This is a genomic window from Solimicrobium silvestre (genome assembly GCF_002976435.1).
GTDB classification, from domain to species: Bacteria; Pseudomonadota; Gammaproteobacteria; order Burkholderiales; family Burkholderiaceae_D; genus Solimicrobium; species Solimicrobium silvestre.
In genome coordinates this window covers 1-57,671 of sequence record NZ_PUGF01000026.1, presented here as the reverse complement: position 1 = coordinate 57,671, position 57,671 = coordinate 1, and the positions used below count along the sequence as shown (strand labels likewise).

Here is a 57,671-nt window from a genome sequence, read left to right as displayed (position 1 = left end):
GTACCCATGAAACGATCAACAAAAATTGCGCCGGTTTCTTTATCAACTTCATATTTGATCGGGTCAGCATTCATCGGGATTTCAATGATGACGTTAAAATCGTGTGGCAAATCACGACCGGCCGAAACTTTATTCAAACTCATTTTGCTTCTTTCTATATAAATATCTACTACTTACTCAAGGTGAAAATATGACCGGAGCAGGTATTCTGCTTTTAATTTATAGGGTGAATATCAGGTAAATTTACGCTCTGCAATCAAAGCACAAGCGCGATAATATTCAGCCGCTTTCTCTTGCAAACCAAGTTGCTCATTTAATTGAGCCAGCTTCAAATTAGTTTCACGCAGACAGGTAATGTCCGACGCGTACATTAAGGCTTGCTCTAAATTACGCTCAGCTTTACCCCATAATTTTTGATTCAAACACAACACACCCATAGTTAACGCTAACTCAGGATCGGTTGGGTGAATGACCAACCAGGATTCGCAATGCTCAATTTGCGTTAGCAGCGCAGCCGAACCTTCTTTTGCGGCAGCTTCGCGATAGGCAACGATCAAGCGTTCATCCCAATCAACCAGCAATGCTTTTTCAAGTAAATTACGCGCCTCATCGAACAAACCCTGCGCCACCATCGTGCGCGCAGCCAATGCTGCAACAAAAGGCTTAACTCTATCTTCAGCTGGGATGCTGTACCACAAACGACGAATTGATTCGGCATCTTGACCATGATCAGATAACAAATCCTGATAAGCGAGTTCACGCAAGCGCGTCGATAAGGCCGGATGCAGAGAACGATGTTTATCTAGCGCTTTAACCAAACGTAACACTTCGGTCCATTGCTTGGCTTGCTGGTTTGCTTTTAAAGCCCAACGCAATACATGAATATGGCGCGTACCGTTGGCGTTTAACTCTTTAACCGCTTCCAATGCCTGTTCAGACTGATGCGCATCGACCAATAATTCGGTGGTGCTCACCAAACGTGCCACTTTATATTGCTGATTATCTTCAATGCCGGCCAACCATGCGTCACGTCGCTCGGACTGACTCATATTGTGTGCAGCACGCGCACCGATCAAGGAAGCCAGTGCTGTATTTTCGGGTAATTCAGCCGCGCGCATGGCGGCTTTTTCTGCATGTCCAAAACGACCTTCAAAAAATGCTTTTAAGGCATCGCGCAACGCTTTATTACCTTCGCGTTCGCTTTTAGAGCGCCTATATGTAGCAACCCGTTCTGGCATTTGTTTGGTGGCATTGATGGTATAGAACAGCAAACCCAGCAAAGCAAATATCACCAATAAAACCAGAATAAACAAATTGAGCGACATATCAATACGGTATGGCGGATAAAACAGCACCACATTCCCGGGATTAAAACGCGCCGACAACGCCACCAGTACTGCGGTAGCAAATAAAATTACTAGCCGAATAAAGAAACCCATTATTGCTTCACCGTAAAATTGCGCACTGCGTTTAAGCTCTCAGCCAAACTCGGCATTTCAATCGATACATTGCTGCTTTGAATTTGACGCAGCAACGCTTGTACGGTCTGAGTTTGTTTGGCACGGGTATCAAAATAGCGTGCGATTTCGTCTTGCGCCGCAATCATGTCGCTTCTAAACGGTGTCTCACTGCGCGACAACAAAGCTAACCGCGCATTCAACAAACGTAATTTAACGTTTTCTTTGGCAAAGTAACCTTGACTTGGTGCTAGCAGCAACGCGTCCGGGTTTTCTACATTACGAATTCGAACTAATTGACGCAGTTGATCCCACATTTCGGTAGACCAACTTTGCCAACGATCATCCAGCCACAACATCCAACCGGCAGCATTACCCACTTCGGCCTGATGACTTTCTTTGGCGGCTTTAGAGTTTGCGGCGTTACCGGCATTTTTAGCCGGCTCGCGTCCTTTAACTGGGCTAGTAACAATCACCGGATTTTCATCCACCCACAAAGGCATGTTTTCAATTTGAGCGATAGCACTATCCAAGCGCAAGGCAATGCCTGGCAAATCAAGATTAGGCAATGCTTTTAAGCGGTCGATGTCATGCGAAATCGAGCGGCGGATTGTGATGAATTGCGGTTTATCCGAACGTGCCAGACGCGCATCGGCATTTTGCAATGCGATCAGTGCGCCTTGCACGTTGCCAGCCAATTGCAGTTGCTGACTCGCGGTAGATAAAACCTGCTCAATTTCAGATAGCGCCCAATCATCACGATTTTTAGATAAATCTTGATAAAGCTGTTGCAACGCTAAGGCATGGCTTTCTGATTCGGCTTGCTTGCTTTCTAACACGCCGATTTTCACTTGCAATTCTTTGCCAGTTTCCTGCATCGATTTTGCGATGATTTTGGTTTCGGCATTGCCCACATCGGCCGTTTGTAAGCGACGCGCTAATTCTTCGCGCAATTGGCTGATCTGGTTTGTCGAACTCCACCATTGCGCAACTAGCAGCACGGTGAGTCCGGCTAGCGCAGCATAAGTTAAATGAGATGGCTTTAGCACTTGCGCGCGGGGTGATTTTTCCACAGTTTGATCCGAATTGACAGCAGCAGGAACTAACTCAGTTGAGGTCGAGTTAGTACTTTGCTGCGCTGGATTAGGGGGAGTTGGGTTCAAGGATTCGTTCATAGGTGAGATTGTAACGCGAGCAGCAGGTTTTCGTCGCCTGAACCAATCAGACGTACGCATTTAAATCCCATATTTTCCGCAGTTTCTGCAATACGATGATGAGATACTAATAAATTAATTTGTTGCGTCTTAACAACGGCAGCTTCGCCAGCCACTTTTCTTGCCAACTCGACCAGCGTTCTGAGTGCCTCCGAACTACTGACCACCCAACGATCAGAACAGCTTAGCAGCTCCAACAGCAGTTGACTATTATGAGCAGTTATTTGCGGAGCAAAACGCCGATAAGCGGCCACTTTTACGACCTGAATACCGTGAGCGATGAGCGCTTCAGAAAGTAGCTCGCGCCCGGTTTCAGCACGTAAAATTAATACTTCGCGGCCTTTTAATGCAGGTAAATTTAGCTCTTGCAATAGTGTTTCGGAGTCAGAACGAAACGGATCAGTCGGGCAATAAATAGTCGTATTGTCGCTATTAATTCCATACTCAGCCAACGCCGCGCGACTACCCTCGCCCACCACCGCAATCGCCACTTCAGACGGCCACTTCAATCCTCTCTGAAACACGTTGTGCACCGCATTAGGGCTAACAAACGCCACCATCGCATAGCGCGACAAATTGGCTAAGGTCGCTTGCAACAGCGCGTGCAATTCGCCGTCTTCCGGCAACGGTGCAATTTCTAGCAAGGGAAATAACGCCACCGAATAACCCAATGCAGTCAAGCGCGCGGCCAGCGGCTGCGCTTGAGCTATAGGTCGGGTTAAGATAATTTTGTTTGAACTTGCCATTCGGTATTGTGCTTACTTTTGCTAATTTACAACTTCTAACTTCTAATTCTTATCTTCAACGCTCAAGCACTGCGCCAAAATAGTCGCCGCATCTTGTGCCTGTAACTGATCAATAATTTGCGCGCTTAATTGCGCACCGTCCAAACTATTACCACACACTTCGGCGCGTGCAATTTTACTGCCATCCGGTGTTGCAACGAAAGCGCGCAAATGCATCACATCATCAGTAATGGTCGCGTAGGCCGCTAACGGAATTTGGCAACTACCGCCAAAAGCCTTGGAAACAGCGCGTTCCGCATGCACTGCCAAAGCACTGACATGATGATTTAACGGTGCCAGCCAAGCGGCTAATTCTGGGCGATTATCGGCAATCTCTATCGCCATTGCGCCTTGTCCGGCAGAAGGCAAGCTTTGTTCCGGTTCCAAATAAGCGCGTATCCGTTCCGGCAAACCTAGACGCTTCAAGCCGGCTGCTGCCAAAATAATTGCCGCGTAATCGCCTTGATCCAGCTTGCGCAAACGGGTATCCAAGTTGCCGCGCAACGGCTTAATCAGTAAATGCGGGTACGCCGCCATTAACGCCGCCTGACGCCGCAGACTACTGGTTCCGATCACGGCTCCGGCAGGCAAATCGGTCAGCGTTGCATACAAATTGGACACCAAGGCATCACGCGGATCTGCGCGTTCTAACACCGCCGCCAATTGCAAGCCAACTGGCACATCCATCGGCATATCTTTCAAAGAATGCACGGCTAAATCAGCGCGCCCATCCAACATGGCGGTTTCCAATTCTTTAACGAACAAACCCTTGCCACCGACTTTAGATAAAGCCCGGTCTAGAATTTGATCGCCCCGCGTCGTCATTCCAAGCAACTCGATCACACATTCCGGGTACAAAGCCTGCAAACGCGCCTGCACATGTTCGGCCTGCCACATCGCCAAACGACTTTCGCGCGTGGCGATAATTAATTTTTTAGGGGCTGATTTAGGGAGCATTGGTGTCAACACAGATTCTTTCCAGGTAACGCAAACAAGTCCAATCCGGCTTTTGTTGCATATTTTAGTGCCGAATTTTATCACGGCCAGACCCAGTTGCGATTGCGCAATAGGGTGCATCTACGTAGAATTCGCCCATTATCTTTGCGTCGAATTGGAACACTGCCATGGATTTGCATAATCTGCCATTCGGTATCGAACTCGCTTTTGTAATTGGCCTGAGCTTATGCCTGGTGCTGTATTACTGGTTATTTGATCATGGTTATCTCGGCGCACAAGCCTTGCGCACCTTTAATCAAGAGTCGCGCAAACGCTGGGTGAATGCGGTTTTAAAACAATCCGGCACGGAAATATTGGCCGTCCAAGTGCTACGCAACTCCATCATGAGCGCCACCGTCATGGCAACTACCTGCGTGTTATTAGTGATTGCCGTCATGAGCTTAATCAGCGACACCGATAAATTTGCCTCGCATTGGTTAGATGCAGTGACGGTGCAAGGAATGTGGCGAATCAAAGTCGCCAGTTTATTATTATTTATATTTTTATCTTTCTGGCACTTTGCCCAAGCGATACGGATTTATGGACATGTCGGTTATTTACTGGGCATGCCCAAGCAAGCTGGCGATGATTCGTCGCTCCATGCGCAGCAAGCTATTTCACTGCTGAACACAGCAGGTCACATGTTTTCATATGGAAATCGCTATTTCTTCTTTTCTTTAGCTTTAGCGCTTTGGTGGTTTGGCGTGCTCTATTTATTAATAGGTACGATTAGCATTACGTTAATGAGTTGGTTGTTAGATCGGCGCGCTTTGATGGTGAGCGGCGGCATTAAGGTTTAAATTCATTTTTACCAACAAATAGATGGAGTATATAAAAACACCCTATTTTTGCGACTTCCCCCCGTTTTTTTGCCCTTCAATTTACACAATCAGCATAGCGTCAGCCTTGACACCCAACTTACTGCGCGGCATGATGTGCGCTCTTTATCATCACTCTTAGCACTGCAACTACGTTGCAAACTCTAATGACAACCTAAGAGCGGCTTTGCCGCCGTAGCTGGCGGTCCGCAAGCAACCTGTGCGGCTCCAGACTAGGGCAACTGGAAAATTATGCACACTACAGATAACAAACAACATTTAATCCTCACCGGCGACCGTCCAACCGGCCCTTTGCACCTCGGCCACTACGTCGGCAGTTTGTGCAACCGAGTTAAATTTCAACATCAATATCAGCAATTCATCATGCTGGCCGACGCACAGGCGTTGACCGATAACATGGACGATCCGGGCAAAGTGCATCGCAATGTACTGGAAGTCGCGCTGGATTATTTAGCGGTAGGCATCGACCCGACCTTATCAACGATTTTTATCCAGTCGCAAATTCCCGAACTCACCGAGCTCACTTTTTACTACTTGAATTTAGTCACGGTAGCGCGCCTGGAACGCAATCCAACCATTAAAGAAGAAATCCGACTGCGCAATTTCGAACGCGACATTCCGGCCGGTTTTTTAACTTACCCAGTTAGCCAGGCCGCGGACATTAGCGCTTTTAAAGCCACGTTGGTGCCGGTCGGTGAAGACCAGATTCCGATGATTGAACAAACTAACGAAATCGTGCGTCGCTTTAACCGCCTGGTAAATCAGGAAATTTTGGTGGAATGCCAGGCCCTGGTTCCAGAAATTGGTCGTTTGCCGGGTATTGATGGCAAAGCAAAAATGAGTAAATCACTCGGCAACGTCATCAACTTAGGTGCCACTGCCGCTGAGATTCGCGCTGCTGTCAAAAAAACCTACACCGATCCACTGCATTTGCGCATCGAAGACCCCGGCCATTTAGAAGGCAATGTCGCCTTTACTTATTTAGATGCATTCGATAACGACAAAACTTCTTTAGCCGAAATGAAAGCCCACTATGTACGCGGCGGCTTGGGCGATGGTACGGTCAAAAAACGTTTGGAAGAATGTCTGCAAGAATTGATCGGTCCGATTAGAGAGCGCCGTGCTGCGCTAGCTGAAGATCGCGGCTACGTCCTGCAAATACTCAAACAAGGCACTGAAAAAGCGCGTGAAGTCGCAGCCAAAACCACGGATGAAGTTAAGGCGGCGTTGGGATTGAAGCACTTTTAAAATATCATAATGTTGCGCTGAGGACACTGATGTGGCAGCATGCATCAATGTCCTTTTACATCACCATTTAATTTCATGACCAACAACCCTCAAACCTTAATCTTCCTCGCCTTTATTCCGCTGATCTTGTGGCGGATGTATTCAAGAATTCGCCGCATGGTTGGCCGACAAGTATCCAAACCATGGCGACAATGGTTAACCGTTTGCTCATTCCCATTGCTGGTACTCTTAATCGGGGCTGTTTCGTTTTCGCAGCCTTACGCCCTGCTTGCCTTATTCGGCGGCTTGGCGCTCGGGATAGCTTTTGGCGTTATTGGGCATCGCCTGACCAAATTTGAGCAAAGCACTGAAGGGATGTTCTATACACCCAATGCACACTTGGGGATTGCTCTCTCATTACTGCTGATCGGTCGTCTTATGTATCGCTTCATCGAAACCGGCTTACCCGGCAGCGCTACAGCAGTGCCGCAAAACACTCTACCAACACCACTGACCTTGGCACTGTTCGGCATGCTGGCTGGCTACTACGTCACTTATGCCATTGGATTGATACTCTGGCGTCGTAATGCGGAACGCAATAAACTTCCAGAGAATAATTTAGAGACTTTTTAATAATTTCCCCGCTTACTTTCCGATTTACTCCACAAGCAAGAGTAAATCGGCTCCGGCATATTTTCATCATCTCGCTTCTGCCACTTCTTCCGTATCAGACTCCCAGCCACCGCCTAGCGCCTTATACACACTGATCGTTGAATTTAGACGATCTAGTTGAGCGCTGATCAGATTCAGCTCGGCCTGAAAACTATTGCGTTGGGCATCAAGCACATCCAGATAGTTGGAATAACCGTTGTCGTAGCGCAGACTGGACAGATGCAGTGTCTTGTTCAATGCGGCCAGCTGTGTGGTTTGTGCCGCCTGAATCTGGCGTGCGGTGCTGTTGGCATTGAACGCGTCCAACGCATCTTTAAATGCGTTTTGCACTGATTTTTGATACTGTGCCAGCGCCTGTTTCTGATTGGCGGAAGCGGCATCCACCGCGTAACCGGTCGCACCGAAATTAAAAATAGGTGCCGCCAGATTGCTTGCAAAATTCCAAGTACGAGTCGGGCCAGTGAATAAGCTATCTAACGACGGACTTTGTGAACCGAATGCGCCGCTTAAGTTAATACTGGGGAAGTAAGCCGCTTTGGCGGCGCCAATGCGAGCATTCGCGGCGATTAGCAGTTGCTCGCTGGCCGCGATGTCCGGACGGCGTTCCAGCAAGATGGACGGCAATACGGCAGGAATATCAAGTGGCAAAGTCAGGTTATTGATATCCTGACCGCGCAGGAGTTTCCCCTCAACCAGTTGTTTAGGTGAATGCCCCAACAGCACACCTAACGCGCTTTCGGTTTGTTCCAGCGAACGGGCAATTTGCGGTATTACGGCACGAGCCGACGCCGCTTCTGCTTCAGCTTGCCGCTGATCCAGTTCCGAGATAATGCCGCCCTTAAAACGCTTGGTTTGCAGCGCCAACGACTCTTCACGGCTTTGCAGCGTGCGTCTCGCAATATCCAGTTGTGCATCAAAGGCACGCAGCTGGAAATAAGTTTGCGCCAGTTGCGCAGTCAGCGATAACGCAACAGCGTCGCGATTGAAGCGGTTAGCCATAAAATCAGCATTGGCTGCCTCATTGCTACGACGCAGTTTTCCCCACAAATCCAGTTCCCAACTAACGCTCAGGTTGCCATAACGAGTATCGCTAACCAGTGGCGTGTCTGATGCGTTTATTTGTTGTGAGGTGCGTCCCTTTTGAGCTCCCACACCGGCATCCAGTGCCGGCCGTAGATTGCTACGGGCAATACCAGCTTGGGCGGCTGCTGCTTCAACGCGTGCAGCGGCGGCAATCAAATCCTGATTATGTTGTAGCCCTGTGTCGATCAGTTGATTAAGTACCGGATCGTTAAACTGCCGCCACCAGTTGCTGGCAACGGCGGTCTGTTTGGATTGGGCTTGAGTATCCGGCACTTCAACCTTGGGTTGATGGTAGTCAGGGCCAACCGCGCAGGCAGATAACGCAGCGGCGAATACGGAAAGAATTGAAAGAGTCCAGGTACGTTTAAACATGATCTTGTGCTCCGGTTTCGAGTGTTTGGACCTTAGCTTTACCCCGACCGGATGCTTGCATGATTAAGCGGAAAAACAAGGGGATAAAAAAGATGGCAATGAAGGTAGCGGCTAACATGCCGCCAATGACTGGCGTACCAAGCGAATGTCGGCTAGCGGCACCGGCGCCACTGGATGTAACCAGCGGAACGCACCCTAAAATAAACGCCAGCGAGGTCATGATGATGGGACGAAAACGTAATCTGGCAGCCTCCAGTGAAGCATCCAGCAACGTCATGCCTTCTTCGTGCTTCATGATGGCAAACTCTACAATAAGGATCGCGTTTTTGGCCGCCAAACCGATCAGGGTGACCATACCAATCTGGAAGTAAACATCGTTACTCATTTTGAAGACATACGCGGCGAGCAATGCGCCGAATAAAGCAAACGGTACGGCGGTAATCACCGCCAGCGGCAAGCTCCATCGCTCATATTGTGCGGCCAGAATCAGGAACACCATCAAAATACCAAAACCGAAGGCTACGACTGCCGTGCCGCCAGCTTGTTTTTCCTGATAAGCGCTACCGCTCCAGGCCAGAGAATAATCGCTCCCTAAAGCCTGCTGAACCACTTCTTCCAACGCTGCAATGGCTTGCCCAGAACTAACGCCCGGTGCGGGTTGTGCCATGATTTTGGCTGCATTAAAGATGTTGAAACGGTCCACCAGTTCTGGCCCAAAGCTCGATTGCACAGTCACCAGACTGGCAAGAGGAATCATTATCCCTTGTTCTGAGCGAACATAGATATTGGCAATATCCTCAGGCCGCGCTCTAAAGTCGGCTTCGGATTGCACCTGAACTTTGTAGGTACGCCCAAACTTGTTGAAATCGTTGACGTAGAGCTGACCAAACGTAGCTTGCATCGTCGCAAACACTTCATTGATATTCACACCCAATGCTTTGGCTTTTTCTCGATCCAGATCCAGATATTTTTGCGGAACGTTGGCGCGGAAAGTGCTAGTAACGTTACTGAACTCCGGACGTTTTTTTGCCGCATCCAGCAACTTTTGTGTGGCCTCGCTCAACTTTTGAGAGCCTTGATCATTGCGATCTTGCAAAAAGCTCTCCAGCCCACCGGTTGCCGACATCCCCATAATCGGGGCTGAGTTAAACACGTTAACGATGCCGGATTGAATCGTGCGGCCCAGCGCAATATAGTGACTAGCAAGCGAAAATGAGTCCTGCCCTTCACCCTGTCGCTGGCTCCAATCTTTTAGTGAAATAAAGCTGGTCGCGCGGTTGCTCAGTTTAGAGCCGGACAAAATATCAAAGCCGGTGAAAGTCGTAACGCTGTCAATATTCGGATCGGCCAGCAGCTGTTGATCGTATTCGTTTGCGGCGCTGATGGTGCGCGTCAGAGAAGATGCGTCTGGCAATGAGATGCTTGCGGTCAGCTTACCCATGTCTTCTGCAGGAACCAGTGAACCCGGCACCTTACTATAAAGCAGCCCAGTCACTAACAAAAGAGCTGCAACCATACCTAAGGCCAGGCCGCTACGACGCTGAAGAAAACGTGCGCCGCCCACGTAATTATTGGTCAGCTTGTCGAAGAAGGTGTTAAACCAGATAAAGAAACGAGCCGGCTTTTGGTGGCCGGGCTTAAGCATCAGCGCACACATTGCCGGAGTTAATGTCAGTGCCACAATGCCGGAAATAATGACAGAAATCGCAATGGTGACGGCAAACTGTTTGTACATGACACCCGTCATACCGCCCATGAAGGCGACAGGCAAAAAGACCGCGCACAATACCAACACAATGGCAATCACCGGGCCGGATACTTCTTGCATTGCCTGAATAGAGGCTTCTTTAGCCGAGCATTTTTTCTCACTCATAATCCGCTCGACATTTTCCAGCACGACAATGGCATCATCCACCACAATCCCGATAGCCAGCACCATCCCAAACAGCGTCAACAGATTGATTGAAAAACCCAACATCAACATGCCGGCAAACGTACCGATTAACGATACCGGTACCGCAATACACGGAATGAGCGTAGCGCGGAAATTTTGCAAAAACAGATACACCACCACAAAGACCAGCACGATGGCTTCAAGCAAGGTATGCACTACGGCTTCTACCGACACTTTGACAAAATCAGTGGTATCAAACGGAATCGCATAATCCAGACCGGATGGAAAACGTTTTTTCAGCTCGGCCATTTTATTAGCAACGGCTGAAGAGACTTCTAACGCATTGGCATTCGGCTGCAAGTAGGTGACGATACCAACAGCCGGCTTGCCATTACGCATGGCAACCACATCGTAGTCGTTACCGCCCATCTCGACCCGTGCCACATCCTGAACCCGAATTTTAGAACCGTCCGGCATGGAACGAACGATGATATTTTCGAACTCTTCAACAGTGGATAGCCGCCCTTTGGCACTGACGGTGTAGGTAAAATTGATTGCTGCGTCTGAAGGTTGTGCCCCGATTTTACCGGCAGCAAACTGGGCATTCTGTTCACGTACCGCCGTAACGATATCGGAAGGTGTCAGCGACAGTTGCGCCATCCGGTCTGGCCTTAACCACAAGCGCATGGCGTATTCGGTGCCGCCCATGATATTGACATCTCCCATACCAGGAATACGCTTGAGCTCATCGAGCACATTCAGCAGAGCATAATTGGATAGATAGTTGCGATCGTATTGGTCACTGGGTGAATTAAGGGAAATCACGCTGAGTACCGAAGTGGATTTTTTGCGCACAGTAATACCTTGACGCTGCACTTCTTCCGGCATGGTTTTCATGGCCGCCTGGACGCGGTTATTAACGTCAATAGTCGCTTGATCAGGGTCGGTGCCAACGGCAAAATAAACGCTCAGGTTGAGCTGGCCGGTAGAAGACGAACTGGATTGCATGTACAGCATATTTTCCACGCCATTTACTTGCTGCTCTAGCGGTGAAGCCACACTCTGTGCAATAGTTTCAGGCGTCGCACCCGGATAAATAGCGCTCACCGAGACTACCGCCGGTACTATTTGCGGGTACTGCTCAATAGGTAAAACGCGCATTGCCGCCAGACCTGCCAGCGTAATGATGATGGCAATAACGCTGGCAAAAATGGGGCGATGAATAAAAAATCTTGAAAACATTTCGTCCCCTATTTAGTGTTTAACTGCGTGGTTGACTGAGCGGGTATCTGAGCAGTAGTCTGATCCGCTACGGGCGTGACCGCATCACCGGCGCGAGCCTTCATTCCACCATTAATGATCACGCGATCACCCGCTTTTAAACCAGACTCAATCACCACCTCGCCACCAATCTGCTGGCCTAGTTGCACCGAATTGGACACGACCTTGTTGCTACCATCGACAGTCAATATCAGGTTGTCGGCCTGCGATGGCATGATGGCTTGTTCAGGGACAGTAATCGTAGTGTTGCGGATACCGATATCCACCAATACCCGCACAAATTGCCCCGGCAATAAATCACCATTGGGATTGGCAAACATGGCCCGCGTGCGAATGGTGCCGGTTTTGGGATCAACCCGGTTATCGTGGAAATCAATCTTGCCGGCCTGCGAATAATAATGCCCGTCCGACAAGCGAATTTTTACGGTTTTTTGTCCTTCCGGTGGAGCGACAATCGTGCCCTCCCGTAGATTTCGCTTGTTATCGAGTTTGCTTTGTTCTGAGATAGAGAAGTTGACGTAGAGCGGATCAAACTGAGAAATCGTGGTTAGCGGCTCGGCTGCATCAACACGGATCAAGCTACCTTCCGATTGCACCTGTTTGCTGGTCATGCCTGATATCGGCGCCGTAACGTGGGTGTAATCCAGATTAAGTTGCGCTTCTTTGACCTTAGCATCGGCTGATTGTTTAGCGGCCAGTGCTACGTTATAGGCCGAACTGGCGTTATCGAAATCCATCTTGGAGATGGCATTTTCTCTATACAGCGGCGCTATCCGGTCGCGGTCAGCCGTAGCTTTATCCAGCGCTGCTTGTTGCTGTGCCTGAGCACCTTTAGCCTGCTCCAGCATCACTTGATAGGGCGCCGGATCAATCTGAAATAATACTTGGCCCTGCTTGACCGGCTGCCCTTCCACATAAGTGCGCTTAAGTAAAATACCGCCGACTCTGGCGCGCACCTCAATATCTCGATAACCCGCCGTCTCGCCCACTAACTCCATCGTAATTGGAACTTCTTTTGGCACCACTGTTTGTATCGTGACCTCTGGTATGGATGGCATGGCTCGTGGCTGCTCATTGGAACAACCCGCCAATAACAATGAGGATGCGGTGAAGAGGACGACCAGCAGTTGCTGGCGAAATGTGAAATGCATATCAAATAACTCCTTAAAACAATAATGCGGTGTGCGGGATATACCCGCCAATCATGAAGCCGGCGCACCAGCAAATTGATAGCGTTAGTCTGCGATAGGCAAAACCGGATCCGAATTCTGTATGGGGTGCATCCCTTAGCTAAAATCTCCGGCAAGCAGAAATAAGGGAATATAGGTCAAAAATTTTGAATAATTACCCTGCAAAAACAAAAGCTTATTAAGATTATTTACAGGAAATAAAACGATTTTTATCGGTATTGCTGACTATAATTTAATTAAATCTCTAATGAAATTGGAAATATTCGAATGAATAAGTCAAAAAAATTGAACATAAAAGTATCGCTGGAGGCGCTAACCGTACTGGATGCAATAGATCATCATGGTAGTTTTTCAGCGGCAGCAGAAATTTTGCATCGGGTGCCATCGACTCTGACCTATACCGTACAAAAATTAGAACAGCAGCTCGGCATTGTTATTTTTGACCGCACCGGTCATCGCTCTCAACTCACCGCCAGCGGTAAATTATTGCTGCGGGAAGGCCGCTATTTACTCGATGCTGCGCATCGGCTGGAGCAACGCGTCTGCCAACAAGCCGATGGCTGGGAGAACGAATTACGCATTACCCTGGGTGGCATTACACCTATCGAGCCATTAATTCCCCTGATAGCCGAATTTGATCAATTGAAATCAGGCACAACATTGATTTTTAAGCGCGAAATTTTTAAAGGAATTTGGGATGCGTTAGTGAATGACCGGGCAGATCTGGTAGTTGGCGCTTATGTGCGCCATGCTCCTGAAGAATGTTTTTTACGTGAGATCGGTAGCGTTGAAATGGTGCTGGTGGCGGCTCCCCATCATCCTTTGGCGCAAGAAAAAACACCGCTATCCAATGAACAGATCCGACAACATCGGGCAATTGCTGTGGCAGATACTTCGCGTAGTTCCACCGCGTATAGCGCAGCGGGTGTATTAACGGGGCAGGACGTCTTGTTTGTACACAGTAATTCAGCCAAGATGAAATTGATTCAGGCAAATCTTGGCATCGGATTTTTACCGCGCTCTTATGTGCAGGAGCATCTGGATGACGGGCAGTTAATCGAACTGGCAACACAACAGGCTCCGTTAAGATCGCCCAGTTGTTTTGCCTGGCGCAACCCAAAACCGGGCAAGGCATTGCAATGGTTTATTAACCGGTTAGAACAGGCAGTGGCCGAGAATCATTTGAAAAGATAGGCCCAATATTAACCCGCGGACGAAAACAGACGAAGCCAGAGAATGACGTACAAAAAGATTCCCAACTTTACCAGCACCAACCACGTCATTTTCATCACATTGCTTTTCCAACTTCGGTATGGCAACATACCTGTCTTTCTTTTAAGCAATGGATAGCACCAGATTTTTGAATCTGGAACAGCTTCATATGCTGCCGTAGTTAAACGCAGCGGCTTTGCGGCTTGATCAATAGCCCCACCGAAACGTATACAGACAAACCAAGTAAGCGAGCAAAACTAGCGTGAATAATCTGAGATCAACGAAAATAGCGGTAGTCATTCCCAGTTATCGTGTCATCCGGCACATTCTTGGCGTGATCGCGACCATCGGCCCGGAAGTCAGCCGTATTTTTGTTGTGGACGACAAATATCCAGATAACTCAGAAAATTTCGTGCGCACCAATTGCCGGACACTCGCGTAACTGTGCTCGAACATGAGGGAAACCAGGGCGTTGGTGGAGCAGTAATGACCAGCTATGCTGCTGCGCTTGCGGATGGAGCCACCATCATTGTCAAAATTGACGGTCAATGAAATCCTTAATTACACTCCAACTATCAATGAAAAAACTTCTTTCAGCCATCAATAAACTTGACTCCAGAATGGTGTTTTTTTCAACCCTAGTTCTGATTTTTTTCTACCTGCTATTTCGTAATACTGGCCTCTACACAATGGTCCAATCCGATGAATGGGCCTACAGCAGCTTCTCACGCTTAATTCCGTTTAATGAAGCACAGCTTCCTTCCTATTTGTATTTTTCGATATTTCACTTAACCAATTATTGTGGTGATGGGTTTCTAGCCTGCGCACGCGCGCTAAATGTGTTGCTCTTTCTAGCAGCAGCGCCCTTTATTTATCTAGTTGCGCGCAATTACATGTCCGGCAAACTATCCGGCTTCATTGCCATTATGTCTGTCTGCGGACCGTTGAACACTTACACGGCATATTTCATGCCCGAGGCAACGTATTTTTTGGCGTTCTGGGTAATTACTTGGGCCGCCTTCCAATTCCGTGCTGCACCAACTAGCAAACGCTGCGCCGTCCTGGGTATAACAATTGCCCTTGCTTCGATGATCAAAATACACGCGCTATTCTTGTTGCCAGCATTACTCCTGTTCATTCTTTATACTGCCTACGCTACATATTCTGGGAATGGTAATAGCACATGGTTGCGCACCGGCTTGCGCTTGATTTCAATTGCACTGGCTTCGGCAGCTCTAGTGCGATTTGGCATCGGCGCTCTTTATGCAGGGAAAAATGGGCTCGATTTATTAGGCACTTTATACCGCAATCAAGCAGCAGGAACTGCCCACCCAACTATGCAACATCTGCTTGAGCTCACACTAGTCAGCGCAAGTGGACATGCAATGGGGCTGATCGTTTTATTTGGCGTGCCGTTGGCAGCAACATTGGTTTATCCGATGAATCGCACCGAATCGAAATCTACAACAACCGCATTGTTACTGTATTTGCTATTAATGCTCGGTTCGTTGTTAGCTATTACCGTCATGTTCACCGCAACGGTAGTCGGTTTGTATGACTCGATTACGCGCCTACACATGCGCTACTACGATTTTATTATTCCACTGTTTCTCATTTTTGCTGGATCACAGCTTTCCAGAAATAGCTCCGAACCACCCATTATTAAGAAACTCATAATCGGCACGATGATAGCTATCGCCATCATTTACTCACGCTATTTTCTATTGGAACAATTTTCTCCATCGATTATCGACTGCCCCGATTTAAATGGACTCAGCATTAAACACATATTTAATCAATTTACAGTTCTGGCCGTATTTTGCATTGCTGCCTGGATCACCAACAATAAGCTTGGCATCAAATTATTTCTGTATGTATTCATGCCGATATATACAATTCTGACCAGTATTGCGATTGCTCATACTTTTAGATCTTCGATGGCGCCCGACATCTACGAGCGCGCAGGCATTTACGTGCATGACCACCTGAGTAAAGATGAAATCGCTAAAGTAATTGTCATTGGTGCTGATGATGCCGGACTATTCAAATCAAAATTTCACATGGATAATCCCAAGGTTGATTTGCAATCTACTCCGAAAGGACAACCAATTGATATTTCTCGGTTTGCCCATGACAAACATTGGCTGCTGATTATCGGTGATTACCCTTCGATACCCAATGTATTAAGCCGCCAAGACTCCGGTGATTATTCACTACTGCTTATCGCAAATGAAGACGGTACTATTCCACCCATTGATTTTTCAAAACCATTGGCCGGCGGTGACCTTGTGCATATAAAAGGGCTATCCAATCCTGAATCTTGGGGAGGAAGTTGGTCAATAGATGACAACGTAGAGTTGAAGTTTGATACTGCACTGCCTAAAAAACTGACATTACACTTAACGGCTGACGCCTACGGACCGAATATTGGACAAAATTTCGTCATCATGATTGGCGCAAGCAGACAAACCTTCAACTTAACAAACGAAGCCAGAGAACTGATATTTAATATGGAAACAGATGGTGCGCAACACGTAATTACAATCGAAATTCCACAACCAACCTCGCCAAAACAACTAGGCATAAGTGAAGATGCCCGCCGACTCGGAATAGCCATGATACGTATGAAAATTGAGTGATATTGATCAACACAGTCAATTGGCAAGACTTTATTTAAAGGTGCAGCCGGCTCTCTCTGATGATAAATTCGTGGAGTTAGCCTTAACACTTTCTCAGCTAACCACTCACCCAACAAATCTTCACATTTAAAAGCACTTGAGGCCGCCTTATCACTTGGTAATAAGACGGCCTCAATCTCTCCGTATTCACTTCAAACTAGAGCACAACATTCTGCTCCAAAAACGTCAGTTATTTTAGAACTAGCTCGCGAATAATTTCACTGCCCTGAATTTCCCGCAACGCCTCACGATCTTCCGCGGCTTTATTGCGCGTGGCTCTGTTGCCCATGGTTTTACCAGCCAACGCATCTTCATCGTCATCTTTATCCAGCGCAGCCATATTGGGGTAGGTGCTGGATAAAATCAGATCTGGCTCTCTGGGTGTGCGGGGATTTGCCGAGTACACGTGGTAGCTCAACAATATTCCAGCCTTGATTTCAGCTTCGCGGAAGGCTTTACCGGTAGTAGCGAGCCATTTCATGTATTCGTCAAATTTGCCAGGCTTTACTTTGACATAAGTGAGTACGGTTACTTGCCCCTCTTTATAAGACTTAGCTTCTTGGGCAGTTGCGGTCATCACAAAACCTGTTAAGACTAATCCAATCAATACTAAAAATTTTTTCATCTTTTCCTCCAAAAAATTAAATCGGGGAATTCCGATCGATGAAGACTGCGCTGCTTTTTTTTACTTGTCAATTACTTTGAGTTGGAATTTTATTCGCCATTTTTTTATAGAAATATTTACGAAAAATGATCAGAAATTAGCATCGTTTTAACAAGAATAAGATCTCTCCAGGGAAATTCCGCATCCCCAATTAAAAGCTACATTTTGCGCATCAATACGCACAAAATAGTATTGCTATATCAATAGCCGCATGGCAACATGAATCCGAATTCAATCATATTTAGGAATGTAGATGGCGCTACACGTGGCGTGGCATTTACTGAAACGGGATTTAAATGAAGGGCTGCAAATGCAACAACTTAAATCGGACACCTGCGGAACGGTAACATACCCATCAATAAAGCATTTCTTAAAACTAGTTGAGGAAAATTTTTCTCCCCTCTGTAAAAGTAACCGAAGGAAGATTCAATAATGTCGCCGATTTTTTCAAAGCTCAATTTAACCAATCAGAAAACGATTTGCGTTCTTAATCCACCGGAATCGTTCCAAGAGGAATTATCTCAACTGTCTGGCATTCAGATCATTGACAATTTAAAATCCGATAGCAATCTGAGCTTTGCCCTTATTTTCGTTAGTCAAAAAAATCAAATCGATCAGATTGTGCCCATCCTAGCTAACAAGGCTCAAGGAGATGCCATTGTGTGGTTTGCCTATCCCAAAGGTACGTCAAAGAAATACCAATGCGACTTTAATCGTGATACCGGTTGGGACACGTTGAAAGAACTGGGTTTCGACACGGTACGGCAAGTGGCAATTGATGCCGACTGGTCAGCGCTTAGATTTCGTCGGGTTGAATTTATTGGGTCGCGTTGAAAGGTGCGTGCTGCAAGTGCGGTCATTTAATACTGCTTTTTATAAAACAAGAAAATGTCATCCAAATTAGCAAAATTCATCTTAAGTATCGCAATCGTTTTTTGTTTTTTCAGGTTGAACATCTTCATCAACTAAACCCATTCTTAGCGAAAATGGAAAAAATATAACTAACAGCGTTGCCAGCTTGGAGCGAATAAAACTCGGCGGAGATGACGACAGTCGATTTTAACCGTTTGATAGAAAGGGATTTTGTTGTTGAGTGGGATCATCGCGGTGCAGGAAAGTCTGCCCAAGTAATGTAGCCTGGGTTCAACGACGAATCCCCAATTTGTTGAAGATACACATACGTTGACTGAACTCTTACTGAATGGATCTGGTTTGAGAATTCCGCTCATTTCCCGCAATGGGAGGAAATGCAAAAATTCCACGAATTGCTAACCAAAAAAGTACTGCCCAACACAGAACCTCATAACTAACTTTTTTATATGTTGCGCAAGGCCGTTACGCGCAATAAGCGCTCGTAGATGCAGGTATTGCATCGCTGCCTGGAAGTTCAACAGGTTCGCGGTGTGGGTTGATTTTGCGTAAATTGCGTTATTCAATGTGGAGTAAATCAATAGTGAACAAATTATTAAAATTTTCTGTGCCATTTATTGCTGCTATCTGCATGGCGGTTACCTCATACTCTGCCGCGGCCAGTCCGGACCAGAGTGAACTGAAACGCTGGAAAACACAGGCGCAGCATGTACAGATTATCCGCGACAACTGGGGTATCCCACATGTATATGGCAACACCGATGCCGACGCGGTGTTTGGCGTTCTGTATGCGCAGGCCGAAGATAATTTCAACCGCATCGAACTCAATTACATCAACGCCCTAGGACGACTGGCCGAAGTGGAAGGCGAGTCGGCGCTGTATCGCGACTTGCGTATGAAACTGTTCATCAATCCAGCCGACATGCAGGCCAAATATACGGACAGCCCGGCGTGGCTAAAGAAACTGATGAACAGTTTTGCCGATGGCCTGAATTTTTATTTGTACACCCACCCCCAAGTCCATCCGAAACTGCTTACCCACTTTGAACCCTGGATGGCGCTCTGTTTCAGCGAAGGCAGTATCGGCGGCGATATAGAAACAATCGATCTGAAACAACTCGAGCAGTTTTACAGCGGTCATCCGACACTGATGGCCCAAACACAGCCCGAACAAGAAATAAATAAGGTCGATCCGGAACCGGGGGGATCTAACGGTTTTGCGATTGCGCCATCTCTGACCGTATCAAAGCATGCACTGTTACTGATCAACCCGCACACTTCGTTTTACTTCCGGCCTGAAGTGCACATGATCAGCAAACAAGGTCTGAATGCGTATGGCGCTGTCACCTGGGGACAATTTTTTATCTATCAGGGATTCAACTCGCGTCTGGGCTGGATGCATACCTCGGGAGGCGCCAATGTGATCAATGAATATCTGGAAACTGTGACGCGCAACAACGACGGCGACGGCTATGTGTACCGATACGGCGCTGAACTGCGTCCATTGAAGGCAACTACTATCCAGCTACGCTACAAAACCGATAGTCAGATGGCAGAAAAAAATGTGACGGTGTATTACAGTCAGCATGGGCCAATAGTGCGCAAAATCGGCGATCAGTGGGTGGCGGTGCGTCTGATGCAGGAACCGGTGAAATCGTTAATGCAATCCTATTCACGCACCCGGGCAAAAAATTATGCCGACTTCTACCGGGTCATGGAACTGCGCACTAACTCCTCCAACAATACCGTGTATGCCGATGCGGATGGCAACATCGCTTATTTTCACGGCAATTTCGTACCGAAACGTGACACCCGGTTTGACTGGAGCCAACCGGTGGACGGCAGCAATCCGGACACCGAATGGCAGGGTTTACACGAAGTTAAAGAAACCATTACTCTGCTCAATCCGAGCAATGGCTGGATACAAAACACCAACAACTGGCCATTTACCGTTGCCGGAGCAAACAGTCCGCGTCAACAAGACTATCCGGCGTATATGTGGGTCAATCCTGAAAACGCGCGCGGCATTCATGCCTTGCGGGTTCTAAAAAACCACAGCAACTTTACGCTGGACAGTTTAATCAGCACGGCCTACGATAACTACCTGCCAGCCTTCGAGGTATTGATGCCGGCGTTGCTGAAAGCCTGGGATGACACAGCTGAGGCTAATCCGCTCAAGTTGCAATTAAAGGATCAGATCGACCTGCTGCGTAACTGGGATCTGCGCTACGCGAACGAATCGGTGCCCACTGCGCTGGCGATTTACTGGGGTCAGGAGATGATGAAAAAGATCGATGCCAGAGCCAAAGAAAAAAAGATCGGCAAAAGCAGTTGGGCGGTGTTTGATTTTATTGCCGCTAACACCACCGCACAGGAAAAACTGGAATCGCTGTTTTTTGCTTCTGCCCGGCTGGAGCAGGATTTTGGCAGTTGGAAAACGCCGTGGGGTGAGATCAATCGTTTTCAGCATATCAGCGGCGCAATCGAACAAGCCTACGATGATACCAAACCTAGTCTACCGATTCCATTTACAGCATCCGTCTGGGGTTCGCTAGCCGCATTCGGCACGACTTCGCCCAGCAAAACCCGACGCATCTACGGTGATCGCGGCAACAGTTTTGTAGCGGTGGTTGAATTCGGCCCCAGAATACGCGCTAAAAGCGTGCTGGCCGGTGGTGAAAGCGGCGACCCCGCCTCGCCGCATTTTAATGATCAGGCCGAGATGTACAGCAAAGGCGGATTCAAAGACGTGCTGTTTTATCCGGACGATGTAAAGAAACACAGTGAACGCTCCTATCACCCCGGTCTATAGAAGGAGAACATCTTATGTGTGATTAATTCCCTGCTGTTGGCCTGCACTACGGGGTTTATGCGACAACCACGCTGCTGCGCCGAGACAGGGTCTGGACTACCGAAATTTGAATTGACAGCATTGAAGAACCTCGACCGTCAAGTATGTGTTTACCAACCTGTCAAACAACCCAACAGCAGTTTTTAATTTTACCTATTCATTTCACCAACGCCTTAATCGTCGGCCACAAGCGCCGTGAAATCGGCAAGCGCTCTTTGCAATCGCGCAAAATCACTTGCCATGCTTCGGTCATTTTCCCGGTTTGTTCATCCAGCTCCATGCCCCGCTCTACGCCCACCAAAGCAGCACGCGCAATTAAGGTGTTGCGATGAATGCGCACATACACGCTAGGCATTTCTAGCTCGATAGCTTGCAATGATTCTTCGATTAAATGCTGCTGACTGGCCGTATGTAGCGTCAGGTATTTTTGTTCGGCTTTGATATACAACACATCTTTCACTGATACCAGTAAAATGCGGCCGCGCTCCATGACTGAAAAATATTGCCGTTTGGCTGGTAGCGCCGTCGGCAAATCCAAATTTTCAAGTTGCGTACTATGCTGATTTTTGCTTGTATCCAAACTATCTTCGATAGAAGTTTCGCTTATTTTATTGCGCAATCGAACCGCCCGCAAAATCGCTTCTTGCAGCCTTTGCGCACGCACCGGCTTAAGCAAATAATCAAACGCATGCACTTCAAATGCTTGCAATGCGTAAGCATCATGGGCCGAGACAAAAATTACGATTGGTGCGGCTTGCATTTGTGTGTTTTGCAGCATGTGCCGGGCAAATTCAATGCCGCTAATGCCGGGCATTTGCACATCCAGCAGCACAATATCAGGCTTACAAACTGCAATCGCGTCTAACGCAGCTTGCGCGTGTTCCGCCTCACCGACCACATTAGTCGGGCACTGTTCGAAGATATCCGATAACAAGGTGCGCATCCGCTGCCGCGCCGGTGCTTCATCGTCCAAAATAAAAATTTTAGGGATCATCGATAGTTCTTAAAATTAGTCTACCCGTTTAACGCTACGCCTATCCACTTTGGGATCGCGTTGATTCACAACGTTGGGCATTTTTTGAAAAGGAAAACTCAATTTAACCTGGAATATGTTGCCAATTACCGTCGCCACAAAATCGGCTTCCAAGTCATATAATAAGTTCAAGCGCTCACGAATATTATCCAGCGCCATTTGATTGCCCTTGGTTTCGTGTGCGCCATAATACGGATTTTCAATCACAATAAAAATCCGCTCTGAATTGCGATTTAGCTTAATCGTCACCACCGATTGCTTTTCAGAAGGTTCGACGCCATGATGCACCGCGTTTTCAATCAAAGGCTGTAATAACAGACTGGCGATTTGTGCTTCTTTGACGTTTTTCTCACTAAAATTAGTGATTTCCCATTCCACCTTTAAGCGCTCGCCTAAACGAATTTTTTCTATTGACAAATATTGGCGGCAAAAACGTACTTCGTCGTACAACGTCGACATATCGCGCGTGTCACGCATTAACACCCGAAACAAATCCGCCAAATCTTCCAAGGCAGTTTCAGCACGCAATGGCTCAGTACGAATTAAGGATAGCACCGCGTTAATGCTGTTAAATAAAAAATGCGGCCGTATCCGCGCTTGCAGAGCTTGTAATTTTGCTTCGACTAACGCTGGCGAAAAGGCACGGCTGCGCAATTCAAAATGATGTTGAAAAATCATGCCGAAAAATGCCGAAAGTATCGCTAACTGTAACGTTGATGCATGTAAAAAATCGTCTAAAAACCAGCTTTGCTGCGATAAAAAAATCGATAATGCGCTGGCGATCAAGGCCGGGGTTATGCCACATAAAACCCGTTGCAACCAAAGCGGAAATTGCTGAACCAAAGCCACTTTTCTCAAACCACACAGCATTAATAGCGATAAAATACTGATTGTTTCCAATAACATGGCGGAATCAAGAAATTCCAATACCGCACTTAGGGTGTCTTTACTTTTCATCCAGATGCCGCAAAACGCCGCTGAATTGGTTGCCAGCAAGACGCGATAAATCACCCCGATATTGCAGCAATCAGGAATGACCGACGCCAAGGCTGAAGGTGAGGCTGTCGATACAGCTAACCTCAGGTGCTTTATAATCATGCGACTCCACAAAATATCTAGGCTAAGCTCAATATGACTTCACAATTTTCTAAAAAAAACGAAGCGTGGTCAGCACGTTTTTCTGAACCGGTATCAGATCTGGTAAAACGGTACACCGCTTCCGTGTTTTTTGATAAACGTTTGGCACAAGTCGACATTCAAGGTTCGCTCGCGCATGCCGAAATGTTGTGCTTTAAAGAAATTATCAATAAAACAGATTATGCCGAAATTGTGCGCGGTATGGCACAAATTTCAACAGAGATCAGCGCCAATAGCTTCACCTGGCAGCTCGATTTGGAAGATGTGCATTTAAATATTGAAAAACGCTTAACAGAAATCGTAGGCGATGCAGGCAAACGTCTGCACACAGGACGCTCCCGTAACGACCAGGTTGCCACCGATATTCGACTGTACTTGCGCGGCGCAATTGATGATATTTTGGGTTTATTAAGCCAATTCAGATTAGCCTTGCTAGATCTGGCCGAACAGCAAGCCGACACCATCATGCCCGGCTTCACCCACATGCAAGTCGCACAACCGATCACGTTTGGACACCACATGCTGGCCTATGTAGAAATGTTTGGACGTGACGCGGAACGCATGGTTGATTGCCGCAAGCGTGTTAACCGCTTACCACTCGGCGCGGCCGCTTTAGCAGGCACGACATTCCCGATTGACCGTGAACGGGTCGCCCAAACGTTGGGTTTTGAGGGTATTTGCGCCAATTCATTAGACGCTGTTTCAGACCGCGATTTTGCGATTGAATTTTGCGCTGCATCCGCGCTGATCATGACGCACATTTCACGCATGTCCGAAGAACTAGTCATTTGGATGAGCCCACGCATCGGCTTTATCGATATTGCCGACCGTTTTTGCACCGGCTCTTCCATCATGCCGCAAAAGAAAAATCCTGACGTACCTGAATTGGCACGTGGTAAAACCGGCCGGGTAAATGGTCATTTAATCGCCCTGCTAACATTGATGAAAGGCCAGCCATTGGCCTACAATAAAGATAACCAGGAAGATAAAGAGCCGTTATTTGACACGGTTGATACCATTACCGACACCTTGCGCATTTTTGCTGATATGGCTGGCGGCATTACTGTCAAGCCGGAAGCCATGCGCGCCGCCGCCTTGCAAGGCTACGCCACCGCGACGGATTTAGCCGATTATCTGGTGAAAAAAGGTTTGCCATTCCGTGATGCTCACGAAGCTGTGGCTCATGCAGTGAAAACCTGTGTGAATAAAGAGTGTGATTTAAGTGATTTAACGCTGGAAGAATTGCGTGTGTTTTCTACACTGATTGATGCAGATATTTTTGAGGTGCTGACGTTGGAAGGCTCCGTAGCAGCGCGTGATCATTTGGGGGGTACTGCACCCAACCAAGTTCGAGCGGCGATTGCGCGTTTACGTGCGCAAATATAGCTAGATGATTAAGTGTGGGTGCGATAAACCGTGCCCACACATTGCACAATCAGCCCAAATTCTCTCTATCACCCTTAGTCGATGGCGATGAAATCACCATAAAAACCACATCAGTATCACCAACATTTTTAAAGCGATGATGAACGCCTGGTTCAACATGCACACCTTGGTTAGCCCCAAAACTAATTTCACCGTCGTTAAATTCCAGCGTGGCTTGTCCGCTTAATACATAAAAATATTGCCGTGCTTTAGTGTGAAAATGGCGAACTTCTCCGGCACCAGGTGGAACCCGTTCTTGAATGACGCTTAAATCGGGTGTTTTTAATAAATGCCAACCATCGCAGACTTCGCCCCAGATATAGTATTCAGCGTTATTTGTATCGCTGATTTTTGCTTTTATCGTCACAGGTTTCCTTGCTAATTTTTTAGATTACGGGAAATAAAATGCAGAATTACAACTCAGCATATTGAGGCATAAAGTTTACTTTTTAGCCAAAAAATAATCTTCCAACGATTCTTGCAAACCTTGTTCAATCGCGATTTCTACTTTTTGCGTCAAGCGCGCATCGGCTTGCGTTTCAAACACAAACAATCGGTACACTTGCGACAAAGTAAGATAGTTCGGATTGACCAGTAAAACCCACCATTCTGAACCGACTAAAGGTGTTGGTTTTTTAATGACGATCTCATCCGCATGCAAGCGCCCTACCCAACCGGCTTTGGTCATTTGTGTCAGCAAACCTTCAATTTCATCAAACCCGAAACGGGTCTTCTGACGGATTTCCCAGCTTGAAATACCAGCCTGATTTGTGCGGGCACGCGCTGCATACAAAGTTTCCAATAAAGCGATTGCGTCGATAAAACGGCTGCCCGGTTTCGGTTTGTGCCACCAGCGCTCGTACTTTACAATCGGCAAGGAAGCGGCGATTACCGCGCCGAACAAGGTGATTAGCCAAGAGGTATAAATCCAGATTAAAAATATCGGCACGATTGCTACTGCGCCGTACACGATGGTGTAAGTAGGAATGTGAATCACAAAGGCGGCAAAAATGCGTTTAGCGATTTCAAATAGCACGCCAGCAACCAAGCCACCCCAAGCTGCATCGCGCCAGTCAATGGAACGATTCGGCACGATGATATACAGCAAGCTAAATGCGCAGGTGGTGAAGATGATGGACGCTGCGGTATACAGCATTTTGCTGCCGGGCAGCGCGCCAACCACGTCGGAAGTGGCCGCAAATAAATACGAAGTAACGGTAATCGAAACACCCATTAATAACGGTGCTAAGGTGATTAATGCCCAGTACACCATCATGCGTTTGATCAACGGGCGTTTTTGTTTTACGCGCCAGATTTGATTAAAAACCCGGTCTATCGTGGCTAACATGGCGATCGAAGTCACCATTAACGCTACCGCACCATAGGCTGAGAGCCGCGTAGCTTTGGTGGCGAATTGATTTAGGTAGCCCAAGATATTCGAGGAGATTGCGTGCGGCATCAGGCTCTGAATAAAGTAGGCTTCCAGCGATGCACGGAACGTCGTGAACAAGGGGAATGCCGTGAATATTGCCAAGGCAATAGTCAGCATCGGCACTAGTGCCAATACCGTGGTAAACGTTAAGCTGCCAGCCACTTGCGCTAAGTGACCAGCAACAATGCGACGGATTGCAAAATGAATCAGGCTATGAATTTCAGTGACGCGCCATCCAAACAGGCGCGCACTTTTTATTCTTGATTTGAGATTTTCAATGAATGGTGAAGTCATGAACATCAGTTTATAACTCATCAAAGAAAACGATCGAGTATTTTACGCCCGTGTTTATCTAGCTTGGTTGGCTGACGGATTAAGAAATTAATTCCATGGTTATCGGTGACTAACAAACTATCGCCAATGCGGCGAATATCTTCTTCTACACGCAACACAAAATTGGTTTCACCACGGTCGGTAGCGACAGTCCAGGTGCACGGAGTAGAGAAACTGGAAACGCCGATAATCTGTAAAATTTCAGGTACAAATTCGCGCCCCGCTAATTCATTCAATACCAGATCACGCACTTGCAGCGACACATCTTCCAAGCGCTCGATCCAAGCCACTTCACGACCATCGGTGCTCACCAAAGCAATGCATTCATTCGGAGTTTGAATCGGAAAGGCGCGCACAGGCGTAACGCCTTCATGTACTTCTTCGCCTGTAGTTAACGTCAATTTTCCGAAGGCATTCCGGCTCAGTTCAAAATTACTGGTTTGCATAATCTCAGACTTCCTCATTAGATTCAAGTAACACGGCCGCGTTTCTTGCCTGTGCTTGATATAAACGGTAATACGCGCCTTGCTGCGCCATCAGCACGTCGTGCTTGCCCTCTTCTACTACTACGCCACGATCCATGACAACTAAACGGTCGGCTTTATTTAATGTAGAAAGTCGATGCGCAATGGCGATGGTGGTGCGGCCTTTTACCAAGTTATCTAACGCTTTTTGAATTTCTTTTTCGGTTTCTGAATCAACCGACGAAGTAGCTTCATCTAAAATTAAGATGCGTGGATCGATTAACAAAGCACGGGCAATCGAAATACGCTGCCGCTCACCACCGGACAAGCCTTGTCCGCGTTCGCCAACCATTGAATCGTAACCCTGCGGCAGGCGCAAAATAAATTCGTGGGCATGTGCGGCACGCGCTGCATCCATGATTTCATCGCGGGTAGCACTCGGTTTTCCGTAAGCGATATTGTCAGCGATAGTACCGAAGAATAGGAATGGCTCTTGCAGCACCAAGCCAATGTTGCGACGATAATCGGCCACTGCAAAGGAGCGGATGTCCACGCCATCGAGCAAAATCGCTCCTTCTGCCACATCATAAAAACGGCAGATCAAGTTCACCAGCGTACTTTTACCTGAACCACTATGGCCGACTAAACCGATCATTTCACCGGGTTTGATATTAATTGAAATACCGCGATTCACAGCACGATTACCGTATCTGAATCCAACTTCACGCAATTCAATATGGCCTTGCACTTGCGCGATTTTAACTGGATGTGTTGGCTCAGGAACGCTGGAAACATGATCCAGAATATCAAACACCCGCTTGGCTGCCGAGGCGGATTTTTGAGTCACTGAAACAATCCGGCTCATGGAATCTAAACGACCATAAAAACGCCCCATTAATGCCACAAAAGAAACCAGGACACCAACGGTGATTTCGCCTTTAGAAATTTGCCAGATACCAAACGCCCAAACTACCAACATGCCGATATCGGTTAATAAAGAAACGGTTGGCGAAAACAATGCCCACACTTTATTCAAACGATCATTCACCATTAAATTATGCTTATTCGCGTCATGGAAACGATTCGCTTCGCGCTGTTCTTGAGCGAATGCTTTGACAACCCGAATCCCAGGAATAGTATCGGCCAGCACATTCGTCACTTCGCCCCAAACCCGATCAATTTTTTCAAAACCATTACGTAAACGGTCACGCACAATATGAATCATCCAGGCAATAAACGGTAGCGGCGCTAAGGTAACCAACGCCAGCATCGGATTTTGTTTGACAAGGAAAACGGCAATCATTACCAGCATAATGACGTCGGTGGCAAAGTCGAGTAAATGGAGCGACAAAAACACGCAAATCCGGTCGGTGCCACTACCAATACGCGACATTAAGTCACCAGTACGTTTGCCGCCGAAATATTCGAGTGATAAACGCATTAAATGCTCGTAGGTTGCAGTACGCAAATCAGAACCGATGCGTTCCGAGACCAAGGCCAAAATATAGGTCCTGAGCCAATTTAACAGCCACGCCAATAAGGCCGAGCCTAGCAATCCACCCAAATACAACGACACCATAGTCGGATCAATATGTTTGGTTTCCTGATAAGGAATAAGTACGTTATCTAAAATTGGGCCTGTTAAATACGGTGGCACCAATCCAGCAGCGGTACCTAGTAGTGTCAACACAAAGCCGGCAAATAACGGCCACTGATATGGTTTGGCAAAACGCCACAAGCGGAACAAAGTGCGGGTCGAAGGAGGCGTGTGAATGACTTTGGCGCAAATCGGGCACTCATCCTGATCCGGCTCTAAAGGTGCTTTGCAGCTCGGGCAAACCAGTTGGTCAGCCTCAACAATCGGCAAGCCACTGACCTGGCTGGTCTGGTATAACTTAAATTGATCAGCCAGCCGCGTGGCGAGCAAATTTTGCGTTAAAGTGAAGCGCCAAGTAGCCAGCAAGCCATGTGTATCAACTAATTCAAGATGCCCGATTCCGGCATGATCATGATGCTTCAAGACTAAATCAGCGCGATATGCCCAGCTTTGCCACTCAGTTGCATCTGGTGCCAGTGCCAACAAACGCGACCCGGTCGCAACGATTATTCCCTTTCGAAAATTTAATTGTGCATCCAGGTCAACCTCTAAGGCTGTTAGTGCGTTTTCACCTTCGGTGAGCTGATTCGCAACGATGTCACGCCAATTGGCCGGCAGATTATTTAAAGTTAAATCATCAGTGACTTGTTTCATTGTCATTATTATGCGTGCTCCAGAGTGCCACCGCTTCCGTTATTGGGCGGTGAATAAAATAGGGTAGGAAAATAGGTTTCTTAGTGAGCAGTTTAGCGATCTACTCAAGATCAGCAAGTTTTAGAGGCTTTAACCGTAGCGCAGGAGGTGTAAATTACGGTATTCTATCGAATTAGGTTACCCACTAAATTGCTACTTCAAGACTCGAAATAATTTTTCGAGAGTATACAATAAGAGAAACAGTAAGTCTGTCCTAGTTTCTTAAGGTAATTATTTGTATCGATTAATGAATTGGGAATATGGGTAATCCCGCCCCAAATGTTGGTGAAAATAAAATAAATGACAAACAAGAAAGATATCAAATTTACTCGCGTGACTTATTTACGCGGACCGAACATATGGACTTATCGCCCAGTCATTGAAGCTTGGGTTGATATCGGCGACTTAGAAAACCATCCTTCCAATACCCTGCCCGGCTTTAACGACCGCTTAATTGCGTGGTTACCGAGTTTAATTGAACATCGCTGCGGCGTCGGTGAACGTGGTGGATTTATTGAGCGTTTACACACTGGAACATGGGCCGCCCACGTTCTGGAACATATCGTCCTCGAACTACAAAATTTAGCGGGCATGCGTACTGGCTTTGGTAAAACCCGCAAAGCGGCCGAACCGAGCTTGTACAAAATGGCGTTTCGCACCCGTCAAGAGCAAGTTGGTCGCGCAGCACTGGTTGCTGGGCGCGAATTACTGTTAGCCGCCATTGAAAACACTGCTTATGACGTGACTGCCAAAGTGGCAGAATTAAGCAGCTTGGTTGACTCACTTTGCCTGGGGCCGTCAACTGCACACATTGTTGATGCCGCCACTACCCGTTCCATTCCCTGGTTGCGCCTGAATGACGGCAATTTGGTGCAACTTGGCTTTGGTAACAAACAACGTCGTATCTGGACCGCAGAAACGGATCAAACCAGTGCGATTGCTGAAAGCATTTCGTCGGATAAAGACTTAACCAAGTCATTATTAAAATCCTGCGGCGTACCAGTTCCAGAAGGCTCGCTCGTGCATTCAGCCGAAGAAGCCTGGGAAGCAGCCCAAGATATTGGCTTGCCTGTAGTAGTAAAACCTTACGACGGCAATCATGGTCGCGGCGTTTCACTTGATTTAAAAAACGAAGCTGATGTGATCGCAGCGTTTAAACTCGCCGACCGTAAAGGCGATGGCAGTGCCGTTATCGTTGAACAATTCATCCCGGGTAACGAACACCGTGTATTAGTAGTCGGCAAAAAAGTGGTTGCCGTCGCTGCCGGTGAAGCCGCATGGGTTACCGGCGATGGCAAATCCAACATTATTGAATTGGTTGATAGTCAGATCAATTCTGATCCACGCCGTGGCACGACAGAAGAATTTCCTTTGAATGCATTAGGCCCGCAAAATGGTGCTGAAATCATTTTAGAACTTGAGCGCCAGGGCTTTACCGCCTATGACATTCCTACCGAAGGCCATCGGGTATTAATTCAACGCAATGGCAATGTCGCCTTTGACGTTACCGACCAAATTCACCCAAGCATTGCCGCTATTGCTACGCTGGCAGCGCGTGTAGTTGGTCTGGATGTGGCCGGCGTTGATTTAGTCGTTGAAGATATTTCCAAGCCGTTGAATTCACAACGCGGTGCCGTTATTGAAGTCAATGCTGGCCCAGGTTTACTGGCGCATTTAAAACCAGCTAGCGGCTTACCACGACCAATTGGCACAGCCATTATTGATCATTTATTTCCTAATGACGGATCTGGTCGCATTCCTATTATTGGCGTTACCGAAGCCAGCGGCTCAACATTAATTGCGCGTTTAATCGCCCATTTAATTCATGTCAGCGGTAAACATGTTGGCTTGGCTTGCAGCACAGGCTTGTATCTTGATCATCGCCAGATAGATAGTAAAAACGGTATTAACTGGGACGCAGGTCAACGCTTATTGATTAATCGCTCAATCGACGCGGCAGTATTTGAAACCAGCCACCGCATGATTCTGAGTGAAGGATTGGTCTACGACAAATGCGCCGTTGGTGTGGTGAGTGAAATCACTGAAAATCTGAACACGGCAGACTTGAGCGAATTCTATATTACTGACCACGACAAGCTATTCAATATAGTCCGCACCCAAATCGACGTCATTTTGCCAAGTGGCGTAGCTGTGTTAAATGCAGCCAATCCACGCATTGTTGAAATGGCTGAATTATGTGACGGGACAGTGATTTTTTATGGCGACAATCCGACTTTAGCAGCCATTATCAAGCATCGAGCTGAGGGTGAACGTGTCGTATTTTTACGTGACAATACAATCGTGCTGGCCAATGGCGAACAAGAAACTGCGTTATTACCGCTGTCATCTCTGAAGCCGACTAAAGCCGCACAACCAGCCAACGTTATGGCCGCAGTAGCGGCAGCTTGGGCCTTGAATATTTCACCGGAGTTGATTGAAGCGGGCCTCAGGACGTTTGAATCGAACCCTAAAAAAACACATTATTAAACAAGTTTGACGCTTAAATTACAAACTTATTTAACAAACTTAATTAGCACACAAGATCTTAGGACAATAATTTTATGGAAGTTTCACGTATTCGAGCCCTGCGCGGCCCCAATCTTTGGAGCCATCACACCGCCATTGAAGCGATAGTGACGTGCAGTCCCGACGAACTGAATATTATCAATCTTCCCGATTTTGAAACCCGTCTTCGTGCGCGCTTTCCTGATCTGAGTTCACTGCAACCTACCGGCTACCATGATGCTATTCCTATCGCTCATGTATACGAACATGTTGCGTTAGGTTTGCAAGCATCAGCCGGATGTCCTGTTACGTTTAGTCGCACTACGCAAACAATGGAACCGGGCGTTTTTCAAGTCGTCGTTGAATACACCGAAGAAGCGGTTGGCCGTTTGGCTTTTGAGCTTGCCGATAAATTATGTATCGCTGCCTTGCAAGATAGTTTTTTTGATCTCGATAGCGCATTATCAGACCTGCGCGAACTCGATGAAGATGTACGCTTAGGCCCTTCTACTGGCTCGATTGTGCATGCTGCTGTAGCGCGCAATATCCCTTATCGCCGGCTCACCGATGGCAGCTTGGTCATGTTCGGCTGGGGTAGTAAACAACGCCGCATTCAAGCTGCTGAAATGGATTGCACTAGCGCGATTGCCGAAGCCATTGCCCAAGACAAAGAACTCACCAAAAAATTATTGAATGCAGCGGGCGTTCCTGTTCCGCTCGGTCGTACTGTAGTTGATACGGATGACGGTTGGAAAGTCGCTTGTGAAATTGGTTTGCCGGTGGTTGTTAAACCAAAAGACGGTAATCAAGGTAAAGGCGTCACCGTCAACATCACGACCCGTGAACAACTCGATGCCGCATTTTTGGCCGCATCCGAATTCCGCGACGATATTTTAGTTGAACGCTATTTACCCGGCAGCGATTTCCGCCTGCTGGTCATCGGCAACAAACTCATTGCCGCCGCGCGACGTGACCCACCGCAAGTAGTTGGTGATGGCGTTAAAACAGTGAAACAATTAGTCGACCACGTTAATCTTGATCCAAAGCGTGGCTCTGGTCATGCGACTTCGCTGACCAAAATCCGCATTGATGACATCGCTTTAGCAAGCCTGTCTTCACAAGGCTTTAATGCTGAATCCATTCCGCCTAAAGGCCGTCGGGTAAATTTACGCAATAACGCCAACCTGTCTACCGGCGGTTCCGCGACGGATGTTACCGATGACGTACATCCAGAAGTTGCCGCCAGAGCAGTAGCCGCTGCGCAAATGGTAGGACTTGATATTTGCGGCGTGGACTTAGTCTGCGACAGCGTGTTAAAACCGATCGAAGAACAACACGGCGGCATAGTTGAAGTCAATGCCGCACCTGGTTTGCGTATGCATATTTCCCCATCTTTCGGCAAAGGCCGTCAAGTGGGCGAAGCGATCGTTGCCACCATGTTTGAAGAAGGCAACGACGGTCGTATTCCTGTTGTTGCGGTTACCGGCACCAACGGCAAAACCACAACAGTACGCCTCATCGCGCATTTGCTCACCGCATCTGGATTACGCACCGGCATGACCAACACCGACGGCGTCTATATTGAAGGTCAACGCATCGACAGCGGCGATTGCAGCGGGCCACGTAGCGCCCGTAATGTATTGTTACACCCTGATGTAGATGCAGCCGTTTTTGAGACAGCCCGTGGTGGCGTATTGCGTGAAGGCTTAGCGTTTGATCGTTGCCAGGTAGCGGTAATTACCAACATCGGCACAGGCGACCATTTAGGCTTAAATTACATCACCAGCTTAGAAGATTTAGCAGTATTGAAACGCGTCATCGTTCAAAACGTGGCCGATAACGGCGTAGCGGTACTTAATGCGGCCGATCCGATTGTTGCCAGCATGGCGAACAATTGCTTAGGTAAAGTCACCTTTTTCGCGGCGGATAGCCATGAAGCGATTATGGCAACGCATCGCGCCCAAGGTAATCGTGTTGTGTATGTAGAAGACGGCATGTTAGTCGCCGCCGAGGGTGAGTTTAAACACAAAATAGCCCTGTCCAACGTCCCAATTACGCATGGTGGCAACATTGCCTTCCAGGTAGAAAATGTGATGGCATCCGTTGCAGCAGCCTGGGGAGTCGGAATTAGTTGGCAGTCAATTGAAGTCGGCTTAAAAACCTTTGCCAATGACACAGATAACGCGCCAGGACGCTTCAATTTGTTTAACTATCGGGGCGCGACTTTAATTGCTGACTACGGCCACAATCCTGACGCTATTGTAGCCTTGGTCAATGCAGTGGAAACCATGCCGGCCAAACGCCGTTCGGTAGTAATTAGCGGTGCCGGCGACCGGCGTGACCAAGATATTCGCCAACAAACTGAAATTTTAGGCGCAGCCTTCGATGACGTGATTCTGTATCAGGATCAATGCCAACGTGGTCGTGCTGATGGTGAAGTGGTGGCCTTATTGCGCGCTGGATTGAAAAACGCCAAACGCACTAAACAAATCAGTGAAATTCAGGGCGAATTTATCGCTATTGATACTGCGTTAGCAAATCTGACTGAAGGTGATTTGTGCCTGATTTTGGTTGATCAGGTAGAGGAAGCCTTGGCGCATATTTCCCAGCGCATTCAGCAAGGCTAACAAACTATCGGAGTCTGATTCGCACGCAATCAGACTCCAGATATAAACACTGGCCGATCTTATGACATTACCTCCCCCTGATCTCACCGCCATTTCTGCGCGCACCCGCGAGCATTATGAAAATAACGCAGAAAACTTCAAAATCGGTACGCAAGATCATGATGTAAGCCAAAACATCAACGCATTACTAAATCAAATACACGTTACAGCACCTTACACAATTCTAGATTTCGGTTGCGGCCCGGGACGCGACTTAGCTAGCTTTAAGCAGCTGGGTCATTATGCAATTGGCTTGGATGGCACCGCTAAATTCGTCGAAATGGCACGTGCCGCGACGGGTTGCGAAGTCTGGCATCAAGATTTTTTACAGCTAGATTTACCTGGCAATTATTTTGATGGAATTTTTGCCAATGCGTCGTTATTCCATATCCCCAGCCAGGAACTCCCACGTATTTTGCGCCAACTTAATGCCTGCCTGAAACCGGGCGGCGTTCTTTTCAGCTCAAACCCTCGCGGAACCGGCCAGGAAGGCTGGAGTGGCGATCGCTACGGCGCATATCACAGCCTTGAAACCTGGCGTAGTTATCTGACTGATGCTGGCTTTACAGAACGCGCCCATTATTACCGACCGGAAGGCTTGCCACGCGACCAACAACCTTGGCTGGCAACGGTTTTTGTTAAGTAAGAACATAAAAATAAATCCGGCAATACAAGTCACCACAAGCCGTGAAAATACCCGTTACCTGACAGAATTGCTCAAGTTTGTTATACTTGAGCGAATTAGTAGGGAATTAATGGGAAATTACTCTCATCCCAACACTTAAACGCGCAATACAGATGACAACTTTGTAGTCACACAGGAGCAGCTTCATGCGACTCACGACCAAAGGCCGCTTTGCAGTAACGGCCATGATTGACCTAGCGTTACACCAAAATGAAGGCCCAGTCACGTTGGCAGGAATTAGTTCGCGTCAAGAAATTTCGTTATCGTATTTAGAACAATTGTTTGGCAAATTACGTCGCCATGAAATTGTCGAATCGGTACGCGGTCCAGGCGGTGGTTACAATCTAGGTCGCGCGGCACATAAAGTCACTGTCGCTGACATCATTATTGCCGTTGATGAGCCAATTGATGCAACGCAATGCGGTGGCAAAGAGAATTGCCATAGCAGCGACCATCCGGGCGGTGCGCGCTGTATGACCCATGAACTGTGGGCAACGCTAAGTGCTAAAATGGTGGATTATTTAGACTCTGTTTCGTTACAAGATCTAGTCAACCAACAAACCGCCTCAGAACAAAAAATAATCGTGATGCATACCCAACAACATCTAGCCTAACCGGAATGATTTATGAACAATCCCATCAAAAATAGCTTGCTGGAAACCACTACAGCGCCTCACTTCCCGATTTATATGGACTATTCAGCAACTACGCCGATAGATCCACGGGTAGCAGACAAGATGATTCCTTACTTACGCGAGCAATTTGGCAACCCTGCTTCACGTAGCCATGTATATGGCTGGACAGCGGAGCAAGCCGTGGAAGAAGCTCGTGCCAATGTTGCTGCGTTAATTGGTGCTGATCCGCGTGAAATCGTTTGGACTTCTGGCACTACAGAAAGTAATAACCTAGCACTGAAAGGTGCTGCGCAATTCTACAAAACCCGTGGCAAACACATAATCACTGTTAAAACAGAACACAAAGCGGTGTTAGATACAGTGCGTGAATTAGAGCGTCAGGGTTTTGAAGCGACTTATTTGCAACCGCAAGAAAACGGCTTGATTACCGTTGAACAATTAGCCGCTGCGGTTCGCCCAGACACTATTTTAGTGTCCGTCATGTGGGTTAATAATGAAATTGGCGTAATCCAGCCGATTGCTGAAATCGGCGAATTCTGCCGCTCGAAAAATATCATTTTCCATTGCGATGCTGCTCAAGCCACAGGCCGTGTTGACATTGATATGGAAACCGTCAAAGTAGATTTACTGTCGCTTACCGCCCATAAAACTTATGGCCCAAAAGGTATTGGCGCGTTATATGTACGTCGCAAACCACGGATCCGCATTGAAGCGCAAATGCACGGTGGTGGTCATGAACGCGGGATGCGTTCCGGCACCCTGCCAACGCACCAAATTGTAGGCATGGGCGAAGCATTCCGCCTCGCCAAAGAAGAAATGGTCGAAGAAAACCGTCGCATTGAAGCATTGCGCGACCGTTTGGCGAATGGCTTAAAAGAAATCGAAGAAGTTTATATCAATGGCGATATGGCACACCGCATACCGCACAACTTGAATGTCAGCTTCAATTATGTTGAAGGTGAATCCCTGATTATGGCGATTAAAGATATTGCCGTATCTTCTGGCTCTGCTTGTACTTCAGCCAGCCTGGAACCATCTTATGTATTGCGCGCTTTGGGTCGTAGCGATGAATTAGCACACAGCTCAATTCGTTTCACAATGGGACGCTTTACTACCGAACAAGAAATCGACTTTACGATTGCCTTAATGAAGGAAAAAGTCAGCAAGCTGCGCGACTTGTCTCCGTTATGGGATATGTATAAAGAAGGAATTGATATCTCATCAATTCAATGGGCAGCTCACTAGTCGCAACACAAGTTAATTTATATCCAGCGCAATAACAACGTATTGGGCTAAAACCGGAGAAGTAACATGGCTTATTCAGAAAAAGTATTGGATCACTACGAAAATCCACGCAATGTCGGCGCATTCGACAAAGGTGACGAATCAATTGGCACCGGCATGGTCGGCGCACCAGCTTGTGGCGACGTCATGAAGTTGCAAATCAAAGTTGGCCCAGATGGCGTCATTCAAGATGCCAAGTTTAAAACTTACGGCTGCGGCTCGGCAATTGCTTCTTCCTCGTTGGTAACGGAATGGGTTAAAGGCAAAACATTAGATCAGGCATTGAGTATTAAAAACACCCAAATCGCTGAAGAATTAGCTTTGCCTCCAGTAAAAATTCATTGCTCAATTTTGGCTGAAGACGCGATTAAAGCTGCCGTTTTAGATTACAAAACCAAACACGCAACTGTTTAAATAAAACTATGGCTATTACTCTCACAGAAAAAGCAGCTCGCCACGTTACTCGATATATGGAGCGACGTGGTAAAGGCATCGGCTTGCGTTTTGGAGTACGTACTACAGGTTGTTCCGGCATGGCCTACAAACTGGAATACGTGGATGAAATTGGCTCAGAGGATCAAGTGTTTGAATCCTTTGGCGTAAAAGTTTTTGTCGATCCGAAAAGCTTGACCTACATTGATGGTACTGAGCTGGATTTCGCTCGCGAAGGCCTGAACGAAGGATTTAAATTTAACAATCCCAATGTCAAGGATGAATGTGGCTGCGGTGAAAGTTTCCGTATTTAATATCACCGTACTGAATTTCCACTTCCCTTTAACACATGCAAAATCACTTCGACTTATTCCAGTTATCACCACAATTTGATGTAGATATGGCGCAACTGGATCGTGCTTTTCGCGATGTGCAGGCGCAAGTCCATCCAGACAAATTTGTTTCCGCCAGTAGCGCAGAACAACGCGTGGCAATGCAATGGGCCACGCGTGCCAATGAAGCGTACCAAACCTTAAAAAACCCTTTAAAACGCGCAAGTTATTTGTGCGAATTAAATGGTGTTGGCTTGCAAGCTGAATCAAATACCGCTATGCCAATGGCTTTTTTAATGCAGCAAATGGAATGGCGTGAAGAATTGGATGAAGCCCGGCAAAACAGCGCCGCCCTGCTCCGCCTGGAAACCCATATTAATCAAGCGCACCGGCAGCAAATCACGCAAATTGCAGAGCAACTCGCGCAACCCGATTACCATCAAGCGGCGCAATTAATACGGCAACTCATGTTTTTAGAAAAATTTAGCGAAGACGTCGCCAATGCACAGGAAGAATAAATAAAGTTCACCTAGTCGCATTACGTTATAGCTCAATTTCAAGATAAACATCAACCACATAAAATCACAAAATCTCTCATGGCCCTACTTCAAATTTCAGAACCCGGCATGTCCACTGCGCCGCATCAACATCGACTCGCAGTAGGCATCGATTTAGGCACCACTAATTCTTTGGTTGCCACAGTACGCAATAGCGTTCCTGAAATTTTGAGTGATGATGAAGGCCGCAGTTTATTGCCATCTATCGTGCGTTATTTAGCAAATGGAAATGCGCACATCGGCTACAAAGCGCAAGCTGCGCAAACCACTGACCCTAAAAACACCATTCTGTCCGTAAAACGCTTTATGGGCCGTGGTTTAAAAGATATCGCCTACGCAGAAAACCTGCCTTATGATTTTTTAGACACGCCCGGCATGGTGCAAATTCAAACCGTGGCAGGCGTTAAAAGCCCGGTAGAAACCTCGGCACAAATTTTGGCAACGCTGCGTCAACGCGCGGAAGATTCCCTCGGCGATGAGTTGGTTGGTGCCGTCATTACCGTTCCCGCTTATTTCGATGATGCACAACGTCAAGCAACTAAAGACGCCGCAAAATTAGCCGGCTTAAACGTACTGCGCTTGCTTAATGAACCGACTGCCGCAGCCATTGCTTATGGTCTGGACAACGGTTCCGAAGGTATTTATGCCGTGTACGATTTAGGCGGCGGCACGTTTGACGTCTCTATTTTAAAAATGAGCAAAGGCGTGTTTGAGGTACTAGCAACCGGTGGCGATTCTGCTTTGGGTGGCGATGACTTTGATCATCGCTTACTGTGCTGGATCAGCGAACAAGCCAAACTTGCGCCTTTGTCCGACGCCGATACCCGCGTATTAATGGTGAAAGCCCGTGAGGTTAAAGAACTACTATCCAGCAAAGCCGAAACACAAATCGATGTCGTACTTGGTTCCGGTGAAAATGTTCATCTCACCGTTACCGTAGAAAATTTTGCTGAGATTACCCAGCACTTGGTTCAAAAAACCATGCTTCCTTGCAAAAAGGCCTTGCGTGATGCGGGCTTACAAATTGATCAAATCGATGGCGTAGTTTTAGTCGGCGGCGCTACCCGCATGCCGCAAATACGCAAAGCAGTTGGTACTTTTTTCCAAACCACGCCGCTGTGCAACTTAGATCCAGATAAAGTCGTCGCATTAGGTGCAGCCATTCAAGCCAACCTGTTAGCGGGCAACCGTGCGTCCGGCGATGACTGGTTGTTGCTGGATGTCATTCCTCTGTCTCTCGGCATTGAAACCATGGGCGGCTTGGCGGAAAAAGTTATCCCACGTAACTCCACTATTCCATGTGCCCGCGCTCAGGAATTCACCACATTTAAAGATGGCCAGACTGCGTTGGCGATTCATGTGGTGCAAGGTGAACGTGAACTGGTAAGCGCATGTCGCTCTTTGGCACGATTTGAGTTGCGCGGCATTCCGCCAATGGCTGCTGGTGCTGCGCGGATCCGCATTACTTACCAAGTCGATGCAGATGGCTTACTGTCGGTCTCGGCACGTGAATTACGCTCTAATGTGGAAGCATCTATTACCGTTAAACCTTCCTATGGACTAGAAGATGACGACATTACCCGCATGCTGCAAGAATCCAATAACACTGCCGATAGTGATATGCAGCTACGCGCCCTAAAAGAGCAACAAGTTGAAGCGCAGCGCATTATTTTGGCCACTCAATCAGCATTAGAATCTGACGCACATTTACTCAATGAAGCTGAGCACACGACTGTTTTAGAATTACTTAAAGCCGTTGAAAATTGCTCCTTAATTGATGACCGCGTTGCCATTGAAAACGCCATTAACGCCCTCTCGGCAGGTACGGAAGAATTCGCTGCACGCCGCATGGACCAAAGCGTACGTACTGCCTTAACAGGCAAAAAACTCGACCAAATTTAATATCCAGAATAAAGAGCCGCCATGTCACAAATTATTGTTTTACCCCACCAGCAATTATGCCCAGAAGGTGCTGTTTTAGAAGCCGAAGAAGGCGCTTCGCTCTGTGAAGTGTTAATCGACAACGACATCGCCATTGAACACGCCTGCGAAATGTCCTGCGCATGCACTACCTGTCACGTCATTGTGCGAGAAGGCTTTAATTCGTTAAATCCATCGACTGACAATGAAGAGGATTTACTCGATGCGGCATGGGGCCTGGAAGCGACTTCGCGCTTATCTTGCCAAGTTAAAATCAGTAGCCAAAATATCGTGATAGAAATTCCGAAATACACGATTAATCATGCACGTGAAAATCACTAGTAATCCGTTATAGGACACTAGGATTTCAGCTACATCATGACAGGTGCAGTAAGCGGAAACGTGAGTTTGAAAGTGGTACCAGAACCGCTTGACGTTTCCACTTCGATGCTCCCGCCTAACAGTACCGTTGTGATGCGATAACACACACTCAACCCCATACCTGATCCGCCCTGCCCCAGTCGCGTGGTAAAAAACGGGTCAAAGACTCTGTTCAAATTTTCTGGTGCTATACCTACACCATCATCAGAAAAAATCAGCACAATCTGGTCGTAAAGCTTGTTGGGGAGATGCTCACGGTAAGCGTTGATGGTGATGCATCCATGATCACGACCATGGAAGCCGTGACGAATACTGTTGTGCACCAGATTGACAATAATCTGCTCTAGCGACCCTGGATAGCTATCAATTTCAATGCCAGACGGCAGCTTAAGCACGACTTGCCACGGTTCGTGTTTGAAGTTGATCAGTAGAGTGGCGATGGTTTCCTCAATCACCGTCGCAAAATCAAAGGTACTGCGTTGCTCTGAAGTCTGGTCGACGGCCACCTGTTTAAAATTCAAGACTAAATCTACGGCGCGATCAAGTGCGCGATGTACCAAGGCAGTAATCTCTTCCCCCTCAATAAAAAATTGCTCAATCTGATTACGCTTCATGGTCCCGGCATCGTAGTTTTTTTTAATTTCTACTATCCGATCATGCAACGTTGATGCCGCCATTTTCGCATTGCCTAAAGGGGTATTGAGCTCATGCGAAACTCCGGCCACCATGGTTCCCAGCGCAGAGAATTTTTCCACCTGAAGAAGATTTTCACGTGTAGTGCGTAACTCAACCAGAGTTTCAGATAGCTTCCTCTCTCTTTCGTGAAGATGTTGATAGTGCCGCACCCGGTTCAACAGAATATTGTCGTCCAGCGGTTTGGTGAGGTAGTCCACAGCGCCCAACGCATAACCGCGTTTGACAAATTCCTCTGCCTTAAACACCGCCGTCAGAAAAATAATCGGAATGTCACGCGTGCGTTCGGTCATCTGCAAAATATTGGCTGTTTCATAGCCGTCCATGCCCGGCATCTGTACGTCGAGCAGAATCAAATGAACGTCCCGCTCTATGGTGAGAAGCAAAGATTTTTCGCCAGAAGCTGCTTCGATGATTTCAGTATGGGGAATACGGACAAGTAGCTCTCGCACGGAGAAGCGATTGTTCAGATTGTCGTCCACGATCAAAATCACAAAATTTTTATTCATTATCCATTCTGTCTACAAAGCGATAAATTTAACACTCCTTGCAATACGTAGTCATCATTCAGTGCTTCTTTGAGCACCACAGGGCAGCCATATTATTCAAGACGTCATAGTCAACGGGTTTGGAAAGGTAGTCATCAGCACCAATTTCGAGAATATTTTCCCTGTCCTGAGGCATTGCTTTTGCTGTTAATGCAATGATAGGAATCGACGCAAAGGCCGGATTGGCCCGCACGGCCGTAATCGTCTGATAGCCATCCATTTCCGGCATCATGATGTCCGTAATCATCAGATTCACTTTTTCTTTTTTAAGCAACTCTAACGCCCAAAGGCCGTTGATTGCACTAATGACGCGCGCGCCTTCCTGTTCCAACGCAGCGGTAATCACAAACAAATTACGCGGATCATCGTCAACGACCATGATACTTTTCCCAGTTAGGCGAGCGCCCTTAAAACTGTCGTTTATCCGTGCAACATTGGCGTCATCTTTCAGTGGAACGGTTCGTAGAAAGCGCTCGATATTTTCCAACAAACGCTGTTCAGATTTTGGTGTATTCACAATAATACAATCGGTATAAATCCTCAGGCTTGCCTCCTCTTCATCGTTTAAGTGATCGACTCCGCAAAACAATAATGCTGTCACAGAGTTGTTCGCACGAACCGTTTTGGCTACAGATAGCCCTTCTTTGATGGACAATTGGGTCAAGTCGATAACAACCGCGCCCCAAGATAATGCCTCTAATGCCGCTGGCAACTCAGCCCCCAAGCTCACTTCGCGCAGCTCACGCTGCCCAATATTCGGTGTTGACTTAAGCATATTCAACACCGCACCGCTACCATCATCGCAGCTTGCATTACGGCTTTTATCTCTACCTGCCACGATTAAAACACCTGCATCCGACACGTTGGCAATAGCGGCAAGCAGCAACGCTTCGGCTTCAGCAATTTGATTACTTACCACTGGCTTTTGCAAATAGCCGACAATATTCGAGCGGCCGAGTGCCGCATCGCGATCCTTTGCGGAGACTATATAAACTGGGATCATTGCCAGATCTGAACTGGCCTTAATATTGTCTAATAGCTCGATTCCATTTATATCCGGCAATCCAAGGTCGAGTAAAATCCCCGCAGGCTTATATTTCCGGGCGAATGCGACACCATCCGCACCGCAGTTTGCGACAATTGTTTTATACCCAAGCCGATGATTAATATCCACAATCGCGCTACAGAATTCGCGGTCGTCGTCGATCAGCAGAATGACTTTATCGCCCGCCGTTAATTGATCACGGTCATCTGACACAAGTCGTGCGCCAAATTCATTACCCTTCGCAGCCGCAGTCAGTTGCTCATTCTCCGACTGCCGCGCAGAAAGTTCCGGCGGTATATCAGGTAGGCATAATACAAACTCACTCCCTTTTCCTTCTACGCTTTGCACTTTGATGGTGCCACCCAGCAGCTCAGCAAAACGCAGGCTGATCGTCAGTCCCAGCCCCGTCCCACCAAATTCCCGTGACGTTGAGCCATCCACCTGACGAAACGCCTCAAAGATAGTTCCCAATTTATTCTTTGGAATACCAATTCCCGAGTCGATGACCTTTATGCGTAATGGTAAATATTCAGAAGGGCTCCGCTCAAGCACCAAACTAACTGAGCCCTCCTTGGTGAACTTGAAGGCATTCGACAATAAGTTACGCAAAATCTGGCTGATCTTGCCAGGATCACTAATGAAGCCGCTCTGGAGCTGATCCTGAACAATGAACTCCAGCCCGCGACTTTGAGCAGTCGAACCGAACAAATCTTTCAATTCCATCGTCATCGACGCACTCGAGGTCATCACAAAGTTCAAGTCCATGTGACCGGCATCCACCTTCGACAAATCCAGAACGTCGTTAATCAAGTGCAGCAAATCTTCGCCAGACCGATGAATGACTTCCGCACGTTTAATCTCGGTTGCACCCAGCCGCCCTTCGTGATTATCAGCCATCATTTTTGAAAGCAAAATAATTGCGTTAAGAGGCGTTCTTAATTCATGCGACATATTGGCGAGAAACTCGGATTTGTATTGATTCGACTGCTCCAGCTGCTTCGCTTTTTCATCAATATCCGATTGGGAGTGACGCAACTCTGCATTATTTTTTTCAAGCAGTTTCTGCTGCTCTTCCATCTGCGCATTAGTTTGTTGTAATTCCTCAGATTGCTGCTGTAACTGCTGTTGTTGCTCCTCCATTTGTGAATTGGACAGCTGTAATTCACCCGATTGCTGTTGCAGCTGCTGTTGCTGCTCTTCCATTTGTGCGTTAATTTCCTGCAAGTTTTCATTTTGCGCCCGCACATCACGTTCGGCCTGTTCGGCAACCGAAAGTAACTTGCTAATTTGCCCGCGTTGCTCAGCGATATGCAGCGAAGATGCGATTACCTCAACGGCTCCGTGCAGAAACTCCAGTTTAACTTCGTCAAATCGTTCGAAACTCCCTAACTCCACGGCCCCCAGTAGCAAGTTGTCCCGTAACAATGGATAGGTATAGGTATACAGCGGTGGCGCACAGGTTGTGCCAGTGATGATGGGCGCTGCATCGACTGCGATGGTAGTCAAGATGATTGGTTTTTTCTCGCGTGCGACCTGGCCGATCGCACCTTCGCCGATCTTGAAGCTGGTGCCTAGATTGACGCGTTCCGTGTACATATAACTGCCCAGCAGATCAAGACTCGACCCATCAGGACGAAGCACGTACAAAACTCCGCGGCCAGCACCGAGATAACTTCCAAGAACGCTAATAGCGGAATCGGCAATTTGTTGCAGGGTAAAATCACCGGTAAGCGCGGCAGATAGCTGACTATTTCCATCGCTGATCCAATTACGCCGATCATCCATAACTTTGGCCGAACGCAACACGGTCACCATGTTATTGATCGCCTTGCCGAGCTTGTCCTGGCCCGACAATATTTCCACCTCGTCAGTCAGATTTCCGAGACCGACAGCGTCCGCCCGATTTGCGATGCGCCGCATGGTTTCAATCAATACCTTAATTTTGGCCATGAGGCTGGTCGTATCGCCAGGTATCACATCAATCGTGCTTGAGACATCACCGAGAGCGAGCCTGCCGGCAATCGCGGCCGCCTCTTCCGGTTCACCGCCCAGCAAGCGCAAGATGGTTCGAGCGATAAACGTTCCAAGCAAGCCGATTGACGCTGCGGCTAAAATTCCCAGCACTAACATCAAATTTAAAGCACGGGACTTTGTGGCAGCCGCTTCAACGGAGAATTTTCTGGCAACTTCCGCATTGTAGGCAAAATGCTGGTCAATGAGCATGGAAATATCTTCCGTCAAACCAAGCGTCGATTCGATACCCTCGCGCGCCTTGGCCATTCCCCGTTCACCCTTTCTCGACTCCACCAAAATTGCGTCAATCTGGGCGTTAAACTTAGCCCACAAAACCTTTTCCTGATCGAGATAGCTTTTGTCTTTATCATCCGCAAAACAATTGACACCCAAACATCCGTTGGTTTCGTATTTTTGAATTGATTCCACTACATTTTGGCGCTCTGCGGTAAGACTCACTTCCATCGCGGCCATCTTGGCATCGTCATACGACAAAATATGCCGATAAACCAGCATGCGCGTCTGATCAAAATTTTTCCGCAGTTCGCCAAGCACCAGCAGACTCGGAACGGCATTGACGTTGGCGTTATTCGCGCTGTCATATACTTTTTCCATCATATATTGGCCGATGCCTACCATGATGGCAATACCAACTATTGCAGTTCCAATTAAAAAAACCATCCTTTGGGTGACCGTAAGTCTCATGTCTTACTCCAATCGTCTCCTGACTTAGTTGTTTTTTATAAAGCAGATTCAATCTCAATGCACCTGTTAAGCAGGGCACGATTTCATGTTGATTTCACTTTTTCCCTCCCATCAAAGCGGCGAACAGATAGAACACTTCCCCAGCTCAGGAAGAAGCTGAAATGACCAGTTAAATCCGAGTGTTTGCTTGATATGAAGTGACTTTCATTGCAGAGGAGGAGTTGTGCGGTTTTATGGCTTCGCTCACTTGGAAAGCATCATCACCAAGGCTTAAAACGTTGAATAAAGATTAGGATAAAAATACTTGTAAAGCAACATCATTTACATGAATTCCACAAATTGACGGCTAAACTATTACTACAGTAATTAAAATAAATGATCAAAACGGAAGGAATAGCCAACCGTAAAATACCAACTGGGAGCCGCGCTATTTAACCCAGCTCCCACTTTGGCATCCAGCTGTTGATGCGGCGTTAACCGGTACGAACCGCCAATATCAACACGATTAACAGTCATGGCAGCAAGCTGGTAATCATTGATATATTCAACAAACATATCGGCATTGTCGTTGATGATGCGGTCGAGATACACGCTGGTCTGATAGGCAGCATTGTTATTCACATCATGCCGATGCGAGGTCGCACTTAACATGCCATTAATCGACCAGTTACTCCCTAAATCAACGGACCAGGGAAGCTGTGCATAAGGCGCAGGACCTGCTCCGGCGATAGTACTGTCTCCCGTGTTTAAATAAACGCCAAGCGTTGCCGATAATATCAAGCCACTAATAAATTCCGGGAATTGGTGTTTAACAGCTGGGCCGAGATTACTGAATCCACTTACGCCACCATTGCTCACTTCGGCATGCGTGTAATTGGGCAAATCTACCAAGAATTCGGTACAGCCGCCCAAGCCGATACGCACTCTGGTTTCCGTCAAATCGTAGGTTGTGATGCCTTGATCACGCGTGTTGGATATGCCGTTTTCAAACTGAATACTAGCAGCAGGAAGCACCGATGATGAATTTGCTACGCTAGAGCGGTCCGTTGCAATCGGATCATCCGGGTTGGGACAAGCAGCATTTGCAAAGGCGGGCGTCAAAAGAACGACCAGCGATAACAATAGAATTGTGTAATTTGAAATTTTCATGCCAACAGATTCCCAAAAAGTTGCCATCATCCATACAAAATAGGTGGGAGCACAAATAAACGATGCAGCGACTTCACCTTTATCCACTCTAGAATAAACTTGAGATAGCACAATTTATTTTCAATGTTCACGCGTATTATCATGCATGGAAACCGACTTCAGCCCTACCACAGTTTTTGCTAACGACTGTCAACACGCCCCAATTCAAGGAACAAAATGACTATCATTAAAAACGACATTATTCCTGGCAAAGAACTCGCTCCACAAGAAATTACCACCCTCATTTTGCAAGAAAAATATTGCAAAGGAAATGAAACTTCGCAGCTAGATGTATTGCAGCGGGTAGCCAAGGGACTGGCAAAAGATAAGCAGCAGCAAGCCGAATTTTTAGCCACATTCCAGGCTGGGTTTATCGGCGGCGGTCGAATTATGTCGGCTGGCGGTACCGATATTGGCGCCACACTCATCAATTGCTTCGTGCAGGAAGTCAACGATTGCATTTCCAATCCTGATCCAGGCTCTCCCGGCATCTACGACGCATTAAAACAAGCGGCGGAAACGATGCGGCGCGGTGGCGGCGTTGGCTATGACTTTTCGCGAATTCGGCCTAAAGGTGCGTTGGTCAAGGGCACCCAATCTGTTGCTAGCGGCCCGCTGTCCTATATGTATGTGTTTGACCAATCGTGCTCAACGGTGGAATCGGCAGGTGCCCGGCGCGGTGCGCAAATGGGCGTATTGCGAATTGACCATCCAGATATCGAAGCATTTATTCATGCCAAGGACGGCTTGCTGGTGAATGAACTCCCAGTCGATGAAGCGACGAAGAAGTTGCTGCAAGATTTGATGGCGACTAACTATGACTTTGCCGACAAAATGCGAATGGGCTTTACCAAGCTGCGCAATTTCAATATTAGCGTTGCCGTGACGGATACATTTATGCTGGCGGTTGAAGCTGATTCTGATTGGGAGCTGATCCATCAAGCGCAGCCTGATTCATCATTTAGCACGGCCTATCAGCGTGCCGATGGTTTATGGGTGTATCACAAGATCAAAGCGCGCAAGCTATGGGAGCAGATCATGGCCAGCACCTATGATCATGCTGAGCCGGGGGTATTGTTCATCGATACCATCAACAACGACAATAACCTTTCCTACTGTGAAAAAATTGAATCCACCAATCCCTGCGGAGAACAACCACTGCCGGCATATGGATGCTGTGATCTTGGCTCAACTATTCTGACGCGGTTTGTGCTTGATCCATTTACCGATCAAGCCAGTTTTGACTGGAAAAAATTTGCCAAGGTAGTGCGCGGTGCGGTGCATATTTTAGATCGCGTTCTGGATGTGACTTTGTGGCCGCTACCGGAACAGCAGCATGAGGCGCAACAAAAACGCCGTATTGGGCTGGGCTATACAGGCTTGGGTGATGCTTTAATTATGCTTGGCCTACGTTACGACAGCGCTGCAGGCCGCGCGATGGCGGCAAAAATATCCGAAGCGATGTGCCACGCAGCTTACCGCGCGTCCATTGAACTGGCGCAAAAATTTGGCCCATTTCCGATGTTTGATGCAGACCAATATCTGGCTAGCCCACGCTTTGCATCACGACTTCCTGATGATATTAAATCCGATATTCGCCAGTACGGAATCCGCAACAGCCACTTATTATCGATCGCACCAACCGGCACCATCAGCATGGCTTTTGCTGACAATGCGTCTAACGGAATTGAGCCGCCATTTTCATGGACTTATCAACGTAAAAAGCGTGAAAAAGATGGTTCTGAAAAAACCATCCGCGTGGTAGATCATGCCTTGCGTGTATATGAAAGCATGCACGGTCAAGTAGATGATTATGCTCAACTACCGCCCTACTTTGTGTGCGCCTTAGACATTGCCGCGCAAGACCATATGCAAATGTGCGCTGCGGTTGCGCCGTTTATCGACACCGCTATTTCCAAGACGGTGAATGTACCGGCTGACTACCCTTTTGAAGAATTCCAGCACTTGTACAGCAGCGCCTGGAAAGCAGGTTTAAAAGGAATCGCCACCTTCCGGCCCAATTCAGTGCTGGGTTCAGTGTTGTCGCTTGAAAGCACAGTTGAAAGCCAGGTGCAAGTCAACATTACGCCGAATGATCTGGAGTTAAACGATCCAGATCGGCGCATTATTTTAAAAGAAGTTCCGCAACCGGCTTTAGCCAGTTTGCGCTGGCCTGGTCGCCCTAAAATTCCACAAGGTAATCCGAGTTGGACTTATTTGGTTGAGCATCACAAGGGTGATTTTTCTGTCGTCATCGGCCAGGTAGAAACGGGCAATATGCATCCGTTTGAAGTATGGGTAAATGGTAATGAACAACCGCGCGTATTAGGTGCTATCGCTAAAACATTATCAATGGATATGCGCACCGGCGATCCGCAATGGTTGAAGATGAAATTAGAATCGCTGGCTAAAACCGGCGGTGACGATGGCTTTGAATTAAATTTAGGCGAACAAATCATTTACGCACCGAATCTGGTCGCTGGCCTGGCTAAAATTATTCAGCACCGTTTGCAAGAATTAGGTGTGTATAACATCGAAGCTCCCAGCCCGATGATCGCTGCCCTGTTCTCTAAAAAAGAACCCAAGTCCGGCACCGACGGCACGATGAGCTGGTCAGTTGATATTAAAAATCCCTCCACTGGCGATGATTTGTTAATGATCGTAAAAGAATGCCGGCTTCCGAATGGCCGGCTCCAACCTTATTCAGTCTGGTTAGCGGGAGATTATCCCAAGGTGATGGATGGACTGACCAAGTTATTGTCGATGGACATGCGGGTTATTGACCCGGCCTGGATAGGGATGAAGCTGCGCAAGTTACTGAGTTTTAGCGAGCATCGCGGTGACTTTTTAGCCAAAGTACCGGGATCGGAAAAGCAGCAATCGTATCCATCCACAGTGGCCTATATAGCGACATTGCTACTACACCGTTTTGCCTTGCTGGGCATACTCAATAAAGACGGCATCCCAGTTGAACAAATGGGTGTGTTAGCGCATCCACACTCCGCTCAGAATAGGATGGGGGAAACTACCCCGAACGTTGCCGACAAAGAAGGTCGCCAACGCCCCTACGTCAAAACCAATAAAAAATGTCTAGAATGCCATGTATATGCGGTGATAAAACGTGATGGTTGTGATTTTTGCACCTATTGTTCGGCAATCGGTAGTTGTGGCTAAGGCTTTTGTGAATAGGGCTTAAGTAGTTTTTAGACAAATGTTGAATTCCAATCTAGTAAATCCCCCCAAAGCGGTTTACTATATAAATTCTTCATGGAACTATTTACGATTTCACTACAAAGCTTTCACACGTTTAGATTAGGCCTCAAATAATTCATTTCTATCACCAAGTGATTTTGCCGAGATGCTGAAAAAAAATGCTTTTCCCTTTTATTTTCGACTCGCCTTTTTTCTTCGGGGTACTTCACTACGCTCAGCCATTATTGCTGCTGTTTTTTTTGGCTTAATTGGCTCTGCCATTATTCTGATTCCTTACAACATCAGCTCGATTGATACCAACGCACATAAACGGCAACTGGAAGATCATCAGCGATTAACCAATATTTTAGCGGTGATACAAAGCGAACCTTTGTGGCAGATCACCCCTGATATTGCCCGCATTTCAAGTGATGTCGTCTATTCAGATCCGCGTATTGCGACGATTGATGTGTTTAGCTTGCCGGACCATAAAAAATTCCTCACGCTGTCACGCAAAGAACAACAAAAAGGCCCCTTTTCCACCATCGTACATACCATTAAACATGATGAAAAAGTCATTGGCATCGTTGAATTGACAATGGCCGATGATCTGTTGATTGAAGAAGAACGCACTGCTTTTATACGCTATGCAATTACGGCCATATTTTCTTTAATCATTGCCGTTATCCTGATTCTGCTCGTGCTCCAGCAACGCCTGGTGGTACCTATCAGACGTTTGATGAAAGAATCCGAACGACTATCTAACGGCGAATTAACCAACCCGATTGTATTTAATCGTAGTGATGAAATTGGGCATCTGGCCGACACGATGGAAGCAACCCGCCAAGCTCTGGCGCGCACTTTTTCCGAATTGGAAATTAAAAATAATCAATTAACCGATTACTCCAATACGCTGGAATCTAAAGTCAAACTGCGCACCTCGGAGCTTGAAACAGCTTTAAAAAATATCAACCATGTGCACCAGGAATTAACCCGTATTGAACGCATGGCTTCGCTCGGTTCAATGGTGGCTGGTGTTGCGCATGAATTAAACACTCCTATCGGCAATTGCTTGTTAGTGGCGAGCACATTAGAAGCGGAAGTGCTCAAATTTACCGAGCTGTTTACAGTAGGTAATGTGCGCCGCTCTGAATTGGATAAATTCATGCAATGTGCAAACGAATCCAGCACTTTGTTACTGCGAGGACTACATCAGGCGGCGCATTTAGTCGGCGATTTCAAACAAGTAGCGGTTGACCAATCCAGCGCACAACGCCGCCAGTTTGATCTGCATACCATGATGATCGAACTCACCTCATTGTTAATGCCAGGCTTATCAAAAACGCCGTATATCCTGATCATCGATATTCCCACCAATATTGAGATGGATAGTTTTCCCGGGCCGCTCGGGCAAGTTTTCACTAATTTAATTACCAATTCGGTAACCCATGGTTTTAACGAACGAGATTACGGCAACATGCGGATCACTGCCGAACTGGTTGGTCACAATGTAAAAATGACGTTTACCGATGATGGTTATGGTATTCCACCGGAAATTCTGCATCGCATTTACGAACCGTTTTTTACTACCCGCTTTGGCCGCGGCGGCAGTGGTTTAGGGCTCTCCATCACTTACAACATCGTCACCAATGTGCTTGGCGGCGAGATTTTAGCCACCAGCGCACAAAACCAGGGCTGCAAATTCGTCATTACCTTGCCTCTGGTCACGCCTATCATGGATGAAGCAAACGCCCCGTCAACACTCAACTTTGCAATTTGAGGCAGCCTTTGTGAGCAGAATATCAACATGTAGCCTGGACATAGCCAAATTTTGCTTTTCCCAGATTTTTCCGCCTGTTTTTGCATAATGTGGAAAATTTAAAGCGAAGCTTCTTGTTCACTAGTGACAGCTAAATTGATGCTGTACAATCGCGCATGTTCAAGTTTATAGCTGCACCGCGCTAACGCTTGCAACATTTATTACTCAACCAGTGAATACGTAATCTCATGCAACAATACCTAGACTTAATGCGCCACGTGCAACAGCACGGCACTGAAAAAACTGATCGTACCGGTACCGGCACACGTTCGGTATTTGGACATCAAATGCGTTTTGATCTGGCGCAGGGATTTCCGCTGGTTACGACTAAAAAACTCCATCTCAAATCCATCATTCATGAATTGATCTGGTTTTTAAACGGCTCAACTAATATCGCCTATTTAAAAGAAAACGGCGTATCTATCTGGGATGATTGGGCTGATGAGCAGGGCAATTTAGGTCCCGTATATGGTTACCAGTGGCGTAGCTGGCCTACACCCAATGGCGAACATATTGACCAGATTAGCCAAGTCATGGAACAAATTAAGCACAATCCGGATTCACGTCGCATGATCGTGTCAGCCTGGAATGTGGCCGACATCCCCAACATGAAGCTGCCGCCTTGCCATGCGTTTTTCCAGTTTTATGTGGCTGACGGCAAATTGTCATGCCAGTTATATCAACGCAGCGCCGATATATTTTTGGGCGTGCCGTTTAACATCGCCTCCTACGCCCTGCTGACCCACATGATGGCCCAGCAAGCAGGCTTGGAAGTGGGTGATTTCATCTGGAGCGGCGGCGATTGCCACCTGTACTCCAACCATTTAGAACAAGTTGAGTTGCAACTGTCACGCACACCGTTAGCGCTACCACAGCTCAATATCAAGCGCGTGCCGCCATCGATTTTCGACTACACGTTTGATGATTTTGAGATACTGAATTATCAATCTCACCCACATATTAAGGCTGCTGTGGCCGTGTAACTACACCGTCACAGTAGCAACTTACCCTCTTTTATTATCTAGCTCACTTACATCACATAAGCATGTCTGAATTAACCATTATCGTAGCCTATGACGCTAAACGCGGCATCGGCATTAACAACACACTGCCTTGGCGCTTACCGGAAGATTTGGCGCGCTTTAAGCGCATCACCACCGGCCACGCCATCATCATGGGGCGTAAAACCTTTGCATCAATTGGTCGCCCATTGCCGAATCGGCGCAACATCGTTTTAACGCGTAATACCGATTGGCAGCAAGACGGTGTTGAGGTGGTGAACTCTCTGCCAGCAGCTTTGCAATTAATCGGCAATACCGATGCGTTTATTATTGGCGGTGCCGATATTTACGCACAGGCATTACCGCTATGCAGTCAATTATTGGTCACGGAAATTCATCAAGATGTGGAGTGCGATGCTTTTTTCCCCGCCATCGATCAAGACGTGTGGCAAGAGACTGAACGAACCACGTTTCATTCAGAGCAAAATGCGTTTGATTATGCTTTTGTTACCTATACAAAAATAAAGAATTAGGAGTTTACATGCCAGAAGAATTTGAAGTACACGGCCCACACGACCATGAACTAGAACACGCAGCACATGGTGGCGATGATTTCTCCAGCAAAATTGCCGTGATGACCGCGATCATGGCAACCACTGGCGCGATCTTTGGCTTCCAAGCCGGCTCAACTCAAAATGACGCAGCCATGTTTAAAAACAAAGCTGCCATCGTAAAAACCGAAGCTTCGGATCAATGGAATTTTTATCAAGCCAAATCCAACAAGCAGAACTTTGCTGAGCTGGCAGTAACTATGCCGGGCGTGGATGTAGCTAAATACCAGTCCGATATTGCGCGCTACAAGGTCGAAAAAGAAGGGATTAAAAAGCACGCTGAAGAGCTCGATAAATCATCCTTGGAATGGGAAGATAAATCGACCGAAATACTGCATCAGCATCACCGTTGGGCACAAGCCATGACCGCCCTGCAAATTGCTATTTCATTAGCGGCAATCACACTGCTAACCAGAAAAAAATGGCTGCAAATAGGCTCTTACGGCGTCGCTGGAATTGGCATTATCCTGGCTGGTTGCGCCTGGTTTCAAATTTAAGCAATTCATCATATAGAATCAACCCGAATCACCTCATTATCATTTTTTAAATAGTTAACATTAGCGAGTTTATGAAAAAAATATTACCCCTATTATTAATGGCACTTGCGCTCAACGCCCAAGCCCAAACGGCTGACTTCGTGGAAATAATTCCAACTCAGTATTTACAAAAAGACCTGACTGCGTCAGTTGGATTAGGCATTGCTTCACTGCCTAAATACGCCGATGGCAGCAAACAAGAAATTTTACCGTTACCGGTATTCAATCTTCAATGGAAAAGCGGCGTTTTCTTCAGCTCCGTATCCGGTTTTGGTTACAACTTCTCTGCCAATCCAAATTGGCAATACGGTATGCGTTTAGGTTTGCTCGCTTATCAGGAGCAATCTGCCAGGAACCGCGACAATGGTCCGGGCAACACACCAACCAGCTTAACTCCAGGCGTGTTTGCCAATTACCTTATCGACCAGCATTTTTCAATATTGACTTCGCTCTCTAGCGGAGCTGGAATAAATAACAAACACAACGGTAACTTTGCAAGTATTGGTGGACGCTATATTGACCGAATTGATGATAAGAACCGCATCTTTGCAGTATTAAGCACCACATGGGCGAATGGCCAATATATGCAGGATTTTTATGGCGTAACTCCGCAACAAGCCAGCACCTATAATTTCCCAGTGTATGACACAAATGCCGGCATGTTAAAAGTAAAATTATCGCTAGGTTGGGACTACACTATTAATAAAAATTGGTCCATGATTGTTGGTGGTTCTGTAACTCATCCGCTGGGTGACGCAGGATCCAGTCCGCTAGTTTCGGATAAAAATCAAGTCGTCGTTTATTCAGCAGCGTACTATCGCTTCTAATTCACGCTTTTTATTTAAACAATTAATGAGAAATGGGGGCAATCCCCCCATTTCTTTTGCACTTCTGAGAGAATGCGATCTTTAGTATTTAATGTACGCAAATACTCTCTGACGGCATTCATTGCCAAGGCTACCGCCCGGCAAACTCTCTATCCTGGAGACCCATATGAAATTTCGCTTCCCTATCGTCATCATTGATGAAGATTTTCGCTCTGAAAACAGCTCTGGACTAGGCATACGCGCATTAGCGCACGCCATGGAGGCTGAGGGCATGGAAATTTTGGGCGTCACTAGTTACGGTGATTTATCCCAATTTGCCCAACAACAGTCACGCGCTTCGGCATTTATTTTGTCGATTGATGATGAAGAATTCGGCGGCGGAAGCCCGGAAGAGATCGACTTTGCGCTGACTTCATTACGCGCCTTTGTCGAAGAAATTCGCTATAAAAATTCGGACATTCCAATTTACCTGTACGGTGAAACACGCACTTCACGCCACATTCCGAACGATATTTTGCGCGAATTGCACGGCTTCATTCATATGTTTGAAGACACGCCTGAATTCGTTGCGCGCCATATTATCCGCGAAGCTAAAGCTTACTTAGATGGTTTGGCACCGCCGTTTTTCCGCGCATTGGTGCAATACGCCAATGACGGTTCTTACTCATGGCATTGCCCGGGACATTCCGGTGGCGTGGCATTTTTAAAGTCGCCGATCGGACAAATGTTCCATCAGTTTTTTGGTGAAAACATGCTGCGCGCCGACGTATGCAATGCAGTCGAAGAATTAGGCCAACTGTTAGACCATACAGGCCCGGTAGCCGCTTCCGAGCGCAATGCAGCACGCATTTTTAATGCCGATCATTGCTACTTCGTGACCAACGGCACCTCAACTTCCAATAAAATGGTTTGGCATTCCACCGTTGCCCCTGGTGACATTGTGGTGGTCGATCGAAATTGCCACAAATCGATTTTGCACTCGATTATTATGACTGGCGCCATTCCGGTTTTCTTAATGCCGACTCGCAATCACTTAGGCATTATCGGCCCGATTCCATTGTCTGAATTTACGATGGAAAATATCCAAAAGAAAATCGACGCGAATCCGTTTGCACGTGCTGCAAAAAATAAACAACCGCGTATTTTAACGATTACCCAATCTACCTATGACGGCGTTATCTACAACGTAGAAACGTTAAAAGAAATGCTGGACGGTAAAATTGACACGCTGCATTTTGATGAAGCATGGCTGCCGCACGCTACCTTCCATTCGTTCTACCAAGACATGCACGCCATCGGCCCAAATCGGCCACGCGCAAAAGAATCGATGATTTTCTCTACGCAATCGACTCATAAATTGCTGGCAGGCTTATCACAAGCCTCACAAATTTTAGTGCGCGAATCAGAGAACAATAAACTTGACCGTGACCGCTTCAATGAGGCGTATTTAATGCACACGTCCACCTCACCGCAATATTCAATTATTGCCTCATGTGACGTGGCTGCTGCCATGATGGAAGCACCGGGTGGCACGGCATTGGTCGAAGAGTCTATTTTTGAAGCGCTGGATTTCCGTCGCGCGATGCGCAAAATTGACCAAGAATGGGGCCAAGATTGGTGGTTCCAGGTTTGGGGCCCGGATAATCTGTGCGAAGACGGTATCGGCTCGCGTGAAGACTGGATCATTCGCGCTGAAGATAATTGGCACGGCTTTGGTAAGTTAGCACCTAACTTCAATATGCTGGACCCGATTAAAGCCACTATTATTACGCCGGGCTTATCCTTAGAAGGCCATTTTTCAGAAACCGGAATTCCAGCGTCTATCGTCACTAAATACTTGGCGGAACACGGCGTAATTATTGAAAAATGCGGCCTGTATTCGTTCTTCATCATGTTTACCATCGGCATTACCAAAGGCCGCTGGAATACATTGCTCACCGCGTTGCAGCAATTCAAAGATGACTTTGACAAAAACCAACCGATGTGGCGCGTACTGCCTGAGTTTGTTGCGAATAATCCGCGTTATGAAAGCATCGGTTTGCGTGATTTATGCCAGCAAATTCATCAAGCGTACCAGGCTCATGATGTAGCGCGACTGACGACGGAAATGTATTTATCGGATATGGAACCAGCAATGAAGCCGTCTGACGCATTTGCAAAAATGGCGCATCGGGAAATTGAACGAGTTTCTATTGATGATTTAGAAGGCCGTGTTACTGCAATTTTGCTGACGCCTTATCCACCGGGAATTCCTTTGTTAATTCCGGGCGAATGCTTCAACAAAACCATTGTTGATTATCTGAAATTTGCCCGTGATTTCAATCATCGCTTCCCTGGTTTTGATACCGATGTACATGGTTTGGTAACGCGCGTTGAAAATGGCGTGAAAAATTATTATGTGGATTGTGTACGGGCTGATTGCTGTTGATTTAAAGACTCAGCTCACTGTGTGAACCGATCCGCACCAGCCGCATAATTGAATCATCCGTTTTTTGGTAGATTAATACCAAATCAGGTTTGATGTGGCAATCGCGATGATCTTTCCATTCGCCAGTGAGCGGATGATCGCGGTATCTATGGACTCCACCCGTTTTGCAAGAAGAATTTGATTTCAACCAGTAGGTAAGCTTGCGTGTATCTATACGGCCTGATAGATGAGCGGTTTTTTGCTCTGGCCCTGATGTAATACGCGCGTCA

General features: G+C 47.2%; 45 protein-coding genes (1 of these 45 running past the window's edge). 26 read left to right on the top strand and 19 right to left on the bottom strand.

Going from position 1 to position 57,671, the window contains the following annotated elements; all coding sequences use genetic code 11:
* The 5 genes from ppa to hemC form a co-directional block, all read right to left on the bottom strand.
* On the bottom strand, positions 1-143 hold the 5' portion of the coding sequence (ppa, locus tag S2091_RS20280) for an inorganic diphosphatase (protein ID WP_105533791.1). It extends 397 nt beyond the left edge of the window; the window shows 143 of its 540 coding nt (coding positions 1-143); the start codon lies at positions 141-143; the stop codon falls past the left edge of the window.
* Positions 144-233: 90 nt separating this feature from the next.
* Positions 234-1,439 (bottom strand): heme biosynthesis protein HemY, encoded by a 1,206-nt coding sequence (locus S2091_RS20275; protein ID WP_105533790.1) that lies wholly within the window; start codon positions 1,437-1,439, stop codon positions 234-236.
* Positions 1,439-2,632 (bottom strand): uroporphyrinogen-III C-methyltransferase, encoded by a 1,194-nt coding sequence (locus tag S2091_RS20270; protein ID WP_105533789.1) that lies wholly within the window; start codon positions 2,630-2,632, stop codon positions 1,439-1,441. Before S2091_RS20270 ends, S2091_RS20275 begins: the two co-directional genes overlap by 1 nt.
* Complete coding sequence (locus S2091_RS20265; RefSeq protein ID WP_105533788.1) at positions 2,629-3,417, bottom strand: uroporphyrinogen-III synthase; 789 nt, start codon at positions 3,415-3,417, stop codon at positions 2,629-2,631. The genes S2091_RS20270 and S2091_RS20265 overlap by 4 nt, the downstream gene beginning before the upstream one ends.
* Positions 3,418-3,459: 42 nt before the next feature.
* The gene (hemC, locus tag S2091_RS20260; RefSeq protein WP_105533803.1) at positions 3,460-4,413 is read right to left on the bottom strand and encodes a hydroxymethylbilane synthase; all 954 of its coding nucleotides are present in this window, start codon (positions 4,411-4,413) and stop codon (positions 3,460-3,462) included.
* Between the two features lie 167 nt (positions 4,414-4,580).
* Between hemC and S2091_RS20255 the strand changes: the two genes are divergently transcribed.
* The 3 genes from S2091_RS20255 (at position 4,581) to S2091_RS20245 (ending at position 7,151) form a co-directional block, all read left to right on the top strand.
* On the top strand, positions 4,581-5,252 hold the full coding sequence (locus S2091_RS20255; protein WP_105533787.1) for a DUF599 domain-containing protein: 672 nt from the start codon (positions 4,581-4,583) through the stop codon (positions 5,250-5,252).
* Between the two features lie 270 nt (positions 5,253-5,522).
* Complete coding sequence (gene trpS / locus S2091_RS20250; RefSeq protein ID WP_105533786.1) at positions 5,523-6,539, top strand: tryptophan--tRNA ligase; 1,017 nt, start codon at positions 5,523-5,525, stop codon at positions 6,537-6,539.
* A 75-nt stretch (positions 6,540-6,614) separates the two neighbouring features.
* Positions 6,615-7,151, top strand: a complete 537-nt coding sequence (locus S2091_RS20245; protein ID WP_105533802.1) for a CcdC protein domain-containing protein — start codon at positions 6,615-6,617, stop codon at positions 7,149-7,151.
* A 66-nt stretch (positions 7,152-7,217) separates the two neighbouring features.
* On the opposite strand, the gene S2091_RS20240 is transcribed toward S2091_RS20245, so the two are convergent.
* From S2091_RS20240 to S2091_RS20230, 3 genes are read right to left on the bottom strand one after another with little or no spacing between them, the layout of a single operon-like run.
* The gene (locus tag S2091_RS20240) at positions 7,218-8,645 is read right to left on the bottom strand and encodes an efflux transporter outer membrane subunit (RefSeq protein WP_105533785.1); all 1,428 of its coding nucleotides are present in this window, start codon (positions 8,643-8,645) and stop codon (positions 7,218-7,220) included.
* Positions 8,638-11,781 (bottom strand): efflux RND transporter permease subunit, encoded by a 3,144-nt coding sequence (locus tag S2091_RS20235; protein WP_105533784.1) that lies wholly within the window; start codon positions 11,779-11,781, stop codon positions 8,638-8,640. Before S2091_RS20235 ends, S2091_RS20240 begins: the two co-directional genes overlap by 8 nt.
* 8 nt (positions 11,782-11,789) lie before the next feature.
* Positions 11,790-12,971 carry an efflux RND transporter periplasmic adaptor subunit gene (locus tag S2091_RS20230; protein ID WP_105533783.1) on the bottom strand — a complete coding sequence of 394 codons (1,182 nt, stop codon included), beginning with the start codon at positions 12,969-12,971 and terminating at the stop codon, positions 11,790-11,792.
* A gap of 306 nt (positions 12,972-13,277) precedes the next feature.
* On the opposite strand from S2091_RS20230, the gene S2091_RS20225 reads away from it, so the two are divergent.
* From S2091_RS20225 to S2091_RS20215, 3 genes are all read left to right on the top strand, one after another.
* The gene (locus tag S2091_RS20225) at positions 13,278-14,204 is read left to right on the top strand and encodes a LysR family transcriptional regulator (protein ID WP_105533782.1); all 927 of its coding nucleotides are present in this window, start codon (positions 13,278-13,280) and stop codon (positions 14,202-14,204) included.
* A gap of 280 nt (positions 14,205-14,484) precedes the next feature.
* Complete coding sequence (locus tag S2091_RS24555; RefSeq protein WP_243405508.1) at positions 14,485-14,664, top strand: hypothetical protein; 180 nt, start codon at positions 14,485-14,487, stop codon at positions 14,662-14,664.
* 247 nt (positions 14,665-14,911) lie between these two features.
* The gene (locus S2091_RS20215; RefSeq protein ID WP_133166947.1) at positions 14,912-16,861 is read left to right on the top strand and encodes a DUF7024 domain-containing protein; all 1,950 of its coding nucleotides are present in this window, start codon (positions 14,912-14,914) and stop codon (positions 16,859-16,861) included.
* 229 nt (positions 16,862-17,090) lie between these two features.
* Here S2091_RS20215 and S2091_RS20210 read toward each other — a convergent pair whose 3' ends face one another.
* On the bottom strand, positions 17,091-17,525 hold the full coding sequence (locus S2091_RS20210) for a hypothetical protein (RefSeq protein WP_105533780.1): 435 nt from the start codon (positions 17,523-17,525) through the stop codon (positions 17,091-17,093).
* Between the two features lie 471 nt (positions 17,526-17,996).
* Here S2091_RS20210 and S2091_RS20200 point away from each other — a divergent pair, with 471 nt between their 5' ends.
* Positions 17,997-18,398, top strand: a complete 402-nt coding sequence (locus tag S2091_RS20200) for a hypothetical protein (protein ID WP_105533778.1) — start codon at positions 17,997-17,999, stop codon at positions 18,396-18,398.
* Positions 18,399-19,017: 619 nt separating this feature from the next.
* Entirely contained in the window at positions 19,018-21,246 is a 2,229-nt protein-coding gene (locus S2091_RS20195; RefSeq protein WP_243405507.1) for an acylase, read from the top strand.
* A 196-nt stretch (positions 21,247-21,442) separates the two neighbouring features.
* On the opposite strand, the gene S2091_RS20190 is transcribed toward S2091_RS20195, so the two are convergent.
* Entirely contained in the window at positions 21,443-22,279 is an 837-nt protein-coding gene (locus tag S2091_RS20190; protein WP_105533776.1) for a LytR/AlgR family response regulator transcription factor, read from the bottom strand.
* Between the two features lie 15 nt (positions 22,280-22,294).
* Entirely contained in the window at positions 22,295-23,416 is a 1,122-nt protein-coding gene (locus S2091_RS20185; protein WP_105533775.1) for a sensor histidine kinase, read from the bottom strand.
* A gap of 33 nt (positions 23,417-23,449) precedes the next feature.
* Between S2091_RS20185 and argH the strand changes: the two genes are divergently transcribed.
* A complete protein-coding gene (gene argH, locus S2091_RS20180; RefSeq protein WP_105533774.1) occupies positions 23,450-24,841 on the top strand; it encodes an argininosuccinate lyase in 1,392 nt (463 codons plus the stop codon).
* A 49-nt stretch (positions 24,842-24,890) separates the two neighbouring features.
* Here argH and S2091_RS20175 read toward each other — a convergent pair whose 3' ends face one another.
* From S2091_RS20175 to S2091_RS20160, 4 genes are all read right to left on the bottom strand, one after another.
* Positions 24,891-25,247, bottom strand: coding sequence for a cupin domain-containing protein (locus S2091_RS20175; protein ID WP_207769760.1), 357 nt, complete (start codon positions 25,245-25,247; stop codon positions 24,891-24,893).
* Between the two features lie 75 nt (positions 25,248-25,322).
* Entirely contained in the window at positions 25,323-26,606 is a 1,284-nt protein-coding gene (locus tag S2091_RS20170; RefSeq protein WP_105533800.1) for a YihY family inner membrane protein, read from the bottom strand.
* 20 nt (positions 26,607-26,626) lie between these two features.
* Complete coding sequence (locus S2091_RS20165; RefSeq protein ID WP_105533773.1) at positions 26,627-27,091, bottom strand: cyanophycin metabolism-associated DUF1854 family protein; 465 nt, start codon at positions 27,089-27,091, stop codon at positions 26,627-26,629.
* A gap of 4 nt (positions 27,092-27,095) precedes the next feature.
* Positions 27,096-29,360: a cyanophycin metabolism-associated ABC transporter gene (locus tag S2091_RS20160; protein ID WP_243405511.1), complete on the bottom strand. Its 2,265-nt coding sequence runs from the start codon at positions 29,358-29,360 to the stop codon at positions 27,096-27,098.
* 339 nt (positions 29,361-29,699) lie between these two features.
* Between S2091_RS20160 and S2091_RS20155 the strand changes: the two genes are divergently transcribed.
* From S2091_RS20155 to fdx, 10 genes are all read left to right on the top strand, one after another.
* The gene (locus S2091_RS20155; RefSeq protein ID WP_105533771.1) at positions 29,700-31,886 is read left to right on the top strand and encodes a cyanophycin synthetase; all 2,187 of its coding nucleotides are present in this window, start codon (positions 29,700-29,702) and stop codon (positions 31,884-31,886) included.
* Positions 31,887-31,960: 74 nt separating this feature from the next.
* Positions 31,961-34,531 carry a cyanophycin synthetase gene (cphA, locus tag S2091_RS20150; RefSeq protein ID WP_105533770.1) on the top strand — a complete coding sequence of 857 codons (2,571 nt, stop codon included), beginning with the start codon at positions 31,961-31,963 and terminating at the stop codon, positions 34,529-34,531.
* Positions 34,532-34,592: 61 nt separating this feature from the next.
* Positions 34,593-35,216, top strand: coding sequence for a class I SAM-dependent methyltransferase (locus S2091_RS20145; protein ID WP_105533769.1), 624 nt, complete (start codon positions 34,593-34,595; stop codon positions 35,214-35,216).
* Positions 35,217-35,401: 185 nt separating this feature from the next.
* Entirely contained in the window at positions 35,402-35,869 is a 468-nt protein-coding gene (gene iscR, locus S2091_RS20140; RefSeq protein WP_105533768.1) for a Fe-S cluster assembly transcriptional regulator IscR, read from the top strand.
* 12 nt (positions 35,870-35,881) lie between these two features.
* Positions 35,882-37,135 carry an IscS subfamily cysteine desulfurase gene (locus S2091_RS20135; protein ID WP_105533767.1) on the top strand — a complete coding sequence of 418 codons (1,254 nt, stop codon included), beginning with the start codon at positions 35,882-35,884 and terminating at the stop codon, positions 37,133-37,135.
* Positions 37,136-37,201: 66 nt separating this feature from the next.
* Positions 37,202-37,588 (top strand): Fe-S cluster assembly scaffold IscU, encoded by a 387-nt coding sequence (iscU, locus tag S2091_RS20130; protein ID WP_105533766.1) that lies wholly within the window; start codon positions 37,202-37,204, stop codon positions 37,586-37,588.
* Between the two features lie 8 nt (positions 37,589-37,596).
* Positions 37,597-37,920, top strand: coding sequence for an iron-sulfur cluster assembly protein IscA (iscA, locus tag S2091_RS20125; protein ID WP_105533765.1), 324 nt, complete (start codon positions 37,597-37,599; stop codon positions 37,918-37,920).
* Between the two features lie 35 nt (positions 37,921-37,955).
* Positions 37,956-38,456 (top strand): Fe-S protein assembly co-chaperone HscB, encoded by a 501-nt coding sequence (gene hscB, locus S2091_RS20120; protein WP_105533764.1) that lies wholly within the window; start codon positions 37,956-37,958, stop codon positions 38,454-38,456.
* Between the two features lie 78 nt (positions 38,457-38,534).
* Positions 38,535-40,397: a Fe-S protein assembly chaperone HscA gene (gene hscA, locus S2091_RS20115; protein ID WP_105533763.1), complete on the top strand. Its 1,863-nt coding sequence runs from the start codon at positions 38,535-38,537 to the stop codon at positions 40,395-40,397.
* A gap of 21 nt (positions 40,398-40,418) precedes the next feature.
* On the top strand, positions 40,419-40,757 hold the full coding sequence (fdx, locus tag S2091_RS20110; protein ID WP_105533762.1) for an ISC system 2Fe-2S type ferredoxin: 339 nt from the start codon (positions 40,419-40,421) through the stop codon (positions 40,755-40,757).
* Between the two features lie 29 nt (positions 40,758-40,786).
* Here fdx and S2091_RS20105 read toward each other — a convergent pair whose 3' ends face one another.
* The 3 genes from S2091_RS20105 to S2091_RS20095 form a co-directional block, all read right to left on the bottom strand.
* Entirely contained in the window at positions 40,787-41,998 is a 1,212-nt protein-coding gene (locus S2091_RS20105) for a sensor histidine kinase (protein WP_105533761.1), read from the bottom strand.
* Positions 41,999-42,056: 58 nt separating this feature from the next.
* Positions 42,057-45,800 carry a response regulator gene (locus S2091_RS20100; protein WP_105533760.1) on the bottom strand — a complete coding sequence of 1,248 codons (3,744 nt, stop codon included), beginning with the start codon at positions 45,798-45,800 and terminating at the stop codon, positions 42,057-42,059.
* 366 nt (positions 45,801-46,166) lie between these two features.
* The gene (locus tag S2091_RS20095) at positions 46,167-46,949 is read right to left on the bottom strand and encodes a transporter (RefSeq protein WP_165795051.1); all 783 of its coding nucleotides are present in this window, start codon (positions 46,947-46,949) and stop codon (positions 46,167-46,169) included.
* A 216-nt stretch (positions 46,950-47,165) separates the two neighbouring features.
* Between S2091_RS20095 and S2091_RS20090 the strand changes: the two genes are divergently transcribed.
* The 7 genes from S2091_RS20090 to S2091_RS20060 all read left to right on the top strand — a co-directional run bounded on the left by S2091_RS20090 (position 47,166) and on the right by S2091_RS20060 (position 57,402).
* Positions 47,166-50,162, top strand: coding sequence for an adenosylcobalamin-dependent ribonucleoside-diphosphate reductase (locus S2091_RS20090; protein ID WP_105533758.1), 2,997 nt, complete (start codon positions 47,166-47,168; stop codon positions 50,160-50,162).
* A 184-nt stretch (positions 50,163-50,346) separates the two neighbouring features.
* The gene (locus tag S2091_RS20085; protein WP_105533757.1) at positions 50,347-51,960 is read left to right on the top strand and encodes a sensor histidine kinase; all 1,614 of its coding nucleotides are present in this window, start codon (positions 50,347-50,349) and stop codon (positions 51,958-51,960) included.
* Positions 51,961-52,187: 227 nt separating this feature from the next.
* On the top strand, positions 52,188-52,982 hold the full coding sequence (locus tag S2091_RS20080; protein WP_105533756.1) for a thymidylate synthase: 795 nt from the start codon (positions 52,188-52,190) through the stop codon (positions 52,980-52,982).
* Positions 52,983-53,044: 62 nt separating this feature from the next.
* Positions 53,045-53,533, top strand: a complete 489-nt coding sequence (locus S2091_RS20075; protein WP_105533755.1) for a dihydrofolate reductase — start codon at positions 53,045-53,047, stop codon at positions 53,531-53,533.
* 8 nt (positions 53,534-53,541) lie between these two features.
* Positions 53,542-54,108, top strand: a complete 567-nt coding sequence (locus S2091_RS20070) for a DUF4337 domain-containing protein (protein ID WP_105533754.1) — start codon at positions 53,542-53,544, stop codon at positions 54,106-54,108.
* Between the two features lie 71 nt (positions 54,109-54,179).
* Positions 54,180-54,974: a MipA/OmpV family protein gene (locus S2091_RS20065; RefSeq protein ID WP_105533753.1), complete on the top strand. Its 795-nt coding sequence runs from the start codon at positions 54,180-54,182 to the stop codon at positions 54,972-54,974.
* A gap of 166 nt (positions 54,975-55,140) precedes the next feature.
* Positions 55,141-57,402 carry an arginine/lysine/ornithine decarboxylase gene (locus S2091_RS20060; RefSeq protein ID WP_105533752.1) on the top strand — a complete coding sequence of 754 codons (2,262 nt, stop codon included), beginning with the start codon at positions 55,141-55,143 and terminating at the stop codon, positions 57,400-57,402.
* Position 57,403: 1 nt separating this feature from the next.
* On the opposite strand, the gene S2091_RS20055 is transcribed toward S2091_RS20060, so the two are convergent.
* Positions 57,404-57,661 carry a type II toxin-antitoxin system YafQ family toxin gene (locus S2091_RS20055; RefSeq protein WP_207769761.1) on the bottom strand — a complete coding sequence of 86 codons (258 nt, stop codon included), beginning with the start codon at positions 57,659-57,661 and terminating at the stop codon, positions 57,404-57,406.
* Positions 57,662-57,671: the final 10 nt, after the last annotated feature.

What these genes read in the sequence shown, in the direction of transcription:
- S2091_RS20065 (WP_105533753.1), top strand. Translation starts at nt 54,180, where the DNA reads ATGAAAAAAATATTACCCCTATTATTAATGGCACTTGCGCTCAACGCC.
- S2091_RS20085 (WP_105533757.1), top strand. Translation starts at nt 50,347, where the DNA reads ATGCTGAAAAAAAATGCTTTTCCCTTTTATTTTCGACTCGCCTTTTTT.
- S2091_RS20190 (WP_105533776.1), bottom strand. Translation starts at nt 22,279, where the DNA reads ATGATCCCTAAAATTTTTATTTTGGACGATGAAGCACCGGCGCGGCAG.
- S2091_RS20230 (WP_105533783.1), bottom strand. Translation starts at nt 12,971, where the DNA reads ATGCATTTCACATTTCGCCAGCAACTGCTGGTCGTCCTCTTCACCGCA.
- S2091_RS20100 (WP_105533760.1), bottom strand. Translation starts at nt 45,800, where the DNA reads ATGAGACTTACGGTCACCCAAAGGATGGTTTTTTTAATTGGAACTGCA.
- S2091_RS20270 (WP_105533789.1), bottom strand. Translation starts at nt 2,632, where the DNA reads ATGAACGAATCCTTGAACCCAACTCCCCCTAATCCAGCGCAGCAAAGT.
- S2091_RS20200 (WP_105533778.1), top strand. Translation starts at nt 17,997, where the DNA reads ATGTCGCCGATTTTTTCAAAGCTCAATTTAACCAATCAGAAAACGATT.
- hscB (WP_105533764.1), top strand. Translation starts at nt 37,956, where the DNA reads ATGCAAAATCACTTCGACTTATTCCAGTTATCACCACAATTTGATGTA.
- S2091_RS20090 (WP_105533758.1), top strand. Translation starts at nt 47,166, where the DNA reads ATGACTATCATTAAAAACGACATTATTCCTGGCAAAGAACTCGCTCCA.
- iscR (WP_105533768.1), top strand. Translation starts at nt 35,402, where the DNA reads ATGCGACTCACGACCAAAGGCCGCTTTGCAGTAACGGCCATGATTGAC.
- cphA (WP_105533770.1), top strand. Translation starts at nt 31,961, where the DNA reads ATGGAAGTTTCACGTATTCGAGCCCTGCGCGGCCCCAATCTTTGGAGC.
- S2091_RS20105 (WP_105533761.1), bottom strand. Translation starts at nt 41,998, where the DNA reads ATGAATAAAAATTTTGTGATTTTGATCGTGGACGACAATCTGAACAAT.
- S2091_RS20235 (WP_105533784.1), bottom strand. Translation starts at nt 11,781, where the DNA reads ATGTTTTCAAGATTTTTTATTCATCGCCCCATTTTTGCCAGCGTTATT.
- S2091_RS20075 (WP_105533755.1), top strand. Translation starts at nt 53,045, where the DNA reads ATGTCTGAATTAACCATTATCGTAGCCTATGACGCTAAACGCGGCATC.
- S2091_RS20240 (WP_105533785.1), bottom strand. Translation starts at nt 8,645, where the DNA reads ATGTTTAAACGTACCTGGACTCTTTCAATTCTTTCCGTATTCGCCGCT.
- S2091_RS20225 (WP_105533782.1), top strand. Translation starts at nt 13,278, where the DNA reads ATGAATAAGTCAAAAAAATTGAACATAAAAGTATCGCTGGAGGCGCTA.
- S2091_RS20165 (WP_105533773.1), bottom strand. Translation starts at nt 27,091, where the DNA reads ATGCAAACCAGTAATTTTGAACTGAGCCGGAATGCCTTCGGAAAATTG.
- S2091_RS20185 (WP_105533775.1), bottom strand. Translation starts at nt 23,416, where the DNA reads ATGATTATAAAGCACCTGAGGTTAGCTGTATCGACAGCCTCACCTTCA.
- S2091_RS20155 (WP_105533771.1), top strand. Translation starts at nt 29,700, where the DNA reads ATGACAAACAAGAAAGATATCAAATTTACTCGCGTGACTTATTTACGC.
- hemC (WP_105533803.1), bottom strand. Translation starts at nt 4,413, where the DNA reads ATGCTCCCTAAATCAGCCCCTAAAAAATTAATTATCGCCACGCGCGAA.
- S2091_RS20275 (WP_105533790.1), bottom strand. Translation starts at nt 1,439, where the DNA reads ATGGGTTTCTTTATTCGGCTAGTAATTTTATTTGCTACCGCAGTACTG.
- iscA (WP_105533765.1), top strand. Translation starts at nt 37,597, where the DNA reads ATGGCTATTACTCTCACAGAAAAAGCAGCTCGCCACGTTACTCGATAT.
- S2091_RS20245 (WP_105533802.1), top strand. Translation starts at nt 6,615, where the DNA reads ATGACCAACAACCCTCAAACCTTAATCTTCCTCGCCTTTATTCCGCTG.
- S2091_RS20210 (WP_105533780.1), bottom strand. Translation starts at nt 17,525, where the DNA reads ATGAAAAAATTTTTAGTATTGATTGGATTAGTCTTAACAGGTTTTGTG.
- S2091_RS20145 (WP_105533769.1), top strand. Translation starts at nt 34,593, where the DNA reads ATGACATTACCTCCCCCTGATCTCACCGCCATTTCTGCGCGCACCCGC.
- S2091_RS20255 (WP_105533787.1), top strand. Translation starts at nt 4,581, where the DNA reads ATGGATTTGCATAATCTGCCATTCGGTATCGAACTCGCTTTTGTAATT.
- fdx (WP_105533762.1), top strand. Translation starts at nt 40,419, where the DNA reads ATGTCACAAATTATTGTTTTACCCCACCAGCAATTATGCCCAGAAGGT.
- argH (WP_105533774.1), top strand. Translation starts at nt 23,450, where the DNA reads ATGACTTCACAATTTTCTAAAAAAAACGAAGCGTGGTCAGCACGTTTT.
- S2091_RS20160 (WP_243405511.1), bottom strand. Translation starts at nt 29,360, where the DNA reads ATGAAACAAGTCACTGATGATTTAACTTTAAATAATCTGCCGGCCAAT.
- hscA (WP_105533763.1), top strand. Translation starts at nt 38,535, where the DNA reads ATGGCCCTACTTCAAATTTCAGAACCCGGCATGTCCACTGCGCCGCAT.
- S2091_RS20265 (WP_105533788.1), bottom strand. Translation starts at nt 3,417, where the DNA reads ATGGCAAGTTCAAACAAAATTATCTTAACCCGACCTATAGCTCAAGCG.
- S2091_RS20170 (WP_105533800.1), bottom strand. Translation starts at nt 26,606, where the DNA reads ATGACTTCACCATTCATTGAAAATCTCAAATCAAGAATAAAAAGTGCG.
- trpS (WP_105533786.1), top strand. Translation starts at nt 5,523, where the DNA reads ATGCACACTACAGATAACAAACAACATTTAATCCTCACCGGCGACCGT.
- S2091_RS20060 (WP_105533752.1), top strand. Translation starts at nt 55,141, where the DNA reads ATGAAATTTCGCTTCCCTATCGTCATCATTGATGAAGATTTTCGCTCT.
- S2091_RS20095 (WP_165795051.1), bottom strand. Translation starts at nt 46,949, where the DNA reads ATGAAAATTTCAAATTACACAATTCTATTGTTATCGCTGGTCGTTCTT.
- S2091_RS20135 (WP_105533767.1), top strand. Translation starts at nt 35,882, where the DNA reads ATGAACAATCCCATCAAAAATAGCTTGCTGGAAACCACTACAGCGCCT.
- iscU (WP_105533766.1), top strand. Translation starts at nt 37,202, where the DNA reads ATGGCTTATTCAGAAAAAGTATTGGATCACTACGAAAATCCACGCAAT.
- S2091_RS20215 (WP_133166947.1), top strand. Translation starts at nt 14,912, where the DNA reads ATGGTCCAATCCGATGAATGGGCCTACAGCAGCTTCTCACGCTTAATT.
- S2091_RS20070 (WP_105533754.1), top strand. Translation starts at nt 53,542, where the DNA reads ATGCCAGAAGAATTTGAAGTACACGGCCCACACGACCATGAACTAGAA.
- S2091_RS20080 (WP_105533756.1), top strand. Translation starts at nt 52,188, where the DNA reads ATGCAACAATACCTAGACTTAATGCGCCACGTGCAACAGCACGGCACT.